At 53.8% G+C, this 56,890-nt stretch carries 30 protein-coding genes; 14 read left to right on the forward strand and 16 right to left on the reverse strand.

Features of this window, described 5'->3' with window-relative positions; translation table 11 throughout:
- Window positions 1–171 precede the first annotated feature (171 nt).
- From H9S92_RS08675 to H9S92_RS08695, 6 genes are all read right to left on the reverse strand, one after another.
- A complete protein-coding gene (locus H9S92_RS08675; protein WP_187464761.1) occupies window positions 172–1,812 on the reverse strand; it encodes an IS1182 family transposase in 1,641 nt (546 codons plus the stop codon).
- A gap of 123 nt (window positions 1,813–1,935) precedes the next feature.
- Window positions 1,936–2,970: a glycerophosphodiester phosphodiesterase family protein gene (locus H9S92_RS08680; RefSeq protein ID WP_222936032.1), complete on the reverse strand. Its 1,035-nt coding sequence runs from the start codon at window positions 2,968–2,970 to the stop codon at window positions 1,936–1,938.
- A 5-nt stretch (window positions 2,971–2,975) separates the two neighbouring features.
- A complete protein-coding gene (locus tag H9S92_RS08685) occupies window positions 2,976–3,674 on the reverse strand; it encodes an L-ribulose-5-phosphate 4-epimerase (protein ID WP_187466324.1) in 699 nt (232 codons plus the stop codon).
- A gap of 2 nt (window positions 3,675–3,676) precedes the next feature.
- Window positions 3,677–3,832 carry a hypothetical protein gene (locus tag H9S92_RS22000; protein ID WP_222936033.1) on the reverse strand — a complete coding sequence of 52 codons (156 nt, stop codon included), beginning with the start codon at window positions 3,830–3,832 and terminating at the stop codon, window positions 3,677–3,679.
- A gap of 6 nt (window positions 3,833–3,838) precedes the next feature.
- On the reverse strand, window positions 3,839–5,839 hold the full coding sequence (locus tag H9S92_RS08690; RefSeq protein ID WP_187466325.1) for an alpha-L-arabinofuranosidase C-terminal domain-containing protein: 2,001 nt from the start codon (window positions 5,837–5,839) through the stop codon (window positions 3,839–3,841).
- Window positions 5,840–5,872: 33 nt separating this feature from the next.
- Window positions 5,873–7,867, reverse strand: coding sequence for a glycoside hydrolase family 127 protein (locus tag H9S92_RS08695; protein ID WP_187466326.1), 1,995 nt, complete (start codon window positions 7,865–7,867; stop codon window positions 5,873–5,875).
- 260 nt (window positions 7,868–8,127) lie between these two features.
- Between H9S92_RS08695 and H9S92_RS08700 the strand changes: the two genes are divergently transcribed.
- Window positions 8,128–8,682 carry a hypothetical protein gene (locus H9S92_RS08700; RefSeq protein WP_187466327.1) on the forward strand — a complete coding sequence of 185 codons (555 nt, stop codon included), beginning with the start codon at window positions 8,128–8,130 and terminating at the stop codon, window positions 8,680–8,682.
- Between the two features lie 161 nt (window positions 8,683–8,843).
- Entirely contained in the window at window positions 8,844–11,156 is a 2,313-nt protein-coding gene (locus H9S92_RS08705; RefSeq protein ID WP_187466328.1) for a tetratricopeptide repeat protein, read from the forward strand.
- A 154-nt stretch (window positions 11,157–11,310) separates the two neighbouring features.
- Here H9S92_RS08705 and H9S92_RS08710 read toward each other — a convergent pair whose 3' ends face one another.
- The 8 genes from H9S92_RS08710 to H9S92_RS08745 all read right to left on the reverse strand — a co-directional run bounded on the left by H9S92_RS08710 (window position 11,311) and on the right by H9S92_RS08745 (window position 23,124).
- Window positions 11,311–12,741, reverse strand: a complete 1,431-nt coding sequence (locus tag H9S92_RS08710) for a T9SS type A sorting domain-containing protein (RefSeq protein WP_187466329.1) — start codon at window positions 12,739–12,741, stop codon at window positions 11,311–11,313.
- Between the two features lie 480 nt (window positions 12,742–13,221).
- A complete protein-coding gene (locus tag H9S92_RS08715; protein WP_187466330.1) occupies window positions 13,222–14,046 on the reverse strand; it encodes a 3-keto-disaccharide hydrolase in 825 nt (274 codons plus the stop codon).
- Window positions 14,047–14,117: 71 nt separating this feature from the next.
- Entirely contained in the window at window positions 14,118–15,881 is a 1,764-nt protein-coding gene (locus H9S92_RS08720) for a DUF5060 domain-containing protein (RefSeq protein ID WP_246463752.1), read from the reverse strand.
- Window positions 15,882–15,943: 62 nt separating this feature from the next.
- The gene (locus tag H9S92_RS08725) at window positions 15,944–17,557 is read right to left on the reverse strand and encodes a sulfatase (protein ID WP_187466332.1); all 1,614 of its coding nucleotides are present in this window, start codon (window positions 17,555–17,557) and stop codon (window positions 15,944–15,946) included.
- Between the two features lie 33 nt (window positions 17,558–17,590).
- Entirely contained in the window at window positions 17,591–18,721 is a 1,131-nt protein-coding gene (locus H9S92_RS08730) for a glycoside hydrolase family 43 protein (protein WP_187466333.1), read from the reverse strand.
- Between the two features lie 85 nt (window positions 18,722–18,806).
- On the reverse strand, window positions 18,807–20,672 hold the full coding sequence (locus H9S92_RS08735; protein WP_187466334.1) for a glycoside hydrolase family 2 protein: 1,866 nt from the start codon (window positions 20,670–20,672) through the stop codon (window positions 18,807–18,809).
- Window positions 20,673–20,723: 51 nt separating this feature from the next.
- On the reverse strand, window positions 20,724–22,628 hold the full coding sequence (locus H9S92_RS08740; protein WP_187466335.1) for a T9SS type A sorting domain-containing protein: 1,905 nt from the start codon (window positions 22,626–22,628) through the stop codon (window positions 20,724–20,726).
- A 337-nt stretch (window positions 22,629–22,965) separates the two neighbouring features.
- On the reverse strand, window positions 22,966–23,124 hold the full coding sequence (locus tag H9S92_RS08745; RefSeq protein WP_187466336.1) for a hypothetical protein: 159 nt from the start codon (window positions 23,122–23,124) through the stop codon (window positions 22,966–22,968).
- A 48-nt stretch (window positions 23,125–23,172) separates the two neighbouring features.
- Here H9S92_RS08745 and H9S92_RS08750 point away from each other — a divergent pair, with 48 nt between their 5' ends.
- The 10 genes from H9S92_RS08750 to H9S92_RS08795 all read left to right on the forward strand — a co-directional run bounded on the left by H9S92_RS08750 (window position 23,173) and on the right by H9S92_RS08795 (window position 42,405).
- Window positions 23,173–24,318 carry a glycoside hydrolase family protein gene (locus tag H9S92_RS08750; RefSeq protein ID WP_187466337.1) on the forward strand — a complete coding sequence of 382 codons (1,146 nt, stop codon included), beginning with the start codon at window positions 23,173–23,175 and terminating at the stop codon, window positions 24,316–24,318.
- Window positions 24,319–24,399: 81 nt separating this feature from the next.
- Complete coding sequence (locus tag H9S92_RS08755) at window positions 24,400–25,947, forward strand: sulfatase-like hydrolase/transferase (protein ID WP_187466338.1); 1,548 nt, start codon at window positions 24,400–24,402, stop codon at window positions 25,945–25,947.
- Window positions 25,948–26,180: 233 nt separating this feature from the next.
- A complete protein-coding gene (locus H9S92_RS08760; protein WP_187466339.1) occupies window positions 26,181–27,266 on the forward strand; it encodes an alpha-amylase family protein in 1,086 nt (361 codons plus the stop codon).
- 6 nt (window positions 27,267–27,272) lie between these two features.
- On the forward strand, window positions 27,273–28,796 hold the full coding sequence (locus H9S92_RS08765; protein WP_222936034.1) for an arylsulfatase: 1,524 nt from the start codon (window positions 27,273–27,275) through the stop codon (window positions 28,794–28,796).
- Between the two features lie 102 nt (window positions 28,797–28,898).
- Window positions 28,899–30,398, forward strand: a complete 1,500-nt coding sequence (locus H9S92_RS08770) for a glycoside hydrolase family 27 protein (protein ID WP_187466340.1) — start codon at window positions 28,899–28,901, stop codon at window positions 30,396–30,398.
- Window positions 30,399–31,056: 658 nt separating this feature from the next.
- Window positions 31,057–34,227, forward strand: a complete 3,171-nt coding sequence (locus H9S92_RS08775) for a SusC/RagA family TonB-linked outer membrane protein (protein WP_187466341.1) — start codon at window positions 31,057–31,059, stop codon at window positions 34,225–34,227.
- Between the two features lie 7 nt (window positions 34,228–34,234).
- A complete protein-coding gene (locus H9S92_RS08780) occupies window positions 34,235–36,010 on the forward strand; it encodes a RagB/SusD family nutrient uptake outer membrane protein (protein WP_187466342.1) in 1,776 nt (591 codons plus the stop codon).
- A gap of 29 nt (window positions 36,011–36,039) precedes the next feature.
- A complete protein-coding gene (locus tag H9S92_RS08785) occupies window positions 36,040–39,045 on the forward strand; it encodes a SusC/RagA family TonB-linked outer membrane protein (protein ID WP_187466343.1) in 3,006 nt (1,001 codons plus the stop codon).
- A gap of 61 nt (window positions 39,046–39,106) precedes the next feature.
- Window positions 39,107–41,341 carry a RagB/SusD family nutrient uptake outer membrane protein gene (locus H9S92_RS08790; RefSeq protein WP_187466344.1) on the forward strand — a complete coding sequence of 745 codons (2,235 nt, stop codon included), beginning with the start codon at window positions 39,107–39,109 and terminating at the stop codon, window positions 41,339–41,341.
- A gap of 23 nt (window positions 41,342–41,364) precedes the next feature.
- Window positions 41,365–42,405: a DUF5627 domain-containing protein gene (locus H9S92_RS08795; protein WP_187466345.1), complete on the forward strand. Its 1,041-nt coding sequence runs from the start codon at window positions 41,365–41,367 to the stop codon at window positions 42,403–42,405.
- A gap of 405 nt (window positions 42,406–42,810) precedes the next feature.
- On the opposite strand, the gene H9S92_RS08800 is transcribed toward H9S92_RS08795, so the two are convergent.
- Together H9S92_RS08800 and H9S92_RS08805 are read right to left on the reverse strand one after the other, a co-directional pair.
- Complete coding sequence (locus H9S92_RS08800) at window positions 42,811–43,572, reverse strand: LytR/AlgR family response regulator transcription factor (RefSeq protein WP_187466346.1); 762 nt, start codon at window positions 43,570–43,572, stop codon at window positions 42,811–42,813.
- A gap of 90 nt (window positions 43,573–43,662) precedes the next feature.
- Complete coding sequence (locus H9S92_RS08805) at window positions 43,663–45,876, reverse strand: sensor histidine kinase (RefSeq protein WP_187466347.1); 2,214 nt, start codon at window positions 45,874–45,876, stop codon at window positions 43,663–43,665.
- Window positions 45,877–46,575: 699 nt separating this feature from the next.
- Between H9S92_RS08805 and H9S92_RS08810 the strand changes: the two genes are divergently transcribed.
- Both H9S92_RS08810 and tnpC read left to right on the forward strand, forming a co-directional pair.
- A complete protein-coding gene (locus tag H9S92_RS08810) occupies window positions 46,576–55,404 on the forward strand; it encodes a DUF7948 domain-containing protein (RefSeq protein WP_187466348.1) in 8,829 nt (2,942 codons plus the stop codon).
- Window positions 55,405–55,455: 51 nt separating this feature from the next.
- A partial coding sequence (tnpC, locus tag H9S92_RS08815) for an IS66 family transposase (RefSeq protein WP_187465294.1) occupies window positions 55,456–56,890 on the forward strand: 1,435 nt, incomplete at its 3' end.

Raw genomic sequence — 56,890 nt, forward strand, 5'->3', positions numbered from 1 at the left:
GGGGCCGTCTAAAAAGTCAGCCCCAAAGCTGTGGGGTGCGCCACGGTGGCTGTGCTGGTTGCGTTCTGACACATTTAAGAAAAAATATGTGTTCCTTTTTTGGGCCTCCCCACATGCTGGGTGGGCCTTCAGGGAGTTAAAAATGCCGTCTAGACGGATTTTTGGGCCGTTTTAGGTCATTTGGGCCCTTTGTACGACCGGAGTAAGCAGACTACGCCCTTGCTCAATCGATAATTTATGTAATCGACGAAGATTTGTGGCTATCGAAAGGAGGCCCATCTCAATGTTAACCCCCGTAAGTCCCTTTAGTGTAAACCGACGTCTTCCCAGATTGGCCTTCAAGTTGCCAAAGAAGCCCTCGACTTCTGCGTTACGGCGCAGGCACTTTGCTCTACCCTCTTTCGTGCTCAGACGAGCTCGGGCTTGCTGGCGATAGCTTTGACCTTTGTGGCTAATGGTTACCACTCGGTTGCCGTCTTGTTTATGACACATCCCGCGCAAGGGGCAGCCTATGCAATTGACGGCTTTGTACTTACTTGTTTCACGGATATACCCACTTGCTGTTTTCTCCTCTCCCTCTCCACAATACGTCATATGCTGACCCATGGGGCATATCAGCACATTTTGCTCTTCGTTATAGTATAACTGGCTTGGCGCAAATGGCGCTTTAAGTACTCCTTGCTCTTCCTTGTAATAGCCCGGGTATTTGAGGTAGGCTTCTATCTCCTTGCCCTCACAATAGCGATAGGCCTCTTCGTTGCCATACCCCGCATCGGCTGTAATGGCCTTGGGCAAGTTCAATCCGATTTGGCTTAAGATCGATTCGGTGTCTTCAAGATGAGGAATGAGGCAGGCCGCATCAGAAGGCGTCTGGTGCATTGTCCAGTTTACAACAAAGTGGTTTTCCGTTCCCACTTGAGCATTGTAGCCGGGTTTTAGCTCCCCGTTGCCCAAGTGGTCGTCTTTGGGCCTCATGAACGTAGCACCATGATCCGTTTTAGAGTAAGACGACCGATCTCCCAGTAATTCTTGCTGGCGCTCATATTCCTGGAGTTTGGGCAAGGACTTGCTCTCCAGGTTTTTCAGTTTTGTCTTTGCCTTTTTGACCTCTTTGGCTTCCTCCTTGGTGCTGGGGGACTGACTTTCTAAGGCTTTGTTGAGTCGATCAATCGTTTCTTGGACTGCTGCACTGTCGCTGAGTTTGTCCCCTTGATCATCCCCATCGGCAGCTTGCTCATCCTCTTTATCCGCTTTTTCACATAAAGCGTCAATCTGAGAAACGATCATCCCTATCTGGTCTAGCACCGACTTCTTGTAACGCTCAACGTTTGACTTCCAAACGAAGGTGTACCGGCCAGCTACTGACTCCAGTATAGTGCCATCTAAAAAGTAATCATCCAGCTTGACATAGCCTTGTTCATGTAAAGTCAACAAAACGTGGGCAAACACTTCCTTTACCCGGCCACCCATGCGGTGCTTGCGAAAGTTATTGATCGTATTGTGATCGGGAGTGGACATCCCACTTAGCCACATGTAGCACACGTTCTCATAGCAAGCCTTCTCAATCGAACGAGATGAGTACACCCGATCAGAATAGGCATAAACCAACACCTTAAGCAGCATCCGAGGAGAGTACGCGCTACTGCCACCTCCTAAATAGGTGCTTAGGATCGAATCAATGTTCATCCCATCTATAATCTGGCTGATCAGCCGCGCCTTATGATGAGGCGGTACCATGTCGGCAAGATGTGGAGGGAATAGCAAGCCTTGGTTCTGGAGGTCAGGCTTGAAAACTGCTCTTTTTGTGCTCATCGGCTACGGGGATGGGAACAGCCTCAAAATACTACTTTTTCGTATTTTGTACCAGAATGCCCCCCTAGTAGACTTTTTAGACGGCCCCAGGGATGGTAGGTCAGGAGTGAGGTTGGTTATTATTTACCTTTTTGGCCCTTTTCTCCCTTTTTCCTTTACTCCCTTAATCCGGTCCGGATAATCAGTAATGATGCCCGCTACGCCCAGTTCGAGCAGCTCCCGCATGCGGGTGGTATCGTTGACCGTCCAGGGCACCACGCGCATGCCCAGGGCGTGGGCTTCGGCCATGAGGGCGGCATCGACGTGGATTTCGTAGGGACTGTAAATCGGCGGCGTGAAGCCAATGGCAGCCATCTTTTCAGACAGTCCGCCGGGGAATTCATCCAGGTAAGCCAGTTGTAAGTCGGGGCGCTTGGCGTGAATGATGGCCAAAGTGGGCGGATCAAAACACTGCAAGGTGACCAACTCGGGGTGGTTCCAGGCGTCGATATCGGCTAAGACGAGGTCCACAAAAGTATCGCGGGAGGGGACGAAATGGGGCTCTAAATCCGCTTCGTACTTCAGTTCGATGTTGTAGCGGGGCGAAGGGCGTTGGTTTTGCACGCAGTAGCGGTCAACGGCGGCGAAAACGGCGGCCAGGGTGGGTTTGTGGGCGGGGCGCTGGGCCTGCTCCGGGAAGCGAGGGTGGGGGAGTTGTCCGCAGTCGTAAGTCGCAATTTCCTCGGCCGTCAGGCTGCGCAGGCTGATGCGGTCTTCTTCGGCGGCAGAGAGTTTTTCGCCGTTGGGCCCCAAACAGATTTCGGCGCTCATCCAGGGTTCGTGGCTGACGATGACGCGGTAGTCGGCGGAGATCACCACGTCGAGCTCCAGCGTCTGAACTGCGGGGTAGCTCAGCGCCCGGAGGAAGGCGGGGATGGTATTTTCGGGCAGGAGGCCACGGCAGCCGCGGTGGCCTTGCCAGTCGATGGCCGTGCTGGTTTCGGGCATGGAGTCGTTTTTTTGGGGCGCCGGAGCGCAGGTGCAAAGTAAGAAGACCAGGAGCAGGGGGAGGGAAGGCTTCATGGCGCTAAGGTAAGGCTGAAGGGTCTCGGGTCCGTAAAGATGTTGGCTTCCGGTGATGAACCAGAGTTGTTTACCGTTAATTGAATGCTCGTTCATGTTGGTTATTGGCCGTAATAGGCGTTTTTTCCGTGTTTGCGCTCGTAGTGCTTGCGAATAAGGGCGTCACTAAGTCTGGGAGCGTTGGGGTTAATCTGGAGGGTAAGTTGTGCCATGCGTGCTACCTCCTCCAATACTTTGCTATGGTAAACGGCTTTTGCTGCGCTTCCTCCCCAGGTGAAAGGGCCGTGATTGCCCAGCAAAACCATCGGCACTTCCCGGTAGTCAAGTTCCCGCGAGGCAAAACAATCGGTGATTTGTCGTCCCGTATTGTGTTCGTAGTTGCCCGCAATGAGTGCTTCATCCATGGGCGGGGCGCAGGGGATGTCTACCGTAAGGTGATCAGCGTGGGTGGTGCCGAGGATGGGAATATCGCGCTGTGCTTGAGCCCAAGCCACCGAGTAGGTCGCGTGGGTGTGCGCGATGCCGCCAATCTCTTCCCAATTTTTGTACAACCACGCGTGGGTGCGGGTGTCTGACGACGGACGTAGTTTACCTTCGACCACATTGTTGTCGAAATCGAGGATGACCATATCCTCTGGCGCAAGCTGTTCGTAAGGTACACCGCTGGGTTTGATGGCAAATGTGCCTCGTGCACGGTCAACCGCACTTACGTTGCCAAAAGTATAAATGACGAGGCTCAACGCCTGGAGTTCCATATTGGCCTCGTAGCACGTTTGCTTCAGTTCTTGATAGTTGGACATAATTAGTGTTCTATGGTTGAGGGATTTGATTTGACGGTTTGTGCCTCGACAAATGCGCCAATGGCTTCGTACTTCCGCAACAAGGGGTGGAATTGCTTTACTCTTTTTGGTTCGGAGCCGTAGTCGAGTCCGATCACGTAATCTTTCGTCTCTTGCATGGGAAATTATTGCAGTTTAACGGTGTAGAGCACGAACGCATAGCCCGGGAGGCTCGTGTTTAGCATGCCTTTGCTTACTTCCGCTTGGCCAGCGACCGGGCTGATTTTCGTCGGCTCCTCGAAAGAATTTACCGCGTCCAATGCATCAGAAACCATAGTGAGGGTCTTAACCGTTCCATTCGCCTTCGCACCTTTGATGTTGATGGAAAGTTCCTGGGCTTTTGCTCCGGTGTTGACCAGCTTGATGATCAGTTCGTTGGTCGCTGCGTTGCGTACCGCCGAAGCGTAAAGGTCATTTTGCCCCGTTAAAGCCTTTCCTGCTTCGGTAATGCTCAGCAAATCAGTGCCAGGGTGGTTGGCGTACATTTTTTGCACGTAGTAGTTGGCCGTACCGTAGGCCGAAAGGTTGTTGAACCAAATCATATCCGGCGTCCATTGCCAACCCTCAGCGTGGGCCATCAGCGGGGCGTAGGAAGTCATTACCACAATGTCGGCATTGCGTTCCATTCCGGTCATGTAAGCCGCTTCCGAAAGTGCACACTCCCAATTGTTTTTATTGTCGGGGCTGGCAATGGCTACACTCTGCGCGGCGTACTCCCCGGCAAAGATCTTTGGGCCATTGCGGTCGTAATCATCGTAGCGCGTAGCATTCTGCCGGAACCACTCCGGGGAACGGTAGTAATGTTCGTCTACCAACTCTGCGTTGAGCTTGGTAAGCTCCTCCATGCCGTATTCAAACATTTCTCCGTCGGGGAACGGACCACTGCCCGATACCACCGTGATATCGGGATACTTGCTTTTGATGGCAGCATCGAAAACTTTGTAGCGCTCGATATAGTCTTCACCCCACTGCTCATTCCCTACACCGATGTACTTTAGGTTAAAAGGCTCAGGATGCCCCATATCACTACGCAGTTTGCCCCATTCGGTATTTACCGCACCGTTGGCGAATTCGATTAAGTCGAGTGCATCGTCAATGTAAGGGCCCAGTTCATCCATCGGGACGAGTTCCCCGGTATTGAATTGGCAGGCCATTCCACAGCTCAGGATGGGCAGGGGCTCCGCGCCCATGTCTTCAGAAAGCTGGAAGTACTCAAAGAAACCTAAACCAAAACTCTGGTAGTAATCTGGCGTTGGGCGGTGGTCAAACTCCGTATTCCAACGATTGATCAGGAACTCCCGGTCCTCCACGGGGCCGACCGTCTTTTTCCACTGGTAGCGCCGGTCCAAGGTCCGGCCTTCAACGATACAGCCTCCGGGGAAGCGGAGGAAGCCCGGCTGAAGGTCGTCCAAAAGTTGCACGAGGTCCTTGCGCATGCCTTTCTTGCGGCCCTTCCACGTGTCCTGGGGGAAGAGACTGATCATGTCCAGGTCAATCTCCCCCTTGCCGGTGAAGGTCAGCTTCAACTGCGCTTTCTCCACGGTCTCTGCTACGGAAATAACGGCCTCGTATGTCTTCCAGGCACTTCCGGAAACGCTTAGCGTAGCTTGCCCGACAACTTTGCCAGCCCCATCCACAATTTGGGCAGTAATTCCGGAGATGTTTCCCGCCTGCACCGCCGCCTGTAGGGTTAAGTCGTACTGCTGGCCAGCAACTACCCCCATGCCCCGAAATCCTTCGTTGAGCAACTGGTATTTATCCCCTTTGACGATCACTTTCAGGTAATTGGCTTTTTTCCCACTGCGGTCCTCCTTAACCACCGCGCCAATTCCCGATCCTTCGTTCATCGACCAGCGGTCGGAGTTGGGCTCCAGCCAACCTGTCTTGGGAAGCGTAAATTCAAAACTGCGGTTTTTGACCATCTCCGCGTAAAGGCCACCGTCCGCAGCAAAATTGATGTCCTCAAAAAAGATGCCGTACATCGTTGGCTGGATCGCCGCCCGGGATGTTTCCGCATCCACCGTCAAGGTCCGCGCATTGCTGCTGGCCTGGCTTTGCAGTTTATTTACGCTACACGCTGTAAATAGCAAAAGGATGCCCGGCAAAAGTGCAAAAATTGATTTCATGCTTTTTTTTTTAATTTCAAATTAGTCATTAGCTCAGGGTGTGGCTCGTTTCAGCCATACTTTCATTTTTCCGACGCCCCGGTTAGACCAGGCATAGTAAGGGACGGCCGTGAGTTGCGCGTTGCGCACCACTTGGATACCGCCCAGAATGTCCTGTGCCTCCACCGCAAAGGCATCATCGACCGAGACCTCGATGTTTTCGAAACTGCTAGGATTGTCAATCGATTCGACGGCGTAAACCAGGGGGCCCCGTTCCAGTGCCAGGTGTTCCCGGTTTTCCTCCACTTGTTCGGCGGCCACTACCTTGCGCACGGGCATGGGAAAGGACAGCTCCACACGGTCGCCGGCTTGCCAGTTGCGCGTTACCGTGAAGTAGCCGTTTTCTACCCGAAGGTCCAGCACCTCGCCGTTGAGGGAGATGGTGGGAGATTGTTCGGCTTGCCCCAGGTAGGCGTACAATTCCCCCGGCATCGGTACGTTCCTGGCCCACGAAGGCACCCGGAATTTGAGGGTGGCAGAGCTTGGGGCCGCCGGATTTACCTCAATACTTACTTGGCCATCCCAGGGATAATCCGTGCGTTGCCGAAGACTAAACATCGTGTTTCCCAGCGCAATCTCGGCCGTACTGGCGGCGTACAGATTGGTGAAGATGCTTTGTTCCCCCGTAGCGTACAGTAAACCGGGGACCGCGGGGAGGAAGCGGATGAGGTTGGTGGGGCAACAGGAACAGTCAAACCAGTTTTGCCGCGTACACGAGCCGAAGTTGGATAGGTAGACGCCGTCAGAAGCCAGCGCGTTGGGATAGAAAAATTTGGTGCCGTCCAACGAAAGCCCCGCAATCAAGCCATTGTATAAGGTGCGTTCCATGACGTCCAGATACTCCACTTTTCCCGTCTTACGGTGCAAGCGCTGCGCCCAGTAGACGCTGCCAATCGCGGCACAAGTCTCCGCGTAGGCGGTCAGGTTGGGCAGCTCGTAGTTCTCTCCAAAAGACTCCCCTTCGTGGCGGGCCCCAATCCCTCCGGTCAGGTAGGTTTTCTTACCCACCATATTTTCCCACAAACGGTCTACCGCACTGGCGTAGGCTTCGTCGTTCATCAACACCGCAACGTCGGTCATTGCCGCGTACATGTAGACCGCCCTTACGGCGTGACCGACTACTTCCGTCTGCTGCGTTACCGGAAGGTGATCCTGGGAATAAGGGCCGTACAGTTTGTGGTTGTCGGCATTACCACGGTTGTCCAGAAAGTAGCGCGCCAACTCCAAATAGGCTTGTTTGCCCGTAAGCTGATAGAGCTTAATGAGGCCGGTTTCAATAATTTGGTGGCCCGGGACGTCCTGGATTTTTCCCGCTCCCTCCCCGAAAGTAGCCACCATCAAATCTGCGTTTTTGAGCGCGATGTCCAAGAAATTTCGCTTGTTGGTAGCCAGGTGATGAACCACCGCAGCCTCGTACAGGTGGCCGGCGTTGTAGAGTTCGTGGCTCGCGCCCAACGATTCCCAGCGTACGCCCTGGTCTACGGCCACCCACTTTGCCGGGGGCGCAGCGGGATTGATCGTCCGCCAGGTCGTTAAATACCCGTCTTCCTCCTGGCCCACCGCAATGATCGCGATCAGCGTATCGAGCAAATGGCTCAATTCATCATTCGGAGAGCTGATCAGGGAATTGGAAGCGCCCTCGATGATTTTGTAGAGGTCCGTATCGTCAAAAGGCATCGCCCCTTTTACCGTCCCGGGCAGCTGGCCACCGGCAATCAGGAAATTATCCATCCGGCCTTCCTCTTCGCATTTTTGCAGCGCGTACGCAATGGTCTTTTCCTGGACCCGCCGGATGATGGGGAGCCAGAAGTTGTCCTCCATCTTCACGTTCTGGATGTCTACCGGCGCCAGTGCGTAAGCAGGCGCAACGTTTTCGGGCGCGGCCGCAGGTGCCGTGGGCTGACAGGCAGCAAGCCACAAACAGCAGCTGAAGCAAACTACTGCACAGCATCCCCGTGCCGTAAGCGCAAAATGGATAAAAGTGGTCATGTTCTCAATATTTATCGTTTAACCGTGGCTTTCGTAGCAGCTGCCTGGCCTTGCTATTGGCTCCGCCTTACTTTCCCTGCACCTGCGTCCGCGCCCTCCTTAATTGTTGTCCTCCGGGAAGGCACCAATTCTGGTAAAAAATGGAAAAGTTAACAAATTTTCGCAAAAGTCAAACTTAGCTTAAAGCCTCCGCAAAATTTGCGCACCTGCTGCTGATACCGCGTACTTTGGGACATAATAAACGCATAAACGTTCCCGCCATGAAACAGCAAACATCATTCTTCTCCCTTCTCCTCTTCTTTGCGCTGTGCCTGCTGGCATTGCCCGCCAACGCCCAGCGGCCCACCAACCCCCGCGGCAGTACCACGCCGACGACCACGACGGCCGGCACCCGCAGCGGCGAAACGCGGCAGCCCTCCGCAGTACGTACCGGACCTTCCACCACCCGCAGCGCCACCCGCCCGAATAACACCGGCACGACGAGCACCAACTCCAACCCCCGCCGGCAAACGTCCTCCACGAGCACGCCGCTGCCCCGCAATACGAACACGAATACCGACCCCAACTACTGCCCCCCCGGCGGCAACAACCGGGCCGCGACCAACAACAATAACAACAACCGGAACCGTGGCAACGCCAGCGGCTGGGGAAGCACCCGCCCGGCCACCAGCTACGGGACTTCCCCCGGCGCCAACACGACGGTACGGACTTACCCCACCAGCGGCGGCGTGAACGACACGTCATCCACCCGCGGCAAGAAAGGCAAAAAGAAAGACCGCTTCGGTGGATTCGACGATGTCTACCGCCAGGACTAAACCCCTCACAGATTAATCCCCTCTGAACAAAGTCATTCCCCATTTTCCCGATCCCGTTCGCCATCCCGGTGTACGGGATCGCTTTTTTTTTGGGGGAGGGTGGTGTGCGGGGCGCAGCTGCTTTCTTGTGGGATGCTCTTTGGCAACTTACCTTTGGTGCTATGCACGAGTCTTCCCCACCTTCTCCCACCCTTGTTGAAAAAATCTGGGACCAAAAAGTCCCCCAACTCCTGGGCACCTACCTGGCCGTAGGATTTGGTGTTTTGCAATTTGTGGAGTTTGTCATCAACCGCTACCAGTTTAACTCCGCCTGGATCGATCGCTACCTCTTGCTGTGGCTCGGCTTGATTCCTGCCGTTAGTCTGTTGCTGTACTACCGGGGCTTACCGCCCGGTGGCCGGGGGAGCGCGGGAATCTGGAAACGGGGGGTGTTCTTCCTCAATCTGCTGATTGTCGGCCTCGTGGTCATTGCCGTTCCGGGCAGCGCTGGCGGGCCGGCGCTGGAAAAAGTGTCGGTGGCGAACGTCGCCGGTGACCTGGTGGAACGCCTCGTGCCCAGCAGTTCCGCTGTGCAACGCGTGGCCATCTTTGAATTCGAGAACGAAAACCCGGCGACCGACGAAGGGTGGTGGGGAATGGCCTACGCCCTGCTGCTGAACGATTACCTACGGCAGCGTCCGGAGGTGCTGACAACCAGTCCGGTAGCCCTCAACAGCTACTACGACCGCGTCGAGGAGAAAAAGTACAATGCCCTCAACACCGCTACCCAGCGGAAAATCGCCCAGCGGGCCAGGACGGACTATTTCGTACGGGCCACCTACAAGCTGAACGAGCTCACCCACGAAGTCAACGGAGCCCTGTACCGCACCAAAGACGGAAAGGCCGTGCAGACCCTTTCCACCAACGCAGGCAGCATCTACGAAGCGGTCGAGAACATCGCCGCCCAGATCAACGACTTCCTGCCCCTGTTGCGGGAGTTGGACGGAATAAGCACCCAGCTGCCCGCCGCGTCCTTACTGACGGACCAACCCGAGGCCCTCGAAGCCTACACCAAAGGCGTCATTGCCTTTGACCTGCAGCCCAACCAGCTTGAAGTGGCGATGGGCCATTACCGCACCTCGCTGCGCCTGGACCCCAACTGCGCCATCTGTGCCTACGAGATGGGGGATAAATTTTATGGCATGGGCAAAAAGGACAGCTCCCTGGTCATGCTCCGCAAAGCCACGCGCCTGGCCGAAGTGTTGCCGGAACGCGAACAGTACGGCTACAAAATGATGCTCCTCAACGTCTCAGGGGAGTACGAAAGCCTGGCCAAATTGATGGAGTCGTACCGGCGGACTTACCCCTACGAATACTACCCCTACCAGGTGTTGGAAAGTTATTATACTTTCACCTACGGGCTGGATTCCACCATTCATTTGATGGAGCAGGCGGCCGCCGTTTCCGATCGGGAAAAAGCCCTCAACAGTCTCTACAAACTGTACCTGAAGGCTGAGCGCTATACGGACGCCGAAAACACCGTCAAAGACCTCGAACAGGAATTCCCTGACCCGGAAATTACCCAGCGCCGATTTGCGGAAGTATACCGCAGCGCCGGAGACATCACCAAGGCCAGAGGCATCCTCCAGGAGATGATCGCCGTCGATCCACTAAACATTGAATTGCAAAACCAGCTCCTGCAGTTGGAGCTTTCCTCCGGCAATTTCTTCGGTGCGGAGGACCTCGCCCGAAAGGTCCTCCAGCAAGCGACTACGCTGACCGACAGTGTCACTGCCTGGACCGTCCTGATCCAGGCCTTCGCCAACCGCGGAGAAACCACCCGGGCCCTGGAGGAACTTACCGGGTATGAACAGCGCATTGCCGCAATCACCCCGCGTAGTGTGCTGGTCCTCCAAAATGCCTCTTTCCGTACCGTCATCGTTACCCAAACCGAGCAGTGGGCCAAGGCTAAAGCGTACATTGAACAAGTGGCGGAATACGATGCGGAGCGGGCCGAGCTTCTCGCCTGTTATCTGCCTATTCAGATGCTGGCCCTCGGTCAGGAAATCCCCGAAGCCATCGAAAAGCTGCGTTCCTGCGAAGCCCTCTTGGCGGCCACCGGCCCGGCCTACGCCAAAAGTCGGGAAATTTTCCTGCTGGTAGCAGATAAGGAATACGCTGCCGCTGCCGACCGCATAGACAAAGAACTAGCCGCCAAAGTAGACGTGGCCGAAACGAGCACCTACGCCATGGTTAATCGCCGCGCGGGCCGCTACGATCGGGCCATCGAGCTGATCCGGACCAAAACGGACAAGGGCTATACCCACCCACTGTACTTCCTGGAACTGGCCAAGACCCTGGTGGCCAAAGGGGAAACCGAAGCGGCGCGCGAACCCCTCCAAAAGGCCCTCGATACTTACCGCAACGCCGACCCCGATCACCTTTTCGCTAAGGAAGCCTTGGCGTTGGCAGCGCAGGTGGGGTTGAATCAGTAACTGCTTCCCGAAGCCATTGCAGCAAGCGGTTGGGGGTCCGGGATAGCAAGGTGGAGCCTCGGGCGAAGGAAATTGTAAACCCTACGGCGAAGCAAGATCCTGTCTCGCTTCGCCGTAGGGGTAAACCGCTGCGTCTTTTCAGGGTTTTCGCCCGTTATTGTTTGAGGTAGCGCAGGGGAGCTTGCTCGTCAATGCGGATAATGTACACGCCGGAAGCCAGGTTCGTCAGGTCTACGGCGCGGGTATTGGCAGCCATTAAAACCCGCTGACCGGTGAGGTTATATACTTCGATGCGGAGGGGGATATCCTTTCCTCCCGCTATGTTGAGGTGCCCATTGCCGGGATTGGGGTAAATGCTGAGGGGCGTACTTTCCAGGTCGGCGGCAGTTGTTACCTCCCGTTCTTCCTCCCAGCTTGGACGGGAACTACCACAAGAATTAACCTGTCCGTTCAAGCAGGCATTGTTGGAAACGTATGAAAGGCCTAGATTTGAGTTGCAGTTGGTCAGCCTTACGACGGGTTTGTTACTGCTGTTACTGTTCAGATTGAAAACCCAAGCTTTTTCGCTGCATTTGTTAGCTATGTTGAGCCCCACGACTTCAATTGTAGCGTTTTGTACCCGGCTGATGTTCCCCACGTTACAATTGTTGTAATTGCCGCCGAACTGAAAAAAGTTTGGAATTTTCGTTTTACCAGCAGGAACCTGATAAGCAAAATTGACAAATTCCAGCTTCATCTTGCGGAACTCGCAGGCATCCTTCCGCTGCCAACTGACGACCCCAGAATTGTAATCGGTGCCGTTATAGTCCGCAATCACTTTGGTGTCCACAATTTTACAGAACTGTCCGTTAGGGAAGTCAGATCCCCAACCCACCTGAAAGGGGGAACCATTTTTGCGGTGGTAAATAGTGCAGTTCTTTACCAAGGAAACTTCCTGGACGTAGAGCGCATCGTCGTCGACGGCAATGCGACTATTGCGTACCTCAGATTTGCTGTTGGTTTGTCCGTGTACTCCATCAGTAGTCAACCCAGTACTGATCAGGTCGCAATAATCAACGATCACCTTTTTGGCCGCCCAGATATGGAATTTACGGGGATTTCTGGACTTGATTCGGTTCACCTTCAGGGTGCCTGTGCCTTCGTAGCGGATGGCGGACTCTCTGCGACATTCTTTTAGGGCGTTCTGGAAGGCTGCATCAGTCGCATAATCTTCGCGCTGGGCATAACATACGCCACCTTTCCCCTTAATCTCGGTAGTGATTTTAGCCCATTCGTTCTTTGACCACTGGGTCGTGGTCGAATGGCCAGCGACGATGAACTCGGAATGGGTATTCGAATTGGGGATCAGGAACGAACCCGTGATCGTTACGTCCTTCTGGAGTTGAATTTTTTTCCAGCAACTAGGTACTAGAAACTTTGTGCCAATGTCCACACTCTGGTAGAAAGTCGCTACACCATTGCTGTAGGTGTATTTGAAGTTGGAGTCGCTGGAGCACTTACCGGATGCGGCAGTGGCTTGCCCGAGGGCAAAGAGAACAATAGCGCTGAGCAATACTGCGCGCTGGAAGATAGATAACAATTGCATGATGTATGATTTTGCGTAGGTACGGGAGCAGGTCTTGCCTTAAGTCAGATGTTTATGACGCAGCGCATAATAAGGAGTTGCAAAATTTTGATTAGCTCATTTCCTACTGTAAAAAAAAGTATTGGTTTGTTTTTTGGGCTCACCGAAAGTGTAGCCGGAATTGCTGAGGTATTCGATCGTTATCCCCTTACTGGGCGAGCACGTAGCCAAGGCCGTGAGGAGTATGTCCAAAGCCTACTGCTTTAATGTCCTGCGGTGGTATTACAGGTATGGGGCTCTACCCCCCCCAGTGTGCTGCGGGGAATCGCTCCAATATATGGGGTAATGGAGCCGGTGCAACCAGCAGGTTTAAGTTTGGAACGATTTCGCTATAGACTGGGACGAAATTGACGGGGGTTGTTTCTTGCGGATTGGTAATACGGAAATCCAGAGTTATTTGCCTAACGCAGTACCCGAAGTATATTTTATAAATGCCTCTTTTTACCTTTTCGACAATCCTGGAACAAAAGCCGAAGCCGGCACAAATTCCTTAAACTCCTTGATTTGAATATTGCGGTAATAGATCTCCGCCGTCTCACATTGTAAGCCGATGATGCCTTTGCCGAGGCTGAGCTCGGTGGCGTAATTGACCAGTTGGCCATTGAGTTTGTGGATGGAATAGGTGCTGTCCATCACAATCACTTCGCAGGTGTTCCAACCGCCATCCAAAGCGTGGTATTTGGCGTTGGCGGCGCGGTGTTCGCCCTGGCGCTTGGCGGTGGGCTGGCCGCCGTTTTGGGGCAGAGCAAATTTATCGTCAGCACCCTTCGTCCATTGAAACAAGGTATTGGAAGCCCAGTAATCTCCGGTATGGTTTTCTTCGGTCAAGTGGTTATACCGGACCTGGTATTCGATGCCGAAGGGCCAGATTTTATCGTCGTAAACGTGGTAATAACAGCCAGCGTCGTACTGGAATTGGTCGAAATTATTGAAAATCTTTTTGCCCCATTTATATTCGAAGCGAAAAATGTAGCGATCGTAGGCTTTTTTGGTATACATCAGCCCGTGCAGCGCGCCCTTGTTTTGGGTCAGGTTCAGGCTGTCGGGGTGGTCCTTGAATACGTGCACCATACCGTCGCTGACGGCGAAAATGCGCTTGGCTTCTGCGGCGTCTCCGTTGCGGATTTTCAGGTTCCAGTTGTCCAGATCTTTTCCATTAAATAGGTCGACGAAACCGCTTTCGGAGGTGGTGGACAGCTTTGCGCTGTTCTTGTTACAGCTGAAAAGGAGCAGCGGAAGTGCAAATAAGAGGAGTAGCTTTTGCATGGATAAAGTGCTTGAAATTGGGCGCGGACGCAGGTGCAAAGGAGGAGATAAAAGAGCGGGGTAAGACCAATTCACTGCCGTACTACCCAAACTACCCAGTCCATTTCTACTTCTGCGGGTGGGACGGGCACGGCTATTGCACCGTTCACTGCATCCTGCGTCCGCGCCCGAATCGCATACTGCCCCGTGCGTGGGTTGAAGAGGGAAACGGCGTAGCGGCCCGCTGGCACCTTTAGGGTATTGGCGGGTTTTTCGCCCATTTTCAGGAGGATGAGGTAAGCCTTGCCCGGCTGGGCCAGTACCCAATCCTGCTCGCTGCTGGTCAATTCATTATTGGGCAGCATGGCGGGCAGCGGCGGGCGGTTGTCCGCCAGAAACGCAAGTTGGTATCGGCACTGGTCCCAGAATTTGTCGCGGCTGCGAAAGTCCTCGCACGTGAGGTCGGAGTGATCGTGCTGGTAGCCGAAGTACCATTCCGCTCCCCAGCCACCGGCCAGCAAGTTGCCCCACAGCGCATTCTGGCGGGCCAGATTGTGGGCATTGGCGTGCTTACCGTTCACGTCAGCATCGGGGACGAGGCTGTGCTGGGCATCGCCGGGTTCGTCGATGGCGATGGCCCAGCCGACCTTTTCCTCGGCGGCTAATTGGTGCCAGCTGCGGATGTTGGGATACACGAGGCGAAAATCCGCGTGGTGGGTCTGCAAGGATAAGCCGCTGTATTTGCTCTCGGGGCCCAGCAGATCGTAAAACTCCTGTCCGTTGTGAATGACGACGTGGTGGCGGTAGGGGTCGTTTTCGTAAAAAAAGCGGGCCATGGCCAGTCGCTGGGTAGTGGTCTGCCACGGGGTGGGGTGGTTCTCAACCCAGCGGCCGTTTTCTTCCCCCATGTTCCAGTTCAGCGCCAGGTGGTGGCCGAAGCGGGCAATCAACTCACGGTAGTAGAGTTTACGCTGTGGCCCCAGGTCTCCGCCATCCAGCAGGCCCTGATTTTCCATCTCAGCGGTCTTGAAGTGCAAAAACATCCCCCTGCTTTCGCCGTGCTGGAAGATGATTTCCCACTGGGCGAGCTTACTCACGTCCATGCGCTCGTAGTCATCGTACCTCAGGTAGGGGAACACGTTGCGGTCGTCGCCAGCGATGTTGAGGGTCAGAAAGCTGAATACATTGAGCCCCTTTTCGGCGAGGTAATTGATCGCTCCGATCAAGGCTTTCCCCTTGCCGTCTTTCCAGGTGGGGTCCCCGGGCCGCCAGTCGGGGAGGTGCGGAGCCCAGCTTTTTACCAATTGGTCTTTATGGCCATCGTCGTGAAAGGTTCCGTCAAAGTCGGCGTAGGACAGCAAGTTTTCCGGTGCGTCCGTACCGACTTTGTAGAAGTACTCCCCGGTTTCGGCCCAGACGGGGTATTTACGCCCGTGAAAGAGGAGGCGCCCCCGGGAGCGGAAGTGATCAGGGGCTTTGTCGTTGGCCGCGACCTCAAAACTCCCCCGCTTCCCGTCGAAAGGGGGCATTGGGTCGCCGGCCCGCGGGTGGTCGGCTACCGCTACGTTGTTGCCCCGGCGAAAGCTGACCTCGTAGGTCCAACGGCCAATGCGGTCGGGCACAAAATGCACCCTCCAGCGGTCTCCGGCACTGGCACCGGTATTGGCCGCATCGCCGTCGGCGGCAAAATATCCAGGGACTACGTAGGTTACGGAGTCGTGGCGGAAGGTGACGTCCATCCGGTAGTGCAAAAAGGGATTATGCTGGTGGTTTTCCGACGTTTTAGGGCCGGTCTGCTCCAGGGTGATGACGTGCCATTTTTTGCGTTCACCCTCGATCTGGACCTGGGCGGACAAGGCCGCTGTAGCCCAAGTGCAGAGAACAAACAAAGGAAGCATTCGGCAAAGGAGAGGGAGCATTACTTACGGGAAGATTTGCGGGTGAGTAATTCATCGAGCTGCCGGGCCAGAGTGGCCTGTAATTCCGTTACTTTTGCTTGGCCCGCCAGGTTGCTTTCTTCCAGGGGGTCTTCTTGCAAGTCGTAGAGTTCCTCGCCACCGTCGCGGTAGCGGATGTAGCGGTAGCGGTCGGTCCGTACGGCGTGGTTACCTTCTAAGAAAGTGTTGAGTATAGGGCGCTCCCACTGTAGAGCAGGATTTTCGAGGAGGGGAGTGAGATCATCGCCGTGAACGTGGTCGGGGCGGGGCAATCCAGCCAGGGAAACGACGGTGGGGTAGAGGTCCTGGAGGCTGGCTAAGATCTCCGTAGCTTGGCCAGAGGAGGCTCCTTTGCGGCTTGGGTCGAAGATCATCAGGTTGCAGTGGTTGGCCGCGTCCCAGAGGGTGATCTTGCCTTCGCGCGCTTTATCGCCGATGTGGTAGCCATGGTCACTCCAGAGGATGATGATGGTATTGTTGGCTCGGGGACTTTGCGCCGCCAAGTCGAGCAAATGCCCGATGTTTTCGTCGGAATAGGCGATGGTAGCCAGGTAGGAGCGAAAAAATTCCCGCCACGCAGCCAGGTCGCCGTCGGGCCCCACCTGCTCGATGCCGTAGGCGAGCATTTCGCGGAAAATATTGTCAGGGCCAGTGCGGTTCCTACTCCAGTTGGGGAGGTCCTTGAGGTCTTCGAGCACCCATTCGAGTAATTCCCGGTCAATATCCATCTCACTTTCGGGGAAAAGATCGAAGTATTTCTGGTTGGCCACCCAGGGCAGATGGGGCGCAAAAAAGCCGCAGGCGAGGAAGAAGGGCTGCTCCGCTGGCAATTGTAAAGTCCGTTTTTTGCCGTGCATATCGACGATGGAGGCCTTGCCCTCGATCAGCAATTTGCCGGTAAAGTCGGCATTGACGTAATCATTCGATAATTCCCGGGGCAACTCCGTGACCCCAAAACGGGAGTAGTGAAATTCGGAGCGGCCCTGGGGTTCCCAGAACTTGGAGATCTTTTGCTTCTCGCGTACGTTGGCGGCTTTGGTCGCTCCGGTCCCCGCGTGAACTTCTACCCAGTCACTCCAGGAGAACAGGCGGTCGGGCCAGTCGGAAAAAACCTCCCGGTCCAGGTGGCTGTGCCCCTTGTGGAAGATTTTGCCCAGGCCAGCCGTGTAGTACCCCTGCTCCTTGAGGTACTCGGGTAGGGTCGTCGTCTGGGCCAACGATGCGGAGTGCCGAAAATGCTTGCGGTGGTCGTAATAGCCGGATACGTGAGGCGGTACCCCCGTCAGCAGTGCCGTACGCGACGGTCCGCACAAGGGATAGGGCGTATAGGCGTTGCGGAAGGTCAGGGCCCGGCCAGCAAAACGCTTGAGGTTGGGCGTCAGTCGTTCCACGACCTTTTGGCGTACTGCGGGGTCTTTGTAGACCATGCGCAGGAAATTATTGGGGTGGTCGCCGAGGACGGAATTGTAGGCATTAAGGTCGTCCACCGCAATGAAAAGGAAGTTGGGCGGTGCAGGCTCCTGTGCCGGCAACAGCGGAGCACTCAACACGATCGCCAGAAGAACGATAAAACCGACGGAAGAATGACTGAGCATAAGAAACTAGAATTATAAGTGATGGAGTAGTGACTACCACTTGACGGTTTGCGGGGTATAGGTAGGGCCTTGCGCCGTGACCTTGCCGTCCTGGATGGTGAGCGGGTCTATGACCAATAGCGGGGCTTCTTCTCCCTCCGCTTTCAGAATGCCGTGGCAGGAAAGCCAGTAACGACCGTCGGGGCCAAGGAAGATTTCGTTGTGGCCCACCTGGTTGAAGGGAGAATCCGCGTCGCCCGTGTACGCAAAGCCGTTCTTAGCCGTCGCGGCTTCACTTTGCGCTCCGTAAAAGGGATTGTTCTCCGCCTTCGTCCAGGGGCCGGTGATTGCGGGGGCACTGGCGTAGCCGATTTCGTAGCCCCGCGTCCAGCTGGAATAGAAAAGGTAGTAAGTATCCTTCTCCTTGATTACGTAAGCTCCCTCGATCCCGATAGCGTCCCAATCGTGGTACTTGGCCACCTTGGGTTTCATGCTGGTGCCGTCGTAATTGGGCTCCAGCACCGGCTGGCCACTTGCGTCGTAGGCAAAGTCTACCGCTGCAGGTTGAATTGCCGTGGTCGGTTCCGTTTTTAAGGTAGCGGTAGCCAGGTCAATTTCGGCAAAGCCGATGCCAAACTCCCGTCCCCGGTTCCAGAAAGCCCAGACTTTTCCGTCGTCGTCTTCAAAAAAGGTGAGGTCGTTGCCGTTGGTCAGCGGCTGGTCTTCGGTCACTACCGTGTAGGGTCCTTCGACCTGGTCCGCCACTGCGTAGCCCGTAAACTGACTCGCGTAGCCCAGGCTGTCGTTGCGTGCGTTGAACAGGGCGTAGTATTTACCACCAATCCTGTGAATCTCCGGAGCCCAGAAGCGCCGGTGGTACCACTTGTCTGCCCCTCCCGCTTTGACCACGTAGCCCCGGTCTTCCCAGGTGAGTAAGTCCGTAGAACGGTACAGCACCACGCCTTTATTGTAGCTTTCCGGGCCACTTTCCTGCCGGCTCCAATGGGGGTAGGAGGTACCGGTTAGGTACCAGTATCCACCGTCCCAGAAGACCTGGCAATCCCGTAGTCCCTGGGGGTTGATCCCCTGCCGAATGGGGTTTTGGTAGGTAAAGCTGTTACTTGTTTGCGTTGCACTGCGCTCCGCAGGGGAAGAAGCACAGCCTGCAAATAGCAGGAGAAGCAAGGCAATTAACGGCGGTGTGCGAAGGAAGTCTGGATCAATCATAGCGAAAAGGGGGCAGAAAAGGAAGTGGTTATGGAAGGCGTATTCATCGCGGGCCTTCGTACGCAGCGGGCGCACCAAAGATGGCCCGTAAGCGTTGGGGATTGAATTTTGGCTTTCGGTCGAAGGTGAAAATGCCGTTGACCTCTTGGTGAACATCCGTCAGCTGGGTGTAGGTAAAGCCCGCAATCAAGGGGTGGTCGGTCAGCACTTTGGTCAGTTCGGCAATCTTGTCTTCTACGGCACTGGCGGTTTTACCGTAGCCCCACTTCGCACGCCCACCACCCCGGATGGCGGAAGATGCGTATTCCGGGAGCCAGAAGGTGCCGCCGTACTCGTCCATCACGTAGGGTAGGGTACCGTCATATTTGGTCTGGTAGCCCGCCAGCGTATCCCCTTGGTTGTACCAGTCCCAATTGACGTAGTAGGCCGAGTCGGGCAGCTGTGCGTAGTTTTCCCGGAAGGTCTTGGCGTTCTGGGAGTAGTCGTGGACGGTCCAAATGTCGGTCTTGATGTGCAGGAAACCACTGGTGGTATTGATGGGCCGCGTTGGGTCTAAGGCCCGGGTGAGGTCATAGATTTCCCGCACGGCGCGGTCATAATTTTCCAGACCTTGCTTAGGACTGTGCACTTCGTTGAGCGGGGTCCAGGCGATGATGCTGGGGTGGTTCCAATCGCGTTGGATGGTTTCTCGCCATTCCCGTTGCACATTCAGCAGGGCTTCGGGGGCGTTGTAACTGCGGTCGATGCCCCAGTCAGGAAACTCCGCCCAGGTGAGGTAGCCCAGTTTATCGGCCCAGTAGTGGAAGCGCTCCTCAAAGACTTTTTCGTGCAGGCGGGCACCGTTGAAGCCCACCGAAAGGGCCAGTTCGATGTCTTTTTTCAGGGCGGCGTCGCTCGGGGCGGTCCAGACGCCATCGGGATAATAGCCTTGGTCCAGTACAAAGCGCAAAAAGATGGGTTCGTTATTGAGGAAGATCCTATTCCCCACCTGGTGGATTTTGCGCATGCCTGCGTAACTTTTTACTTCGTCGACGACCCGGCCGCTGGGGTCAAGCAAGGCAAAGCGCAGGTCGTAGAGGTAGGGATCTGCAGGAGACCAGGTACGGGGCTGCACGAGGGGCAGTTGCTGGACGAGGTGGCTGTTTGCCTGGTCCGTTTGCCGCAGCACTTCCCGGCCGGCGGCGTCGAAGACGGTGGTCTGAAAACGAAAACCAGCGGGGAGTTGCCGGAAGACCGGGCGCACGGTAAAGCGCTCGTTATCCAGGTCTGGGACAACGCGGGCGCTTTCCAGGTAAGACGCAGGTCGTGCCTCCAGCCAGACGGTCTGCCAGATGCCCGTCGTGCGGGTGTATTTGCAGCACCCCGTGTTGCCGAAATTCAGGCTTTGCTTGCCAGCGGGCTGAACGCGGCTGCGAACATCGTCTTCCGCTTTCACGACCAGGTCGTTGACCCCATCCCGGAGCTGGTCCGTTACGTCCAATTCAAACGATGCACTACCGCCGTAATGGTTGCCGATATGCTGGCCATTAACCCAAACTTTGGCCAGGTAGTCCACGGCCCCGAAATGGAGGATAACGCGGTCTTGCCGCCAGCCAGCTGGTACAGAAAACTGCCGGCGGTACCAAACGGCGTCCATAAAGTCCAGATGCTCTACCCCGGAAAGCCGGCTCTCGGGCGGGAAGGGGACCGTAATGCGGCGATCGTAGGCTGCGGCGTCCCCGACGAAATTTCGTTCCTCGCCCGTATTGCTGTAGTCGATCCGGAAATCCCAGGCGCCGTTCAAATTGAGCCATTTGGCCCGTTCAAACTGGGGCTTGGGATGCTCCGGGCGGGGCATTGCGGGCGTTCCGGTTTGGGCGCGGACGCAGGTGCAAAGGAGCAAACAAAAGAGCAATGGGAGGTAGTGCATGTCGAGAAAGCGCGAGTTGGTAGATAGGAGGATTCGCAAAGGGAATGCGGCTTAAAGGCGCAACACCCGCCGGGTAAGGCTCCCGGACTGCCCGCTCAGGCGGAGGAAATAAACGCCCGCCGGAAGGTGGCCCAGGTCGAAGGTGCCGCTACTGGGCGCGTCGAAGACCGGGTTGCCAATGCGCTGCCCCGTGGCCGAAAACAAAGTCAGCGTCAGCCGTTCTCCCCCCGGCAAACCGGAGTAATGGACGGTACCCCAGGTTGGCGTTGGCGAAACCTGAAAACCAGCGTACTGGAGGGGAACAGAGGTGGTGGGGTTGGTGGCACAAAAGCGGATGGCGTCGGCGGTGGCGGGGTCCCGGTCAACGAATTCATCCACGTTGTCTTCGTCAATGGTTTCCCCCGCTACGCTTACGTTGCAGAAAGTGACGTTTTGCACGCGGAAGATTTGTCCGTTGGTCAGCACCGCTCCCCGCAGGTCGCTCTGGGAAGCGAACGGGGTTTGGTTAAAACCATTGCCACTGAAACTCACCTGCTCGCCCGTAATGGTGACGTCCCGGAGGATCAGTCCATCGATGAAGCCCAGGCTTCCCCCGGGCGGAAGTTGAAAGTCATTGTTATCGGCCTTCCCACTGTTGGTGTGCAGGTTCATGATGGCGGGTACATTACCGTCTACGTGGAGGCCGGAAATGATGATGTTGGTTCCCCGCATGTCGTAATCGAGCTGAGAGGCAACTAAGCCGTTGTTGTTTCCACGGCCGCGCCACTGGGGGTAAATGATGTAGTTGTTGCGCAATACGGAGTTTTCTGTGTTGTACGCTCCGTCCCAGCCGTACGTGATGATCGCCCCGTTGAAGCCCTGCCAGATGACGGTTTCCGTTACCAGCAGCCCTTTGTTGTAAAAGACGTCGTCGCAGACGTGCAAAAAGCAATGGTTGACCCGGTTGTTTTCACCCCAGGGGCGGAAGCCGTCGTTGTTGGGGTGCCAGGCCCAGGTTTTTACGCGTTCGTAGCGGGCGTTGCCGTTGCCCATATTGACGCCGTGGAAGGCTCCGTCGCAGACGATGATGCCCTCTGCGGTATTGTTGCTGCCGTTGATGCCGACGTGGGCTTCGATGGGGTCAAAAGAATCGACTCCGAGGACGCCGCCGTTGTTGCCCAGGTTTTTTGACCACTTGTAATCCCGCCCGGTCAATACCCCCCGGCCGAAGATGCGTAAGTTGCGGACTTGCCCTTGCTGCATATACATTCGGCCGTGGACGTAGGCACCGGGGGCGAAGTAGATGTTTTTGTTGTCCCGGTTGGCAAAAGAGGCCAGGTTCCCGCCGTTGGGGTAGGAGGTACGGGTGTCGTGGTAGCCGGGCGGGAAGTACAGGGTCTGGGCTTGGTTCAAGACGGCGGGGTCGCTGTCGTCGGAGTACACCACAACGCCGGGGTCGCCGGGGTTAGGAGCGTTGGCTTCGGGTGGCTCGGCGAAGACCATCAGCATGTGCTTCACGACCCCGTCGGAGGTATGGCGGTTGTCGCTGGATTTGAAGTTGACCGCCACGTAGTCCGCCGCTTCCAGGGTAAAGGTAGCCGTACGGCCATCGGTGCTCAGCGTAGGCACAATGCCAAAAGGAGAAGGAACAACTTCCACCTCCGGTGCGCCGCTACCGAACAACTTGGTAACCGAGACGGTGACGGGCTGGCTGAAGTTGGCGGCAAACATCGTCCAGTTCATGGTCCGGCCACCTTTGAATTCCTCGGCAAAATTGGGGATCTCAATGTCCTTGGACTCTGACATGATGACCTGGGAGACCAGGGTTGCTCCACCCTGACTTACGGTGATGGCGTATTTATCCGATAGCAGTGCCTCTCCCTCGGCGGTCGGCCAGTCATAGGTTAGCAGGGATTGCCCCTCCACAGGGGCCACCAGAAGGAAAAGACAGAGAAGACCAATAATGGATTTTTGCATGATTTGCTTATAGATCGGCTGATAAATGTGCAACACTAAAATCGCCTCACAATCTATTACTATACTGGGCGATGGTGCCGTGAAATGCGTTCAGGATTTTAGCGAATTTGTTTTAGACCCGTGTAAAAACGATTGTGGCTTCGGCAGGTCGGGGAAGGCTTACTGTTCTTGTTGCGGAGGGCGAGTATTGTGCCTGGGTACCCGTGATCAGCAGGCTTCCCGGCGTTGCACCCTTTGAATCATTGGGTTTTCGTGGGCATGAGTCCTATGGGAAGCTCCTCCGGTGAAGGAAGCTGGGCAGTGGCTTTTTTCCTTTATCGGTATTCCTTTGGCGATTTTATGCCAAAGGAGGTTTTTCGTTGCTGGCTCGCTGGCAATGGGCGAAGTTAGCGGTGTTAAAGAAATGAGAAAATGGTGTCCGCCCGCTCGAAATGGCGGCCCAGCTAACTTTTCCGGCGCTGGCCTTGGCCTGGTCTTCGGGAACGTGTTTATCCATGAAGCCACCGTTATGTTGTTACCCAGAGTTCCACGACTTCCAGTTATTATGCTGTTGTTTTTGATGGTCGCCGAAGGCCTCCGGGCGGAAAGCGTTGACGAATTTCAGCGTCATTATTCGGGGGAGACGGAATGGGATAGTGGGCTGGCGACCCTCACGATCACGGCAAGTGGTTTTCTCTGTTTTCCGGGTAAGAACAACCCCAACCGAAGTAAGAACACTGGCGAAGGGGCTGGGTACTTCATCTGGAACGTGCCGCCCGAAGTGCGCTCCATCATCATTGATTCCTGCGTTACGGTCAATGCGGCTTTTCATACGCAGGCGGCTGTACGGATCATTGGCCGGGATCGTCGGACGTCCATTATCTACGGTACTTCGATCCGGGACTGGGAGGACAACAATGGCACGGGGCGAATAAATGATGTGTATAACTATTCGGCCATCCAGGCCTTTGGCGGGCGACTGGTGGTGCGCAACTTATCGATTGTGGACCCGAAGGCCTTTTGTATTCGGGCTTTTCGGCAGCCAGCGGAGGTTACGGGGGTGAACTTCATTGACACGCGTGGCGGCTCGCAAAACCACAGCGACGGTGTTTCCGCTGGCCAAGGGAGCCTCATTGAGGATTGTTACTTTGAAACTGGTGATGACAACGTGAAGGTGTACGCTCCGGAAATGGTGGTGGCCAACTGTACCTTTAATATGGTAGAGAATGCTGTCCCCATTCAGCTGGGGTGGGGGGGCTACAGCGATGGGGCCAGCGCCACGATGTTGAATATCCTGGTGAAGGGCAACTCCGGTCGGCATTCGGCGGGCAATGCCGTCATCGGTGGCGGGCAAAAGGGAAAGGGGACCGTGACTTTACGCCTGCGGCACATGCGGGTAGACAATCCTAATGCCAGCCTGATCAACTTCAGGTCGCCGGGCCAGTACCTGGCGGGTGCGATTACGCAGTCCGCGATCCGGGTGAAGCGGCTCTACGGTCCCATGCCGGAAGGGGGAGACCTGGCCCACAGCACCCTGGACATAGAAGACAGCGAGGTACAATTCCTGGAAGCGGGGGAATGGATCGAGGATAAGGCCCCTGTACTCCGCCCCATTACGGGGAGTCTGGTAGGGGAATACGCCTTGCCGTCCTGCTTTCGCCCGACGGCGGCCGGATCGGTACAAGCCAGCAGCGAAGCGGGTAGGCGGTAGGGTTATTGGTCAACAAAAAAAATCAGGATGAAATCAACTTACTTGGCCTTACCCTTTTGCTGGGGGGCGATATTACTTTCCTTGCTTACAACTTGCACTGCACCTGCGGCCGCGCCCTCCGTTGTTGCTCGCGACATTTCGGTGCCCCAACCCAATATACTCTTCATTTTTTCCGATGATTTGAGCTTTCGGGACTTGAGCGCCTACGGCCAGCGCAATTACGCGACGCCCCACCTGGATGCCTTGGTACGGCGATCGACGCGCTTCACGCAGGCCTACACCGCTGCGCCGGAGTGTGCGCCCTCCCGGGGTTGCCTGCTTACGGGCAAACACGTGGGGCGGGGCCCCATCCGGATCAATTCCAGCGCGCGGGGCTTTGAACCCCTGCCGGCGGGAAGTAACACCTTTGCCGAAAAATTACAGCAAGCCGGCTACCGCACCGGGGTGGTGGGCAAATGGGGCGTTGGCTACCGGGGCAGCACCGGGGAACCGCTGCGGCAGGGTTTCGATTACCACTTTGGTTACTTAAGTCACTACGAGGCGCATTCTTATTTCCCGTTGGAATTATTTGAAAACGAAGAAACCTTGCCTTTGCGCGGAAACGATGCTTTCCCCCTGGAGACCCTCTACGCGAAAAAGGGTACGGAAAACAAGGCTTCGTTTGCGGAGATGTACAACGCCAGTGGAAAGCTGGAATACCTCGAACGCCCGGGCGCGACCTACGCACCGGATTTGATGGACCAAAAGGCGGCGGCGTTCATTGAAGAGAATAAGGACCGGCCCTTTTTCCTGTTTTTTACGACCAATTTACCCCACGGCCCGTCGATTGTTGACGACCTAAGGGCATTTAGTACGCGGGAAGAGATGGACATTAATTCGCGGGAATGGGGGGCGATGGTGCAGCGCCTGGACGAGAGCGTTGGGCGTCTCATAGCGCAACTCAAAGCAACGGGGACTTACGATAATACGGTGATTGTATTTGCCAGTGACAACGGGTACTCGATGCACAACCCGAAGCAGGATGTGGCGGGGGAGCAGTATTGGCCGGATGACCCCTGGTTGCTGAATAAGGGGCCGTTTCTGGGTGGTAAGTTTTCGGTTCGCGAGGGCGGCATGCGGGTGCCCTTCTTCGTCAGTATGCCCGGGCAGTTAGAAAGCCGGGTGGTGAGTACGCCGGTTTGGCTGGTGGATTTGTACCCCACTTTCGTCCGGTTGGCAGGTGGGGAAGTGCCCGCTGATTTGGATGGAGTGGCCTTGCAGCCCTTGCTCGGTGGGGGGGCGGGGACTTTTCCGGAGGAGCGTCCTTTTTATTTCTACAAGAACAACGAGCAGTCGGTGCGCAAAGGCGCGTGGTTTGGGTGGCGGGCCCACCCTGCGGCGGCGCTGGAGGTGTACCTGCCGGAAGAAGACCAAGCGTGTGCTTTTGATTTGGCTGGCGTTTACCCGGCGGTGGCGGCCGAACTAAGCCAATACCTGGATACCGTCCACCAAGACCACCCTTGGTACTGGAACCCTGGGGAGCGGGCCGAAGACTACCAGGCTAAAATTGCGCTGGCGGAAAAAACCGGGCAAATAATTCCCCGGTACCGCCCCAATCGTATGGCGCGAATGCCCTGGGAACGAAAATGAGGGCGCGTGAACGAATTAGCTAAACCGACGGGTAAAATCGCTAAATCCGGGACGCCTGCCCCAGCTATGTTTGAGCAACTCAGATGATCATGCATAGAAACCTCAAATTTTTTTCTTGGCTAGGCTTGTTGCTTTCCCTCTTCACGACCTGTTCAAGTAGTGGACCCGCTGAAATGGCGCCTGGGGCCAGTGCGGTACAGGCCGAAGAAGCTCCTTTACGTGATTTTCCTAGCGTGTTTCAAGCCTGGTACGGCATCGACATGCCGGAGAAATATCCGCAGCGGACGCTTGAAGAACGCCTGGCCTTAGCGGCGAAGCACGACTTGTTATGGGAGGAACCCCTGAGCCAGCTGGGCGAAAAAGTAGACTTGGTGATCGGCCTGGAGTGGGCGGGGGAATACGCTGGCCTGGCCAGAACTTTTGATCCCGCGAGCCTGGAGAAGGCTAAGAAAAACCGGGCCAAGCTTTTGGCCCTAAACCCCAACATGAAAATTCTCTTCGAGATCCGGTGGCGGGATGCGCCGAGCAGCTTTTTGCCAGAGGACAGCCCCTTTTGGCTGCGGGAAGATGGTGAGATCAAGAAAGGCTGGCTGGGAGGCTGGGTGCCTTTTTACCTCTTGGATTACATGCACCCTGACTTCATCAAAAACGTAGGGGAGCAAGCCCGGGTAGCCCTGGAAAGCGGCATTTACGATGGGGTGATGCTGGATTGGAGTGGTGACCTGGAGGTGGTAAAATCCGTGCGAGAGCACATCGGAGAAGACGGCATCATCATTGTCAATATCCACGATGATATTGAGGACGGGGAAAAATACAAGGACTATATCAACGGATCCTTCATGGAGTTAAACCCCGTTGATGATACCAGCATCAGCAAGAGCAATGGCCGAAACTGGGAGCGCACCCGGCAGGCTTTGCTTTGGTTTGAGGAGCATTTGCGCAAGCCCACCTACAACTGCCTGGAAGTTTGGGGAGACCGTGATGACCTGAGCAGAATGCGTGCGACCACTACGTTGGGCCTGACCCACTCTGATGGCTACGTCCTTTTCGGAGACCCTAACCCATTAAAAACGCCGGATCACTTACACGACTGGTATGACTTCTGGGATGCTGACCTGGGGCTGCCGACTGGCCCCCGGGTAGATCGGGAGGATGGTGCTTTTAGCCGGGAGTTCAGCCATGGCACGGTGGTGTATAACCCTTACGAAAATGAGCCAGTGAGCGTCCAATTTCCGGAGCCGCGGCGAAGCGTTGCTACCGGCAGCACGGCGAAAACCTTTACGGTAGCTCCACGCGATGGAGACATATTTCTGCAATAAAAAATTATGATCGACTTTAATTTTTTTCGAATTGCCTTCCTCTGTATGCTGTTTGTGGGATGCGGGGAAGGTAGTTCCTTTTCCTCCCAAGGGAAACAGGCGGCCGGTGCGCAGCCTCCCAACATCGTACTGATCGTAGTGGACGACCTTGGTTACGGAGACTTGGGTTGCTTCGGGCAGCAGATTTTGCAAACGCACCACATTGACCGATTGGCCCAAGGGGGGATGCGGTTTACGCAGCACTATGCGGGCAGTACCGTCTGTGCGCCATCCCGGGCCAGTTTGCTGACGGGAAAACATCCGGGTCACGTTTCGGTGCGGGGCAACCAGCCCGCGCCGCAATTGCTTAAGGATGAAGAAGTAACGATTGCCGAAGCGCTCGGTAAGGCGGGCTACACTTCCGCCGTAGTGGGTAAATGGGGGGTGGGGCACCCGCCGGCACCAGACGACCCGGCGCGCAATGGTTTCGACCATGCTTACGGTTACATCAATATGTGGCACGCTCATAATTTCTACCCGGAATTTCTCTACGAGAATGCGGAGAAAGTAGCGCTGGCGGGTAACGTTAATGACGACGGTTATGACTTTAGCAAGCAACACCCGCAAGGGCTCCCCGAGGGAACGGGCGTGGCCCGCGAGAAAGGGACCTACGTACTGGGAGAGTTTGAAAAACAGGCGCTGGGCTTTATCGAAGACAATAAAGACAAGCCCTTTTTCCTCTACCTGGCATTAAATATGCCGCACACGAACAACGAAGCGGGTTACGTATTGGGGGACGGGCAGGAGGTACCGATGGTACAGATGGACGGCAAGTTGGTAGCGGATTACGGCACCTACGGAGAGCACGATTGGCCCAACCCCGAAAAAGGCTTCGCCACCATGATTACGCTCCTCGACCAGACCGTGGGCTTAGTGGAACAAAGACTGGCGGAACTCGGGCTAACGGAAAACACGATGGTGGTATTCGTCAGCGATAACGGGCCCCACCAAGAAGGGGGGCATCGGGTAGACTTTTTTGATAGCAACGGTCCTTTACGGGGGAGTAAGCGTGATCTTTACGAAGGAGGCATCCGGGTTCCCATGATTGTCAAGTACCCGGGAAAAGTGGCAGCTGGTTCCACCAGTGATATGCCTTGCGCGTCTTGGGACTTCTTACCCACGTTCTGTGAACTGGCCGGGACGGAAGTACCGGCTGGAGTGGATGGTATTTCGTTTCTGCCCACCCTAACCGGAAAGGCAGATGAACAACGCAAACACCGTTGGCTGTACTGGGAGTTTTACGAACAAGGAGGGAAGCAAGCCCTCCGGGAAGGCGACTGGAAATACGTAAAGCTCAATGTGCGGGACCCCGAGCAGCCCATCACCCAGGAACTGTATGACCTCAGCAAAGACCTCGGCGAAACGCAAAATCTCATTATGGATTACCCTGGCGTAGCAGCGCGGATGGACAGCATCCTGGGCACCGAGCACGTACCCATTGAGGGGGTCTCTCTTTTCGCAATGGAGCGCGATGCGGAAACGGCCTTTTAAGTGCTTGTCTCTGGTGGTCAGCGATCAAATTCCCACCAGGCAGCAGTTTGGTCTTCCGCCTGCCAGGAGGCGAGTATTAATTTTTGAATAAATATGTAGTTAATGAATATCATCAAAACAATAGGGGCCATACTGCTCCTAACTTATTTGCTGTGTGGGTGTGCGCATACTACGGATGCTAACAAGTTGAGCAATGAAATCCCTCAGGGGGCGAAAGCAGACTTCACGAGTTATGCCCCTACGCCTCCGATGGGTTGGAACAGTTTCGATGCCTATGACTGCCGCATTAATGAGGAAGAATTCTTGGCGCATGCGGACTTCATGGCGGAACACCTGAAAGAATTCGGGTGGGAATACGTTGTGATGGACTACGTATGGTGGCACCCTGAGCCCGGGAACTGGGATACTCCCCGTCGTAAGGGGCACCCCAATATCCGGTACGAAGCGCCAGGTCTCCCGCTGCACCCGGAATACATTCATATGGATGCCTACGGGCGCTTGATGCCCCACCCAGACCGCTTTCCATCGGCTGCCAATGGTGTTGGATTCAAGGCAATTGGGGATTATATCCACAGTAAAGGCCTGAAATTTGGTCTCCACATCATGCGGGGCGTCCCGCGCTACGCAGCCTTTCAGCAACTGCCCATTAAAGGAACGACTTATACTGCGGCCGATATAGCGGAGCCCTTTGACACATGCAACTGGATGAACCACATGTGGGGAGTAGATGCGTCAAAGCCCGGTAGCCAGGCTTATTACAATAGCCTTTTTGAGCTCTATGCAGAATGGGGGGTAGACTACATCAAGGCTGATGATATGATGTACCCTCCTTACCACGCGGGGGAGATCGAAATGATCCGTAAGGCCATTGACCAGTGCGGTCGGCCCATGGTCCTAAGTTTGAGTTGTGGGGAGGCCCCGCTTTCCAGGGCTAAGCACTTGATGGAGAACGCTAACCTTTGGAGAATCTCGGCGGACTTTTGGGACGACTGGGATAAATTAGAGCACAATTTTGAGCTCTTTAACGCCTGGTCCCCCTTCATCGGGCAGGGCACGTGGCCAGACGGCGATATGTTGACACTGGGACGGCTTAGTTTGGACGATCGACCGCACGGGCCGGAGCGGAACACGAATTTCACGGAGGCTGAGCAAAAAACAATGATGACCCTGTGGTCTATTGCCCGCTCCCCCTTGATGATGGGAGGCGATTTACTATCCTCCCCAAAGGAAGCCATTGCACTATTGCAAAACCCTGAAATCTTGGCGGTCAACCAACATTCCAGTGATAACCGTCAGCTCATAAAGCATAAAGAACAGGCGATTTGGGTGGCCAGTGACCCAGAAACGGGGGATCGCTACGTGGCCTTGTTCAACTTGGACGAGCAAGAGCGGGAAATTAGCCTTAACCTAGAAATGGAAGGTATCCGTGGGCAACATCTGGCCCGCGACCTATGGGCCCGCCAAGACCGTGGAACGATCGAGGGCGTATTAACGGAGCGCATCCCTTCCCACGGTGCGGCCATTTTTCGCCTTCAGCAGCAAAAGGGGGGCTACACGGCCGCGCCCAAGACTGGCCAAGAAATGGAAGGGAAGAAAAAGTGATGCCCCGGTGGGCCAATGCCGGGCGGCTTAACCGCAAAACTTGGCGCCCAGAGGGTTTGAAACCGACACTAAGAGGCTACTACTTAACGGGGCGGAAGGAAACTTGGCTAAACCAGAGTTTCATCCGCCCCCATTAGTTGCGCTGATCGGTAAGTCAAGGGCCACGATTGATCGGAATGGGGTGACGCTCACGGTATAAGTCACACGCTGAGGCGGGTAAGCACCCCAAATCCACGGAATAGCGCTACTAGCTTTGGCTGAGACAATCTTTGCCCCCCAGCGATAGGGATGACGATCAAAATGCGCTGTGCTTGGTACCGATTTGGCACAAACGAGCAACGAATCGGGACAAAAGAGCCAAAAACTGGTAGTTCCTTACAGCAGATTTGCACAGTAACCAGGGAGGACATCTTCAGTTTCGGGCTGTTGGTTCTATCCTTGGAAGACTTGACACCTAAGCTTACGTTTTCTTAAATCGATCCATGCAATTCACAACAGATCATCTCACATTTCCGTAGTCGGACTTCCCGGTGGCCCAGGTTTGGCAAGGTCTTCCTGAAGGATCGCTTACCTGTCTTGGGCCTGGGATTTGCCCCTTGGTTGTTGAAAGAGGCCGTATTGCTGGATAGCTGTTTTTAAAATACAAAATCACTAGTTTATGAAACAATTGCTGACTTGTTGTCTGCTATTCCTGAGTGTGGGCATTGCTTGTGGCCAGATTACCGTGGAAGGTCAGGTAAGCTCCGAGAGTGAAGGGGGTGGCCTCATTGGCGTTACCGTTCTGCTGAAGCGTACGGGCACTGGTACGGTAACTGATTTTGCCGGCAACTTCACCCTAACAGCCCAGGCAGGTGACACCCTCCGGTTCTCTTACACGGGACACCGGACTTTAGACCAAGCGGTTCCCCTATCGGGCCGAATGGATGTTCTCTTAGTGGAAGAAGCTGAGCTATTAACCGAAGTGGTGGTAGTGGGCTACGGTGAGCAAAAGGCCGAAAGCGTTGTAGGCTCCATTGTGCAGACCGACGGGGAGGAGTTGCAGCAAAAGACAGGGGGCTCTGACCTGCGAAATGCCCTGACGGGATTGTTGCCGGGGGTGGTTACCTTGCAAGGTTCTGGCATCCCTGGCGGTGGGGGATTTAGCGACGAAGGTGACGACAGTGGAACCCAGATCCTGATCCGGGGCCTTTCCAGCTGGAACGGCAACGGTGGGCCGCTTATTCTGGTAGACGGCGTAGAACGAAGCATGGCCGACATCGACCCCAAGCAGGTGGAATCGATGTCCGTCCTGAAAGATGCCTCCGCAACTGCGGTATTTGGGGTGAAGGGGGCCAATGGCGTTATCCTCATCACCACCAAACGGGGGGCCAAAGGAAAATCGGTACTGTCGTTCGAAACCACGCAGTCCTTTAGCTCCATTTCCCGTATTCACCGTGCATTGGGTTCTCCTCAGGCTCTGCGCCTGCAAAACCAGGCGGTGTTGCATGAGGTTGCAATTAATCCATCGAGTTGGAGCTTTTATACCCCGGAACCCATCATCGGGCTTTACGAAAGCCAGCGTTTTCCGAACATCTTTCCGGATGTCGATTGGTACGATGAAATGACGAATGATTTCGCCCACAACCAAAAGTATAATCTTGACGTAACGGGTGGTACAGATTTTGTCCGCTACTACGGTTCTCTTGCCTACCTGCGGGAGGGGGATATACTGAGAACGGAAGACTTGGGCCAGGGCTACGATCCTAGTTTTCAGTACGATCGTTTTAATTTCCGCTCCAACCTAGACTTTACCATTACCCCTTCTACTACATTTAAAGTAAACCTGGCGGGGTATTATGGGCAGCAGCAACGTCCTGACGGCAATAAATTTGAGTTCTGGAGCGGTGTTTATGGACTGCCCCCTACGGCACCTCTACAGTTTGAGGATGGCACTTATTCTATTTTGGAAGAGTTTGATCGTTTTGACAACTCGGTCTTTTTAATCAACTTTGGGGGAGTGGATCGCGAGGATCGGGTAGAAGTCAATACCGACTTTATCCTGGAGCAAAAACTGGATGCGTTAGTTCCAGGTTTGAAATTTGGGGCCCGCGTTGCTTTTGACAACCTTTTCCGGAACCGGGGACGGCGCATTACGGATTCGGAGCCCATTCGAAAATATATTTCTCCCCAGTTTATTAATGACCCCCGGTTTAATGTAAACGTTACCGAAGATCAGCTCCGGGAAATCGTCGCGGACTACGAAAATTTGGTTATTCCGGCGGAGAGCAATACGGGGTATGAGTACGTGGAGGAACCGTTTATCGTTTTCCCTGAGCAGATCAACGATGCGGCTAAGAATCGCCTGAGCCGTTCCTTGTTTTACCAATTCTCGTTGAACTGGGCGGGATCTTTTGGGGCTCACGATATTTCGGCCCTGGGCTTGGTGAATCGGCAGGAGAACACTCTTGGCTCCGAATTTACGAGTTACCGGGAAGACTGGGTCAGCCGGATCACTTACGCCTACGACAACCGTTACTTGTTTGAGGCAAACGGAGCTTACAACGGTTCGGACAAATTTGCCCGCGATTTCCGGTTTGGCTTTTTCCCCTCGGTAGCTGCGGGTTGGGTGGTTTCTCAGGAGAAATTCTTCCAACCGTTGACCAAGGTAGTCAACAAACTAAAGTTCCGTTATTCTTACGGCCTAGTTGGTGATGATGGGGGGCGCGACGTAATTGCCCGGGAGTTGTACTTGGGTGGTTTTGACATTACCAATATCAATTGGCAATTTGGCTCTCCTTTTCTTGTCCCCAGTCCTTACCCCTGGCGGTACGAGGGCATCATCCCGAACCCCATCATTCAGTGGGAAGAAGCGGTTAAGCAAAATTTCGGGGTGGAAGTTGGTTTGTTTAACTCTAACCTCCAATTCATCGCGGATGTATTCCGTGAAGACCGAACGAATATTTTTCTCGAAGCCAGCGATCGCAATGTACCCATTGTATTTGGTGCGGAGCCCGTGGGAGTCAACTTGGGGCGCGTCCGAAGCCAAGGCTACGAGATGCAACTCAAGTATAGTAAAGCCAGCCTGAAAGGTATTGGTTACCAAATTTCTGCCAACATCGGGTATGCACGGGACGAAGTACTGTTCCGGGAAGACCCGGAATTGACTCCTGCTTACCAGCAATTGGCCGGTTATCAGATTGGGCAGACCCGTAGCTTCCTCAACCAACCAGGTATTGTCACCAGCTGGGATGAGCTGTACACCGGAGTAATGGGCCGGGACAATGTGCAGCGCCTGCCCGGAGACCGGAGGCTGATTGACTATAACGCCGATGGGTTTATTGACCAGAACGACGTGGTTCCTTTCGGCTATCCTTCACGGCCGCAGTACACTTACGGGCTGGTACTTGGTGCCACGTGGAAAGGTTTTTCCGCTCAAGTGCAATTCTATGGTGCCTTTAACGTCAACTACAACCTCAACTACTTTGAATTTTTTGGTAATAACCCACTGATTTACGGCATCCACGAGACCGATACCTGGTCTCCGGAGCGCGGTATTAGCGAGGCCGAAGCTACCCTTCCTCACTTAAGGTTTAACTCGAATGGCTCTGGATCGGGGGAGCGTTGGGTAGACGATAAGTCTTATTTAAAGCTGCAGAACGTAGAGCTGGGGTACACCCTGAGCCCAGCTTTTCTGGATCGGCTAGGTGTTTCCGCGACGCGTATTTTCCTTTCCGGGAACAACCTGTACATGTGGTCCAATATCCTGGAGGATCGTGACGTGCCCCGTCTCACTAATCGGGATTATCCGCTGATGCGTCGGGTCAATACGGGCATTAACATAACCTTTTAAACGGCAAATGATGAAAAGTAAAATTCTACTGACCAGCTGTATTTTGGGGGTCTTTTTATTGCTGCATTCCTGCAAAGATTATCTTGACCGCACCTCTGGCCAGGTCGTCTCGGAAGAGGATGTTTTTGGCACCTTTGAAAACTTCCAAGGCTTTATCGAGCCCATGTACAGCTTGATCATTGATTACAACAGCCACGCGTTGACCACCAGTATGAATATTGGCGGGGAAATAATTGCGGCGCAAGGGTGGAGTTCCGGAGACCGGGCCCGGCTGGGCGGTTACGAAGGGTGGATAGGTGGGGGTAATACCCCCATTCTTCAATCCAATTTCTGGAGTACGGAAAAAAACAAAATTGGGAATAATGATAGTGGCATTTGGGTAGATTCTTGGCGAGGCATTCGCATTGCGAACCTGGCCTTAGCCCGCCTGGACCAATTGACGGACGCCACGCAGGAAGAAAAGGACCTGATTGCCGGGCAGGCCCACTTTTTCCGTGGCTGGTTTCATTTTGAATTAGGCCGTTACTACGGAGGCATGCCCTACGTAGACCAGTACTTGCTTCCCGCCGATGATCTCCAGTTGCCCCGTTTAACGTGGCACGAGATGGCCGAGCGCATTGTGGCCGATTTAGACATGGCCGCTGACTTATTACCTGAAGATTGGAACCAAACTGCCGTCGGTGCCCAATTCGGCGGGGGTAACGCCGGGCGTATTACCCGGGGGGCAGCCTTGGGCTTTAAGGCAAAGACCCTTTTGTACGCGGGGAGCCCACTGATGAACCGCTTTTCCAATGGGCCGACCGACTTTGACCAGCAGTACATGGAAAGGGCGGCCGAAGCTGCTTGGGAAGTGATCCAAATCGCGAACCGTGGGGTGTACAGTTTAACGCCGTTTAATGAGTACAACCTCATGTTTGCCCGCAATGACGGTCTTATCCCTTGGTCTAAAGAAACCATTTTTCAAAAGGTAAGACCGGAGAAGGGGGAAGGGGAACACCTCAATAAGCATGGCCGCCTGATGACTCCCGGCCGCTTGGGTGGGAACAACATTTGCGAAACGGTAAATCAACTCTACGTTGATCGTTTTGAAATGCGTGACGGCAGTATTTACCGCACGGAATACGACCAAGACAATGCGCGCCGGTGGGACGACCGCGACCCTCGCTTCCGCAATGCAATTTATGTGGACCGGGATGTAGCGGGCATCCTCCCAATTACCACCCTCGAATTTTTTACGGGGGGAATGGATGACAACTCCTCCATCATTACCCCCTACGTCTGCCATAAATTCTGGCCCGTGGGGGTCAACAACCGCGACCAGGCCTGGAGCGAATACCGCTACGTAACCCCTCACTTGCGCTTAGCGGAAATCTATTTGATTTACGCCGAAGCCGTAAATGAGGCAAGTGGAGCCACGGGCAGAGCTGAAGGAGCAAATCTCACGGCCGTTGATGCGGTAAACATCGTTCGGGCCCGAGCTGGAATGCCCCCCGTTACTGCGGCGGCGACCGGATACGAGAGCTTCCGAGAACTGATTCGAAATGAACGCTGGGTAGAACTATGCTTTGAAGGCCAGTGGTTTAGTGACATTCGCCGTTGGAACGTGGCTCATCTGCCAGAATACAAGCCTTACGTCGACCTGGTCTTTGATCGCAACTGGACCTCCTTTACCCGTCAGGTAGTGGCCGAGCGCGTTTTTGAAAATCCCAGGCATTACTGGATGCCCATCCCTCGCTCGCAGACGCAACTTTATCTCGAATTTGGACAAAACCCGGGCTGGTAACCGCTACTCACCTGATCAAACTTAATTTCATGCTTTTCAATATTAAATGGCTTAAGTTAGCAGTAGCATTATTGTTGCTACCCAGCCTGACTTTTGCCCAGAAAAACCTCACGACCGTTACCGCTCGCGTATTATCCATTAATGCCGAGCCAGTAGCCGGGGCTTCTGTTTCCACCGCAGAAGGTTCCATTGTGGTCACTACTGATGATTCCGGTAACTTTACGATCAAAGCCAAGCCTACGGATATTTTACGCGTTGCCTCCAGTGGATTTGCGAGCCAACAAATCCAGGTATCCGACGTAGCCGCCAGCCCAGTCATTTCGCTGGAAAGACTCCCTTTTCAGCTCAGTGAGGAAGATAAAGTTAAACTCCCCTTTGGTAGTTTTAAAAAACGGCACATCGTGGGTGGAGTTACAACGCTGAACATTGAGGACATTTTGGCCTACGACAACGAACAAAATTTTAATGGTATCCTGACTGCCCGCGTCCCTGGTCTATTCGGTGGAGGAAATATTCGGGGCCTCGGAGAGGGCGTGGTCATTGTCGACGGTATTCCCCGCCCCGCCAGTTCGCTTAATCTTCAGGAAATTGACCAAATCTCCGTCTTGCGGGGAATTACCGCGCGGGCGCTTTACGGTTCCCAAGCCGAACGAGGATTGATCTACGTTACAACCAAGCGTGGCCAGCCCTTTGAGCGCCGGATGAACATCACAGCAGAGACGGGCTTTCTAAGTGCCATCAGCTTCCCGGATTACCTGGGCTCAGCGGATTACATGTCCCTTTTTAACGAGGCCCTGGCCAACGACGGAGAAGCCCCCCGCTATACCCAGGCCCAGATCGATGCAACCCGCGCAGGCACCAACCCGGTACTCAATCCAGACCAGGATTACTTCAACAGCACCTTTTTGAGTGATATGAACCCCTTCCATAAAATCATTATGGAAGCTTCCGGAGGAAACAATAATGCGCGTTACTACCTTAATCTCGGCTGGAACCGCATTGGCAGTTTCCTGAACATCGGCGAAGGAATAAACGAAAAATCCAACCGATTTAACGTCCGTGGAAATGTAGATTACAAGTTGAACGACTGGCTTAGTTTTGGCTTGGATGGTGTTGCCGTAATCCAGTTTGATCGCAATCCGCGCTACAGCGGAGGAGACTTCTGGAGCCTGGCCAGTACCGTCCGTCCAGACGCATTCCCCTTACTCATTCCCGCTGACCAAATTGGGGAAAACCTGTTGCCTTCAGCCACCCTAGTGAACGGGAATTTTGTGCTCGGCGGTACCAACGAGTTTCCTGACCAGAATGTCTACGGAGAGTTGGTCCTGAATGGTTTTCGCGAAACTACCGACCGGGTGGTTCAGATCAACTCTGGCCTCGACTTTGATCTTTCGGGAATTACACCCGGCCTGACGGCCAAGGCTTATCTTTCTTTTGACTTCATTAATTCGTTTGTGGTAAACCAGACGAATGATTACGCCGTGTACCAGTCCTTCCAAGGGACCGATTCTTTGGGGAATCCCGTCACTAATTACCAGCGCTTGGGCAATGATGTGCGCAGTGATGACCAAATTATTAACAACAACGATATCGGCTTCTCCCGTCGCCTCGGAACCTACGGAGTGATTGATTACGAACACCGACTCAATGGAGGCCCCAACCGCCTGAAACTGACGGCGCTGGCCTACCGCGATGAATTCAGCACCAGAGATGAACTTCAGTTTCAGAAGAACCTCCATTTTGGTCTGCGCGCCAACTATGCGATAGCCGATAAGTACATCTTCGAGGCCGTGGGCACCTACGCTGGCTCACCCCGCTTCATCGAAGAAAACCGCTGGGCATTTTCTCCTAGCCTCGGCGCATCCTGGGTGTTATCGGAAGAAAAGTTCCTCGCGGAGAGTAAAGTATTTGACTACCTGAAATTAAACGCTAGCTGGGGCATCATCAATACCGACCAGGGCGTGGAGGATTTTTACCTGTACCGGACCTCGTTCACGCAAGGAGGGAACTTTTTCTACAACGACGGCGTATTTTTTAACAATATCCTCAACCTGACCTCCGGAAACGAAGGCCTGGGCTGGATTAAGCGCAAGGAGCTGAACATCGGTTTTGAGGCCAAACTGGGCAAGTCCCTGTGGCTGGAAACCAACTATTTCCGGTCTCAATCAAGTGACCAGATTACCCGCCTGACCCAGACCTACCCAGGCCTCTTGGGAGGTGATGACTTTACTCCTCTGGAGAACTTTGAAAGTTACCTGGATAGTGGCCTGGAACTGGGCGCTAACTGGGAGAATAAGGTTGGGAAGTTCACGTACAGCCTGGGGGTCAACCTCGTTTATGCTACGCCCAAAGCTTTGATTGTGAACGAATCGGACGGACTGCCTGATTACCGCCGCCGGCAAGGCCAGCCCACTGACGCCATTTTTGGCTACGTCTCCGAAGGCTTTTTTGCCAACCAGGAAGATATTGACAACCACGCCGTGCAAACCTTCGGCGAAGTACAACCCGGTGACATCAAGTACCGGGACCTGAACAACGACGGCATCATTAATCAGGACGATCAGGAAATCATCGGCAATGCCAGCGCGCGCTTCCAGTATGGATTGAACCTGCGTTTGGGATACGGAGGCTTTACCCTCTTCGTACAAGGGTTGGGACAAACGGGCGGTGATCGTTACTTCAACAACCCTTATTACTGGGTATTTGGTGACCGCAAATATTCCACCGAAGTGCTGGATCGCTGGACGCCAGAAACGGCTGCTACGGCCACCTACCCTCGGCTGTCTTCACGCAATAACCCCAACAACTTCCGCAACTCTACCCAGTGGCTGTACGATAACGGCTTTTTCAATCTTCGGCGGGTGCAACTGAGTTATAGCCTTCCCCAACTTTTCAACGGTATGCAGACGGCGACCATTTACCTGCGGGCGGCCAATCTATTCACCATCGCTGATGCGCTGGAAGAAAGGGAACTGAACATAGGTACCGCACCCCAGACGCGAACCTATGCCGCGGGAATTATCGCCTCGTTCTAACCACTCCTTCCCGGAGGCGGGGAAATCAAACGCTCCGCCTCCGGGAGACAAAGAACAAAAAATGAAAAATCTAACAACATACTTTGCATTGTTCCTGCTGGGTGGGGTCTTGTTCTCCTGCCAGGAATTTCTGGCTCCAGAGGAAGACAATGCCCTTACGCGGGAAGACATCATTGCTAACCCCTCGCTAGCGGAAGGGATTTTGCTCAAAGCTTATCAGGAGCTTCCCAATGACATCTTCGGCAATCTTGACCTGGCTATTGCCAGCGATGAAGCAACGGGAAACCTGATCACCTCCAACATCGTTGCCATCGCCACCGGAGGCTGGCAAGCGGCCAACGACCCACTCGCTAAGTGGGATTATGCGTACAAAAACATTCAGTACGTAAATCGCTTTCTGGAAATCGCGGACGAGGTACGCTGGTCTACCCAGGATCCTAGCCTGGACCAACTCTTCCGGCAACGGCTCGTTGGGGAAGCCCACGGCTTACGCGCTTACTACCAAATGTTACTCCTGCAACATCACGCTGGCGTAACCACCGACGGCCAGCTATTAGGCTTCCCCATTGTACTCGAGCCCTTGACCATTGATGACAACCTTTTTCTCCCCAGAAATACCTACCAAGAGTGCCTGGCGCAAATTATGTCCGATTGTGATGTGGCCATCCAAAACATTGCCGCCTCCTACGCCAATGCAGACCCCAACGGTGGCAATTTCCTCAATGGCCGGGTCGAAGCCGAAGACTATGACGAAGGCGGACAAGGCGTCGGGTATAACGACGCCGACCCCGAAAATAATATTGGCGGACAGTACCGCAGCGATGGGGTCGATATTGAAAGGGTTACCGGCGAAAGTGGTTTTAACGTTGGCTGGACCAACGACGGCGAATGGCTCAATTATACCCAAGAGCGCATCTTCGCCGGCCGCTACAACATCACCGCACGAATGGCCTCGAACAGTGGAGCACCCGGGCAGCTGCGTATCCTGATCGGGGACAATTCCGCCTCCCTGGAGGAAGTGGCCATCATTCAGGCGGGAAATACCGGAGGATGGCAAACGTGGCAGGAATTTACCGTCGAAGGTATACAACTCGAAGGCGGAACAAACCAAGTTATCCGGTTTGAAATCGTGAACGGTGGATTTAACCTTGATTACGTAAGCTTTGATAAAACGGATCCATTTCCCTCCCCCAGTGTAGCGTTCAACGGGCAAGAATACAGCGTGCTGACCTATGATCGGGCGATGGGGGCCCGGTGGCGCAACCGCTTTACCGGAAGTGCGGGCCACGCCCTGAAAGCCCGGGCTGCCCTCTACGGTGCCAGCCCCGCTTACCAGGCCGGTAGTGGCGTCAATTGGGAAAATGCGGCAGCCATCGCAGGGGCTTTCCTCGCCGGAAGTGGTGGCCTGGATGTCGTCACTCCCAATGGCATTACCTACTACCAAAATAGCCTCAACGAAGACATCATCTGGAACAATAGCCAGGTTTTTGCCAATAACAGCAACCGCTCTAACTGGGAACAGCAAAATTTCCCACCCTCTTTGTTTGGACTCGGCAGAACCAACCCCAGCCATAACCTGGCAGCGTCCTTCCCCATGGATAACGGATTTCCCATCGATAATCCAAACAGTGGATACGATGATTTTCTGCCTTACATTGGCCGGGATGCACGCTTTTATGCCTACCTCATCAGTAACGGCAGTTTCTTCAAGGGCAGAACCATCGGCACCAGCGTAAACAACGAAATAGACGGCATTAATGCTCTGGATAATTCTACCCGCACGGGATATTACCTGCGGAAGTTTATGGACGAAACCGTAAACCTCGAAGCCGGTAGGCAGGTTGCTACCCTTCATCATTATACCCACCTCCGCTTCACCGAAGTACTGCTCAATTACGCCGAGGCCGCTAACGAAGCCTGGGGCCCCGACGGCGATCCCAATGGCTACGGCTTTACCGCCCGCCAGGTCATTTCCGCCCTCCGAGGCCGGGCCGGCATCAGCCAACCCGATGCTTACCTCATCAGCCGGAGCGGAAAAGAGGCGATGCGAACTTTAATTCGCAATGAGCGAAAACTAGAACTCTGCTTCGAGGGACATCGCTTCTGGGATCTTCGCCGCTGGAATGATTTACCCGCCATCACGCAGCCCATTCAAGGGGTTTTCATCGACGCTAATACTTTCCAGTTTGACGTCAGAAATATTGAAAATCGTCCTTATCAGGATTATATGATTTATGGACCAATTCCACTTGACGAGGTTCTCAAGTACGATATTCAACAAAACCGCGGCTGGTAAGCCTCTTCAGAATCGCTTCTACTATGAAAGTAATTAATAAAGCACCCCTCTTTTTGCTGTTGGCTTCCCTGCTGTACACTGGCTGTGAAAACCAGGAAATCACTTTTGATGATTTTGATTATACGGCGGTCTATTTCCCCCTGCAATCCCCGCTGCGTACCCTGGTTTTAGGGAGCGACCGCATCGATAATTCATTGGATAATGAATTGAAATTCAACGTTGGCGTCAGCATCGGCGGACTCTACACGAATGACCAGGAATGGACGGTAGGTGTTGATTTTGCTCCTGAACTCGCCCAAGGCTTGAAAAATGTCGCGGGAGATTCGCTGTACCTCCTGCCAAATGCCTACATCCGGCAGGTAAGCCCGGCGGTCCCGGGGCAGGCCATTATTCCCGCCGGGGAATACAACGCGCTTTTCGAATTCCAACTCGAAGATGCTTTCCTGGACGATCCTTTAGCCTGGACGGGCCAGTACGTATTACCCTTGCGCCTCGTAGAAACCAGCGCGGATTCAATTCTCATCGGCCGTTCCAACCTCCCCAACCCCGACCCCCGCGTAGCCAGTGACTGGGCCGTAGATGCCTCACCCAAAGATTTCACCCTTTTTGGCATTAAATTCGTTAATCAGTTTCACGGCAATTATTTACAGCGCGGCCGGGTAATCCAAACCAATGCCCAAGGACAAACAATTGGTACGACGCGCTACCGGGCCAATTTCCTTACGCAAAATACCATTTGGACTTTAAGTACCCGCGGACGCAATACCGTGGTAACCAACGGAGTAGCCAATGAAGTGGGGACCGGATTTGGGATGCAACTCAATATCAGTGGCAATCAAATTACTATTTCTCCAGCACCGGGCACGCAGTACGCAGTTTCCGGCACTGGCACCTTTATTCCCGCTTCCGAAAGCCCTGAATTATGGGGCGGAACTACCCACAATACCCTGCATTTAAATTATGCCTATACGGTAGGGGAAAACGTATTTATGGCTACTGATACCTTGGTTATTCGGGACCGAAACATTACTTTCGAGGAAATTGATCTGGTCGTTGTAGAGTGATTTCGCTCTGCGCCGTAAAGCGGATCTGGCTTTTAACGCACCTCTCTCCCGGGGTGCGTTTTTTTTTGCGGCGGGCATGGCGGCGTAAGTCTTCAGTCCGCCCGGTAAGGATCAAGGAGTCAGCCGAGTTAATACTACCGAGCCCCCATCAGGCACTAGCGCTGTTGCTGGGCACGGGTAGGAGGTAAGTACCGAACCATTTGAATGTAGAAATGAAATTATACACCAAAGAGTTGTAGTAGCCGGGGTAGCATCTCCTGACTTTGTGCGCGGCCGCAGGTGCATCCCTAGGGACAAAAGCAAAGTATGGGACCAGTAAACGTCTTTTGCGCCTTACCTTACCCTGCGCTTCAAAGTGACTTACCTTGCACCTGCGGCCGCGCCATATTAAATGCAGAAGCACTTTTATTTCAGCATTTTCAGGGCGGCTAAGAACTCCTTGCGGTAGGTATTCCCGATGGGAAGGGTTTCTCCGTTGATGGTGATGGAGGATTCTCCCAGGTTGATCGTTTCGATGAGCTGGGTGTTGATGAGGTAGGACTTATGAATGCGCAAAAAGCCTAGTTCAGGTAACTCGCCTTCTAAGGTTTTTAACTGGGTGCTGGTGGGGTAACTGCGGCTGCCCACTTTGGCAATGCTCATCTTTTGGTCGGCGTAAAAATAGGCCACTTGGTTGAGCGGGATGGTTTTAAAGACATCGCCTACTTTGAAATATAGGCTGTGCTGCTGGGCGGTGGGGTGTGCAGCGTTTTCGCCGTCCCGGTTTTTATCGGGATCGAAGGTGGGCATAAGGGCAATATCGATGGCTTGGTAAACCTTTACGCGGGATAATTCCTTGCTCAGAAATCCCGCCGGGCGGGTGTGGCGTGCGTACGCGTAATACTCCTCCGTATGGTTGGAAGTGAGATAAATAATGGGGGTTTGAATGTGCCGCCGGCGGAGTTCTTCGGCCAGCATAATGCCATTCCTCCCTGGCCCGAGGTGGATGTCAATCAGTAAAAGATCGATGTCCTCTTCGTCCTCGATTGCCCGCAGCGCCTCTTCGTAAGTAACTGCGTAGTGCAGCTTATGGAAAGACATTTGGTTGAGCAGCAGGGTGAGCAAATTTACAAAGCGGTGGTCGTCTTCCACCACCAGAATAGTGGCGTCTTCGATTTTCTTTTTCATAGTAGAGACAGTTGAGTGAATGGGAAATGGATAGGAGATGGCTGGTGGGTGGCAGCCTAAAATTCAACTAGTGCAGGGTGGTGTTGTTCCTCAATTGGCATTACTGAAGGCTGGGGTGGGTTGCTGAAGTGGTGTGTTTTCTAAAAAGGTTACGATGAACCGAGTGCCACCTTCGGGGGGAGCTACGTGGTGGATGCTTGCGCCGTACTCGTATAGTGTGGTGCGCAGCAGATGGAGACCCAGGTGCTGCCCTTGGCTATGGTCTTGGCGCTCGGCGCTAAAAATAGTGTCTTCTAATGCTGGGGATATGCCGGGGCCATTGTCCTCCACCACCCAGCAAGGGTGATTGAGGGGGTCCTTTTCTTCGGCAATGCGCAGGGTTGGTGCGGGCTGGTGGCCAGCGTAGCGGCAGGCGTTGGAGATGAGGTTTTGGAATACCTGCTCGATGATGGCAGGGGGTAAAGGGCAGGGGCTGAGGGGCTGGAGGGATACTTGAAAGTTGGCGTCGCGCAGGGCCGGGCCCAGGCGATCCAATACTTTTTGGGCGATGGGGGTGGGGTCCGTCAGTGGCACTTTACGTTGGGCGGGCGTCCGCCGGGCCTCGGTGAGCAGGCCCAGACAGTAATTTTTCAATTGCCGGTGAATATCCCGGCTGATGTCATAATACTGGATGAGGTTGGGGGTTTTGGGAGATGAACCTACCAAGACGCTGCCCGTAGAAAGTAATAAATTTAAGTTGCTCAGAATATCGTGGGATACGACTCCCGTAAAGCGCATTAGTTTGTCGTTACTGCGGCGTAATTTTTCTTGCTCCACAAGCAGTTGCTGATTGATTTCCTGAAGCTTATCGGCTGCGGATTGTTTTAAGCGGTAGTTGCGGTAGGAAACAAAAGCCAGTCCGCCTACTAAAAGCAGCCCGAGGGCCGCACCCGTTAGCAAGGTGCGCTGCCGTTTTATCTGGGCAAGACTGGCAAACTGTTTTTGGGCTTGTTGGAGCTCGAGGATTTCTTTTTCCTTGGCAAACGCATTGTTCAGGTGGGTGCGCATAAACTCTTTGGAGTCGCTTGCCTGCTGCATGGAGGTTTTCAACAGGAATGCTTTTTCCAGGTGCGCGTAAGCACTATCCAGTTGTTGGGTGGCAAAAAAAGCATTGCTTAAGTACTGGTGGATTTGGGAAAGCATCGAAGGATCATTCATCCGCTGTGCTGCTGCGAAAGCCTCCTGGCCACGGCTTATGGCCTCGGGATAATCCTTCTGAATAATGGCAATTTCGGCCAGGTAAATTTGCGACCAAATAATGGAGAAACGGTTGACTTTAAACTTCCCGGCACTCGCGTCCAATACTTTTTGAAAGTAAGGAGCGGCAGTTTCAGGTTGATTACAAGGCCCTAACATCGCTAGGGCGTAACTGTACCATACATCGGGAAGTGTGGGGTGCTCTGGCTCGGAAAACGTAATTTGGGTGGCTTGTGCCAGGTATTGATTGGCTTCTTCCACATTACGAACTGTTAACAATCGTAATTCAATGGCTTTAAGTGGGTTATAAAACTCACCCGGGCTTTCGTAGATGCTATACATTTGTTGTGTGTAAGGCACTCCGTTTTCAATTTCACCGAATGCACGGTAGGTAAGCATTAGGGTTTCCAGTGCGCTGAGGATTTTTGAGGTATCGCGGAGATTTTCGGCCAGATTTAGCATTTTGAAGCCGTGGGTAAAGACCAGCGTATACTGCGAGTGCTGCTCATGGCTGGAAATTTTTTGTTCATAAACGTTGCAAAGCAAAAGACTGTCTTTACGGCTCCGGCCACCGGTGGAAAGCAGTTGTTCGGCAGCGTCGAACAGGGCAATGGCCTCCTTTGATGCGTTGGTGCGGAGTGCTGCCCAGCCTGCATTATTAAGACCTTGGGCTTCGAGATGGATGATTTGCGCCCGGGCAAAGTGGGCGGCGGAACGCTCGTAGGTCTCCTTGGCAGCGGCGTAGCGCTGCCACAACAGGTGATTAAAGCCACGGCATTCTTCACAAGCTCCTTGCTGGATGGCACTGCTGCCGGAGAGGGTGCAGACACTATCCGTTAGGGCCGCAAGCCGCGCCGAATCCTTTGCTATGTAGTGTTCTCTCGCCCGGTAGTGGATGGACAATGCCGCTTCTTCGGACCAGTCGGCCTGGGCACCGAGCCCTCCCGGCAGGCAGGCTACGTAGGCCCAAAGGAGGCACCAACAAAGTAAATTAGGCCACGCGATAAGGCTTGGACCAGAAAGCTTGGGAGGGGAGGCCTGGACGCTTGTTGCTTGGAGCAGGTGCATATTGGTTTTGGTTTTTGTTCTCGTTGTCGATTTGACTGGACCGGGAAGAATAGTTGAGTGTAAACCCCTGGCAAACCGAGTGCTCAGGATGGCGGTAAGAGAGAAAGTTAAGACAAAACACGGATACGAACGAAGAGAGCAGCGCGCTGGGGGAGGGGAGGGGCTGGTCTTCACCCAGCTCCCTTGTCACAGCCCTTGCACCTGCGGCCGCGCCAAAACTACGAAGCGTGCGCTAAGCAATACGACGCGATGAGCGCAAGGTGGGTCACCCTCCGGAGCTGAACCTTCTTTTGATTTTCCGGATCACCAAGCGACGCAGCTTGAATGGGCTTTATTGAGGAATAAAAGCAAGGATTGGGGCATGAACGATTAAAGAGGCCTCGTTTGGGGGCACTGGGAGCCCGAACGCGCTTTAAACTCACTTGGTTGGCCCTTTTGCTGTGATCATTCCTGTAGAAGGTCGTTAATGCCGTAAGGTGACTTTGCCGCTTCCGAAGGTTACAACTTTGGGTTTGAAAACAAGAAGAGTGGTAAGGCCTAACGCACCGAAATACGGAGTTTGAACAGTCCTTTACATAGGCTACGCCTAATGAGGAGGATCGGACCAAATACGAGCAATACTGCAGCACTGTTGACACGCTGGTTTTAGAATTTGTTTATACGCACTGCTGGCTACGGGCCCGCACTCAGTCTCATGTTATGAAAAAAAATGACCACACTCAATTGTTCAACCTTGGTGTTGAGCTTACCAAAACCTATGCTGATGCCTGCCTGGGTATTCGTCGTAACGGACGGGTATTGCTCGGCGTTGTAGGTCTCGTACTGTTTTGGTCGGTTTTGGGGTCCGCTCAGGACTACGCTGCCCACCGTACTGCGGCCGATGTTGATGTGCCCCAGGCGCAATCGGCCTTGGCCCAAGCCAATGCCTTTTTGCGCTTTGAGCAAAACGTCGGGCAATTCCCCGAGGGCAATCTGCTCTTTAAAGCCACGGATGCGCAGGCCACTTACTTTTTTACCCAAAACGAAATCCGCTCGGTCGTTGCGTCCGCAAAGGATTCGATGCAGACGGCGTATGCCCTGCAATTTGTCGGGGCGAATGAGGGCGTGGACATCCAAGGCATCGGCAGACCAAGATCTGAACATGGAGCGACCAATTACATGACTGCTGCCGGTTCCTTTGGCGATGTACCCATGCACAACCGACTGCACTATACCAACCTCTGGGACGGGGTAAACGCCCATTTCTACGAAAGCCGGGAAGGCAAAGGCTCCATGAAGTACGACTTCATCGTGCAGCCAAACGCCGACCCCTCCGTAGTCCGCCTGAAAATGGACGGCGTGACCGATTTGAAAATCAACGCCCAGGGCGAACTGGAATTCACCACGCCATTCGGTACTTTGCAAAAAGGCAAGCCCTACACCTACCAAATGGTGGACGGCAAACAAGTGGAAGTCGCCTCCGAATATACCCTCAACGAACAGGGTGAAATCGGCTTCAAACTCGGCAACTACAATGCCTCCCTGCCCTTGGTCATTGACCCCATCGCTCTGAAATGGAGTACTTACCTGATGGCAGGTACACAACAGGTTTGGGATATTTATGTCCACCCTACTACCGGTAGGATTTACCTGGTAGGTCAGACACAAAGTGCATCATTTCCAAATACCCTTGGAAGACCTTTTGGGGGGGGCATCACCGATGCCTTTGTCACTTGTATGGAAAAAGACGGGACTACCTTGGTATGGAGTACTTTTTTGGGTGGTTCAGGTACAGACATACCATATGCTGTTTCGGTTGATACCGCAGGCGATGTCTATGTCGCAGGGAGTACCTCTTCCACCAATTTTCCGGTCAATGGTACCACGACTGCCTATGACGCTTCCCATAATGGAAATAATGATATTTTCGTCGTCCGGCTCAACAGCACAGGGGCAACCCTCAAATACAGTAGTTATGTAGGGGGGGGAGGTAATGATGTTGGAAACTTTTTTCGCAAATTAGTGGTGTCTAACGGTAAGGTATATGTTGGCTCAGCTTCACGCAGCACAGATTTTCCCACTACCACGGGTGCTTATCAGGCATCCAAGTTGGGAACTAATGATGCCGGCGTTTTATTTTGCCTCAATACCAATGTGGGAGGTGCGGCAGGATTGGAGATGTCCACATTTTTCAATGATGCGGCGGGTACTTCCTCTTCTAATTTCTCGGTCTTTAGCGAAATAGAAGAAGACAAAGACGGCAACTTATGGTTAGTGGGTTATGCAAGGTTTGCTCCCAATTTCCCTATCTCTGACAATGCCGTGCAGAAGTATGCCGATTTTGGCTATACGGGTACAACCGAGGCGAACTTCGTAGCCAAGTTCAGCAAGACGGGGCAATATTTATACTCTTCGTGGGTGCATCCGCTGTGGTCGCCGTCGAACAGTAATTTTAGTTGGGGTACCCAATTAGTCCCCAGCCTTGATGTTGATGCCGCAGGCAATGTCTATATCGGTGCGGCTACTTATATCACGGGTGCTACCGCTACTACTGTCAAAAAAGCACCCAATATCCTTGCTTTTCATGAGTTGTCGCCATTGAGCAAGCTGGAATATTATAGTAATGATATGGCATTGGGCTATTTAGCCAAAATCCCTTACGACCTCAGCCCGCAATACGATTTTGTGAGCGTGTTCCCTTCGCAGGCGGCTGATAATCTTGCTGACCCTGAGGTGGCGGTGGACAAAAAAGGCAATATCCACCTGCTCACCCACGGCGGTGACTATGACGGTGATTCTTATCATCCCCTCACGGCAGGGGCGGTGAATACTGTTATCCAGGATAACGCATCACCTTCGGTGTATTATGTATTGCCACCTTCGGGCAACAGCGTGCTGTACGGGACGGTACTCAATTCTCGTTTTTCCTATACTTATAATGGTATGTTTGTCAATGACGACTGCGAGGCATATCTTATATCAATATCATCAAACTCCGGAGCGGACGACAATTACCCTATCACCCCTTCTTATCGGGATTTTGAGACCAATACACAGAAAACCGTCTATAATGGTACAACCAAAACCAATTGGGCATTGTCGGTGTTCCACGAGCCTGTGCCCAATGGCAATACCATCAACAACTTTGCGCCCGGTAATAACACCTTCTGCGTGGGCGGGCTGATTTACCAAAATCCGAATGACGGCCCTATTCTTGGCAGTCCATTGACGTACACCTCAGGTAATGGCTCCTCGGCTTCGCACAACCTGCCGAACATCAGATATGACCTCGGTCCGGTGACGGCGCACCCTACCCCTGCCTCGCCGGCTATTCAGTACCAATGGCAAAAGAGCCTGAATGGCGGTGCCACCTGGGTGAACATTCCGGGCGGCAACCTTTCCGTGCTCAAGCCCGACCCGGAGTCGGCGGCAGGCACGGTGCAGTATCGCCGTACCACAGTCGGTTTTTGCTGTGATGCCTTGGTTAGTAACGTAGCTACGGCCACCATTGCGGGGAACTTCGATTTACAAATCAACGGACCTACCGACCCGGTTTATTATTGCCCGGGTACTGCTGAGGCATTGCCCATCACGATTACGGGCGCATCGGGGAATATTTCCTGGCAGTGGTACAACGGATTTTCTCCTGCCACCGCTTCGGAAATCAGCCCGGCCAGCGGGAGCGGCACTGCTGCATCTTTCGCGGCCAGTATCCCGGCGGCGCAAAGTATGGATGGCCAATACCGTTTGGTGGTAACCGATGCAGGCGGTTGTAAGCGGGAATACCTGTTAAACATTAACCGACTCACGATGCCGGCGTTCCCCGGCGGCCCTATTGCGGCGCTTTGTCCTGGCAGTACTGGCAATAGTATTGTCCTTGGGCCAACCCCTAACCCTTTGTTAGAATATTCCTGGACCGGCCCCGGCGGCTTTACCAGTTCTTTGCCCAATCCGGAAGTAACCGTAGCGGGCGATTACTTTCTTCGGGTACGTCAGGTGGGTGATCCGTCTTTCTGTGCTGCGGGCGAAACCATGGTCAATGTGCCTGCCCCAATGGCGCACGATGTTGCGCTGACCGCACTGCCGGATGTTACTTTCTGTCAGGATGACAACCCGACCCCCATCGGCTTATCCGGTGCGGCCCCGGCAGGTTATGTCTTCCAGTGGTCTCCGGGCATTAACTTAGACAATCAGCAAGCCTATAGCCCATCATTTGATCCGGGGTCATTGCCTTTCGGGCAATCGCCTATTGCTACCGTGGAATATACCTTCACGGCGTTGCGCTTAAGCGATGGCTGTATTTATGAGGATAAAATAACCGTAACGGATGTGGAACTGGCGCTACCCCAGGCGGGCAGCGACCAGGCGCTCTGTGGGGGTACTACGACCACTTTGGGCCGCACGCAAACCACGGGTCAGTATTTCCAATGGGCGGCAGTGAGTACCACCTTCCCTGGCGGATTGGCTGCCTTGGTGTCCGATCCGGACTTTTTAATTGACGGCGTAAATGCCAACAGCGGTACGGGTAAATTTGCAACCGTACAACTACCGGCAGCCACGACCTCTTGTTATAATGTCTTTTACGTGTTGCGGTCATCTTTCCTGCCTTTTGCCAATACCTGCTTTGCAACAGATACTGTCCGCGTGACGGTTTGCCCGCCTAATGTATGTTCCCCCTGCCCGGAAGTAACGGCCAATGCAGAAGGTACCGACGGTGTGTGCAGTGGTGAAAACACCATCCTCACCGCCAGCAGTTTCAGTGGCTTAAACATCGAATGGACGACCTACAGTGTCAATGGCGTGGTACAACCCGCCAACACGCCGCCTCAGGGATTGTTCACCGTCGTTGGCGGTACAAAAGGGGTGGCCATTGCTGCAATGGGCCCACACCCCAATCAGGTAGTACCTGACATCAACGATGGTGTCTGGGGCTGGGGCACCGCCAATGTGGTCGTTTATCGCGTACGCTCTTATGGCTTTATTGGTAATACCGAGGCAGATTGTTCCATTTTTGTACAAGTCTTTTCCGATCAGGTCTCTACACCTGTCATTGGCGTATTGGATAAATCACTTTGTACCTTCCCTGCTCCCGGTGTGCCCTTGACCTCCGGCGGCATGACGGCTCCTTATACGGTTAGCGGAGTGGATTACACCCAGGCGCCTAACAGTAGCCTCAACTGGACTTGGGCAGAACAAGGCGGCGGCACGGGTTCCATTCAGTCAGGTGGTGACACGCCGTTCCCAACTTTAAATCCATCCGTCCTTACGAATTACGTAGTGACTGCGGCCGATCCGGTGACCGGCTGCCAGGCTATGGATATCATGCAAGTAACAGTGGTAAGTATCGTTGCCAATGCAGGTTCGGACATTTCAACTGCCTGCGAAGGGGCTTTGGTGCAGTTGGGTACAGCAGCTCAGCCCAACCACAGCTATTCCTGGAGCCCTACTGTGGGGCTGAACTTCCCTATCGGTACGCCCAACAGCATGACGGCACAGCCGTTTTTGATTTTGCCAAGTGTGGCTACGACCTACACCGTCACGGTTACTGAAAGTACGACGGGTTGCCAGGCAACAGATGAGGTATTGATAACCCCAAGCACCACACCGCCTGCGGCCATCACGCCCAATACCTATAGTGGCTGTCCGGATGGTAGTTTTAGGATTCGTCCTGCAAGCCCATCCTTTTATTCTACGGTAGGAAATACTTTCGCCTGGACGGCGGGTGCCGGAGCGGATATTGCCTGGTTGTCGGCTACCAATGTTTACAGCCCAACCGTCACCTTGCCTGCTGGGTTTACCGGCCCGGCCACGTTCAACCTGACGATAACAAAGGGTACTTGTGGTTCGGTGAGTACAACTGTAACTATCGATAATACAACGCCCAATTACATTATCCCGGCCACGGCTGCGGCCAACTGTACGGCGCCCCTTACCCAAATTGGCATTACTGGAACAGCTACTTCGGGTTATACCTACGTTTGGAGCCCTGCCGCAGGTTTGTTTACCAATAGCACAGGTACTACACCTTATAATGGCACGAGTTCAGTGCCAAGACCCTACGTGTTGGTGGCTGAACCCACTACCTATACGCTGACCGTGCGCAATACAGCAACCGGATGCGTCTTTACAGATGAGATACTCGTCAGCCCCCCAGCGGGTGTATTGGCTGATGCAGGCCCTGATCAATTTTACTGCCCCTCCACCCCTATTACTATTGGCGGTTCAAGTACAGGCACCAGTTTTGCCTGGACGGCAGTAGGCTATAACAGTGATCCTATTGGTACACCTGCTACACCAACGGCAGGTCAGCAAGCGACGATGCTGGGCTATCTGAGTTCGACTACTGCGGCTAATCCCACCTTCAACCAAACGACGTATGCTCCTGGCAAGTACGTGTACCGCATCAGCGCCAGTATTGCCGGCTGTACCATCAGTGATGAGGTCACGATTATTGTGCCGGTATTTCCAACTGACCCCGTGGGGCAAACCCAGTCGGTATGTTTAGGTGAAAGTGTGCAGATAGGCCCGCTTGCGCCCAATACGTTGAACTACGTATGGTCGGCACTCAGCCCGGCTACTGCTGGCAATACCATCAGTAACGGCTCTAGTTCAAACCCTACAGTTACGCCAACGACCAACACCATTTATCAGGCGTTTATAACCGACGGTGCATCAGGCTGTCAGATAATTGCAACGGTGTTGGTTACGGTAACGCCAAGTCCGGTTATTGATGTTGTAATGGTTCCGGTGGAATGCGCTCCCGCCACTGGTTTTGATTTGACCGCGCAAATACCCAACTACGCCACCTATTCATCACCCTCCTGGACACAGTTCAGCGTGCCGGGTGCAGCAGTAGCTACGCCTACTTCGGTTTCACCTACACAAACTATTAACTACTTCCTGGTAGCAGCCAATGAATTCGGCTGTACGGATACCGCACGGGTGACGGTGAATGTGGCGAATCCGCAAACGCCGGTAATTGCCCCTTCGGCAGATGTTGACTGCCAAACCCTGACGGCCGATCTGACAGCGTTTGAAGGCAACGTCTCCCAAGCTGGCTATACGTTTGAATGGCATACTGCCAATAATACGCTGCCAGGCACCTTGGTAGCGGACCCGACTATGGTGGGTTCTGGTACCTACTATCTGTTTGAAAAAGCCAACAGCCCGGCCAACTGTTACAGTGCGAGCGATGCAATTGTGATTAGTTCGGCAATTTGCGAACCTCAATGCAACTTCACCACCTCCTCTACTACGCCCGAATGCCACGCTAATGGCACGCCCGAGGATGGGGCTGATGACTACTTCACCTTCTCCATCAACGTGGCTAACAGCCTGCAAGGCTCGCTCACTTACACCGTGACGGCTACCCAGGGTGGGAACCCCATTGCGGTGACGCTGGCTAATGGCCTGCCCGCTACTGCGGTCAATTGCAACTTGGATACTCCACTGCGCACGCCTGCTGGCACGGCGGGCGGCGGCGACATCGTGCTGACGATTACCGACAATGTACACGGCTGCACGACTACCATCAGCATCGTTGACCCGGGAACTTGCGCGGTCACGTGCGTGCCCGGTACGCCTTCAATGGTGATGTACAGTTATGACACTCAGGTTAGCCTAACAGAGCTTAATAACCTTGCGATTATTATACCCCAGTTCGATGATATGGGGGGCACGAGGACACTGACATCCGTAAATTTGGCGTATGGCGTAGGCCAAACGACTACTGCAACGATGGAAAACTCTGCTGCTAACCCACAGGATGCTGAAATTGAATTCAGAGTTCGCTCTCTTTTATTTCTCGATGGCAATACAATCGCGAATAATGTAATAAACACTCCGGCTACACTTTACAGCTTCCCAACGGGCATACCCGTACCAGCAAGTGGGTCTTGGCCAGGCGATGTTGGTACCCATACCTCTAGCGCTGCTTCAATGCCATGGTTGACTCCTGAGAAGTTGACGTTTTTTAAGGATCCACGTACAGACCCTAGGTGGGTAACCAATGCAACAGGAAATCCCTCTGATGATGATGATATAATATATTTTCCGCCGACGGAAGTCAATGCAACAGGCAACTTTACCTACAGCACTGTTGCCGAGTTGGCGCCATTCATCGGCAATGGTTTTGTACCGCTGAGCACTTCAACCCTATCGGGATTGTCTACAATTGGCGGGGGAGGTAATATTGCAGTCAATCAGGCTACCCGCGCCTATGCTTCGGCCAAGGTTACCTATACTTACGAGTGTGCAGCGGTTTGCGTCAACCCCACCGCCACCCTCACCCCCACCGCCGCCACCTGCACGGGCAGCACGGCGAATAACGACGGCACCATCACCCTTGCCGCCGCCACCAACGCTACCCACTACGGCGTGAGCCTGGGGGCTACCTACACGGGGCCTACGACCATTGCCGGTGCGACGGCCTTTGATGCGGGTGCGGATCTGCCATTGGACATCATTACCAATGCACCTAACGTTGGAGCTACCTACGTGGTACGCCTCTTCAACGGCGCGGATGATTGCTTTGTGGATGAGGTAGTGATGGTAGCGGCGAATAGTTGTGGACCTCCTCCCACCTGCGACTGCACCGACTACATCTACCTCAACGATGAGGACCTTGACGTGGTGCATAAATTCAGAATCAATGGGAATGGCTCTTTAACGGAAATAGGTAGCCCGTGGCTTTCGGGCATTCAAGATCCGCATGGTATTGCTTCTGACCTTAATGGGAATAACTATATTGCAGAATTCTCAGGTGGTCAGTTCATTTGGAAAGTTTCTCCGCTGGGTACGGTTATTGACGACACCTTCATTGACAAACAGCAGAATAGTACGCCTGGCTACCAAACTTTCAACATAGGCTCTAAGGATGGAATCTTGTATGCCTTCGATCCCAACGGTGGGCGAAACCAAGTAATTGCCTACGAATTGTGTACAGGGGAAGAAATCGGCAGGGTGAATGTCGGTAGCAATTCCACCGAGACCATACTGGCTTGGGGCTTTTACGTGGATGAAACAAGTTGGTACATTGCAACACGTAGGCCATTTGCTGAGGGATTCGGAGAGATATTCACGGGTAGCTTAGATACCGCCCTGTTTACGAGCCCGGCCACGAATGCTGGTGTACTGGCAATTCCTACCGCAGTATCTCCCATGGGGGTTACACGTGATAACGATGGAAATTACTATGTGATAACTAATCAGTCCATCACAGGCAATGGAGGAAATCCAAGGATTAGAAAATATAGCCCTACTGGTGTTGAATTGGCCGTGGTGAATGACAACACGGATAATGGTGTGATGGGGCACGCAACGAACGGTGTCGCAGGCTGGTGGGGTGCTCGAGGCATCATATTTAGCCCTTCCAGTGGGTTGTTGTATGTGAGTTCCAAGGAAAATTGCGTGACCGTTTTCGACACGAATCTGAATGAGTTGACTACCCTGAATATCGGAAATCCATTAAATGGCAGTCCTAAAGGAATTGGCATCGTGACGGAGTGCTGCCCCACACAGACTCCGGTAACTATAGAGCAGACGCTGTAACTATTCAGGGTACAAAACGCTAGAATTCCAGGATTAGTAGTACTTTTCGGCATGACTTTCGCAAAACTTAAGGCTGAAGTTGATAATCTCCGCCCGGCGCTTAGTGCTGAGGGCTTGATGCTTGTGGACTTATTCATGCCATTCTGCGAAGCTCAGCAAGCGACGATAAAGAAGCTTGAAGATAAGTTAGCGGTTACTAGTGGCAATAGTTCCAAGCCGCCAAGCAAGGATGACTTCAAGCCTACTAAGGCAAGGTCTCTACGGGAAAAGTCGGGCAAAAATCCCGGCGGTCAATCGGGGCACAAAGGAAGCAAGAGCCGCCTGATCGACAATCCCGACGAGATTATCCCCTACACGATCACCGCGTGCCCGGGCTGCGGATCTAACTTATCAGGAGTATCTCCGGATGGTTTTATTCGCAAGCAGGTGGAAGATATTCCACCGCTAAAAACGATTGTTACCGAGCACAGGATTGAAATCAAGACCTGCCCATGCTGTGCCATCCAATGGCAGGCAGCTGGTTGCCCGGAAGATATCAAGCACGAATTCCAGTACGGCCCCAGAGTCAAAGCGATCAGTGTCTATCTATCAGCTTTTCAATTCATACCTGCTTTTCGGACCAAGCAGTTACTGAAGGTTTTTGGCGTAAACTTGAGTACCGGAACGCTGGACAACTTTCGCAAGAGTGCTGCACGCCAATTACCGGAGTTTCTGGAGACGTTACGCTTTTCCATAATAGCATCCCTGTGCGGCTTTTTTGACGAGACGGGTATGAAGGTCAAAGGTATCGGACACTGGGTACATGTGGCGGCAACGGAATTGTTCAGTTTGTTCATGATTCATCCCAAGAGAGGACGTGAAGCACATGATGAGATGGATGTGCTCACTTGGTTTGAAGGAATCCTGCACCGGGATGACTATCACTCTTATCATGCCTATCCCCAAGCCACTCACTCCTTATGTGTTGCCCATCTGCTACGTGACCTTATCTATGCTATTGATCGGGATAAACAGGGAGAATGGGCCGATCCCTTCATCAAACTTTTGCTCCAAGTAAAGCGACAAAAAGTCGAATCCTCCACCAGTGTCGTTGATCGCCGATGGCAGGGCCGCCACCGAAAAAAATACCGCGAGCTCCTTGCGATCGGGCTGAAGCAAAATCCTCCGGCCGTTAAAGAGGACGGGAGTACGCGCGGGCGAACAGCTCAAACCAAAACGGTGAACCTACTGCTGCGACTAAGAGACAATGAAGACGAAGTGTTACGTTTTATGACGCATGCATTGGCTCAGTTTGATAATAATCAGGCGGAAAGGGATCTGCGCATGAATAAGGTCCGTCAAAAAGTATCTGGAGGCTTCCGTTCGCTGGTCGCCGCCCAGGAATTTATGGACATTCGCTCCTTTGTTGCTACTGCAATAAAGCGGCAGGCGGACCCGGTAGAAGAACTCGTTAACCTCTTCACTCCGGGAAATTGTGACTATATGA

Origin of the sequence: Neolewinella lacunae (assembly GCF_014349155.1) — a bacterium.
Lineage (GTDB): Bacteria > Bacteroidota > Bacteroidia > Chitinophagales > Saprospiraceae > Neolewinella > Neolewinella lacunae.

Excerpts from the sequence above, each read along its gene's own strand:
- H9S92_RS08765 (WP_222936034.1), top strand. The coding sequence starts at position 27,273 with ATGATCGACTTTAATTTTTTTCGAATTGCCTTCCTCTGTATGCTGTTT.
- H9S92_RS08795 (WP_187466345.1), top strand. The coding sequence starts at position 41,365 with ATGAAAGTAATTAATAAAGCACCCCTCTTTTTGCTGTTGGCTTCCCTG.
- H9S92_RS08675 (WP_187464761.1), bottom strand. The coding sequence starts at position 1,812 with ATGAGCACAAAAAGAGCAGTTTTCAAGCCTGACCTCCAGAACCAAGGC.
- H9S92_RS08680 (WP_222936032.1), bottom strand. The coding sequence starts at position 2,970 with ATGAACGAGCATTCAATTAACGGTAAACAACTCTGGTTCATCACCGGA.
- H9S92_RS08745 (WP_187466336.1), bottom strand. The coding sequence starts at position 23,124 with ATGGATAAACACGTTCCCGAAGACCAGGCCAAGGCCAGCGCCGGAAAA.
- H9S92_RS08780 (WP_187466342.1), top strand. The coding sequence starts at position 34,235 with ATGATGAAAAGTAAAATTCTACTGACCAGCTGTATTTTGGGGGTCTTT.
- H9S92_RS08805 (WP_187466347.1), bottom strand. The coding sequence starts at position 45,876 with ATGCACCTGCTCCAAGCAACAAGCGTCCAGGCCTCCCCTCCCAAGCTT.
- H9S92_RS08800 (WP_187466346.1), bottom strand. The coding sequence starts at position 43,572 with ATGAAAAAGAAAATCGAAGACGCCACTATTCTGGTGGTGGAAGACGAC.
- H9S92_RS08695 (WP_187466326.1), bottom strand. The coding sequence starts at position 7,867 with ATGACCACTTTTATCCATTTTGCGCTTACGGCACGGGGATGCTGTGCA.
- H9S92_RS08705 (WP_187466328.1), top strand. The coding sequence starts at position 8,844 with ATGCACGAGTCTTCCCCACCTTCTCCCACCCTTGTTGAAAAAATCTGG.
- H9S92_RS08735 (WP_187466334.1), bottom strand. The coding sequence starts at position 20,672 with ATGCACTACCTCCCATTGCTCTTTTGTTTGCTCCTTTGCACCTGCGTC.
- H9S92_RS08750 (WP_187466337.1), top strand. The coding sequence starts at position 23,173 with ATGCTGTTGTTTTTGATGGTCGCCGAAGGCCTCCGGGCGGAAAGCGTT.
- H9S92_RS08810 (WP_187466348.1), top strand. The coding sequence starts at position 46,576 with ATGAAAAAAAATGACCACACTCAATTGTTCAACCTTGGTGTTGAGCTT.
- H9S92_RS08740 (WP_187466335.1), bottom strand. The coding sequence starts at position 22,628 with ATGCAAAAATCCATTATTGGTCTTCTCTGTCTTTTCCTTCTGGTGGCC.
- H9S92_RS08725 (WP_187466332.1), bottom strand. The coding sequence starts at position 17,557 with ATGCTCAGTCATTCTTCCGTCGGTTTTATCGTTCTTCTGGCGATCGTG.
- H9S92_RS08690 (WP_187466325.1), bottom strand. The coding sequence starts at position 5,839 with ATGAAATCAATTTTTGCACTTTTGCCGGGCATCCTTTTGCTATTTACA.
- H9S92_RS08685 (WP_187466324.1), bottom strand. The coding sequence starts at position 3,674 with ATGTCCAACTATCAAGAACTGAAGCAAACGTGCTACGAGGCCAATATG.
- H9S92_RS08710 (WP_187466329.1), bottom strand. The coding sequence starts at position 12,741 with ATGCAATTGTTATCTATCTTCCAGCGCGCAGTATTGCTCAGCGCTATT.
- H9S92_RS08775 (WP_187466341.1), top strand. The coding sequence starts at position 31,057 with ATGAAACAATTGCTGACTTGTTGTCTGCTATTCCTGAGTGTGGGCATT.
- H9S92_RS08785 (WP_187466343.1), top strand. The coding sequence starts at position 36,040 with ATGCTTTTCAATATTAAATGGCTTAAGTTAGCAGTAGCATTATTGTTG.
- H9S92_RS08700 (WP_187466327.1), top strand. The coding sequence starts at position 8,128 with ATGAAACAGCAAACATCATTCTTCTCCCTTCTCCTCTTCTTTGCGCTG.
- H9S92_RS08790 (WP_187466344.1), top strand. The coding sequence starts at position 39,107 with ATGAAAAATCTAACAACATACTTTGCATTGTTCCTGCTGGGTGGGGTC.
- H9S92_RS08715 (WP_187466330.1), bottom strand. The coding sequence starts at position 14,046 with ATGCAAAAGCTACTCCTCTTATTTGCACTTCCGCTGCTCCTTTTCAGC.
- H9S92_RS08770 (WP_187466340.1), top strand. The coding sequence starts at position 28,899 with ATGAATATCATCAAAACAATAGGGGCCATACTGCTCCTAACTTATTTG.
- H9S92_RS22000 (WP_222936033.1), bottom strand. The coding sequence starts at position 3,832 with ATGCAAGAGACGAAAGATTACGTGATCGGACTCGACTACGGCTCCGAA.